This is a genomic window from Streptomyces ochraceiscleroticus (genome assembly GCF_000720485.1).
GTDB lineage: Bacteria > Actinomycetota > Actinomycetes > Streptomycetales > Streptomycetaceae > Streptomyces > Streptomyces ochraceiscleroticus.
The window spans coordinates 1-49,304 of record NZ_JOAX01000043.1 but is presented as its reverse complement, the minus strand read 5'-3'; the positions used below and the strand labels follow the sequence as shown (position 1 = coordinate 49,304).

The window sequence follows — 49,304 nt, the reverse complement described above, 5'->3', positions numbered from 1 at the left end:
CCCGGCGACTTCGTCATTCTGAATTGGCGTGCGGTGTGCGGGCAGTGCCGGGCGTGTCTGCGGGGGCGTCCGCAGTACTGCTTCGATACGCACAACGCCAAGCAGAAGATGACGCTGACGGACGGTACGGAGCTGTCTCCGGCCCTCGGTATCGGTGCGTTCGCGGAGAAGACGCTGGTGGCGGCGGGCCAGTGCACCAAGGTCGACCCGGCCGTCTCGCCCGCCGTGGCAGGACTGCTGGGGTGTGGGGTGATGGCCGGTATCGGTGCGGCGATCAATACCGGGAATGTGGGGCGTGGGGACTCGGTTGCGGTGATCGGCTGTGGTGGTGTCGGTGACGCGGCGATTGCCGGCGCCCGGCTGGCGGGTGCTGCGAAGATCATCGCGGTGGACATCGACGACCGGAAGCTGGAGAAGGCGTTGTCCATCGGCGCCACGCACTCGGTGAATTCCAAGGCCGCCGATCCGGTGGCGGCGATCCGCGAGCTGACCGGCGGTTTCGGCGCGGATGTGGTCATCGAGGCGGTCGGCCGTCCGGAGACCTACAAGCTCGCGCGGATGCACGAAGGCGACGTTCTCCGCTCGGTGGTGGTGCTGTGATGGCGGCACGCATCGAGCACCTGGTCACCTCCGGGACGTTCTCCCTCGATGGCGGGACGTGGGAGGTGGACAACAATGTGTGGATCGTCGGGGACGATGAGGAAGCGGTGGTCATCGATGCCGCGCACGATGCCGATGCCATCCTCGTGGCGCTCGGCGGGCGGCGGCTGCGTGCGGTGCTCTGTACGCACGCGCACGACGACCACATCGACGCGGCGCCCGCGCTGGCGTCCCGTACCGGCGCCATGATCCACCTTCATCCGGACGACCTGCCGCTGTGGAAGCTGACCTATCCGGGCAGCCCTCCGGACCGGGAGCTGACGGACGGGCAGGTGCTGACCATCGCCGGTACGGATCTGACCGTGCTGCACACGCCGGGGCACGCGCCCGGCGCGGTCTGCTTCCACGCGCCCGACCTCGGCGTCGTCTTCAGCGGGGACACGCTCTTCCAGGGCGGACCCGGCGCGACCGGGCGGTCGTTCTCGGACTTCCCGACCATCGTCGAGTCGATCCGGAAACGGCTGCTGACCCTGCCGCCGCAGACGAAGGTGCTCACCGGGCACGGAGACCCGACGACCATCGGGGACGAGGCACCGCACCTGGAAGAATGGATCGCGCGCGGCCACTGAGGGGCCGTAGCGGCGTCACTTGCTACCGGTTTTCGAACCTTTGCGCCGCTATCCCATGCGTACCAGGAGGGCGGCCGGTTACCGTGCTCGGTATGGCAATCAGCACCGCACCGACCGCTCCTGGCTACGCCCTGCTGATTGCCGCCGATCCGCCGGTGCGCCGGCCGCTCCCGGCGACCGCCGCGCTGCCGCAGTTGGCGGCCGTTCCGCCGGCGCGGCTCGTGGGCGCTCCGTACGCCAGCGCCGTGCAGTTGGCGAACCCGGACGACCCGAACACGGTACTGACCCACATCCGCACCGCGGCCGCCGTCGACGGGCCGCTGCTGGTCTACGTCGCGGGGCACATCCAGGTCGACGCGCGACAGGGCAAGCCGCATCTGGCACTGGCCCGGACCGTGCCCCGCACGGTCCGGTACACGGCGCTGCCGTGGCACTGGCTCGCCGCGGAGCTGCAGCACCGACCGCCGGGCAGTACGACGGTACTGGCCGACCTGGCGGCCGGGCCGGAGGTCTGGCACGACCTGGGCGCGGGGAAGCTCTCGCTGGGCGGACCGTTCCAGCTCTACGGCACGGTGCAGCGGAGCGACAAGAAGCACCGGCTCACGCCGGCGTACACGCATGCCCTGGCGCGGGTGTTGCGGGCGGTGGCGGAGACGGGAGCGGGGGCGGCGGCCGCGCGGCCCGGTGCGGACGAGTTGCACGGGTGGGCGCTGCGGGAGGCGGGGCTGGACGGTGGGGTGACGTTGTGGCTGACGCCGGAGCGAGCGGGGACGGGGGCGCAGACGCCGGTACCGGTACCGAGTCCGGGCCCCGGGCCGGTTCCTGGGCCGGTTCCTGCGCCGGGTCCTGGGGCTGTGGCTGCACCGGCTGCTGGGGCGGTGGCGGCGCCGTCCGCGGCCGCGCCTGCTCCGGCTCCCGCGCCCGCTCCGGCGTCTGCACCGGCGCCTGTGCCCGCTTCGGAACCTGCGTCGGAGCCCGCTGCGGCGCCCGCGCCCGCCCCGGCTCCCGCGCCCGCGCCCGTGCAGGCTCCCGCGCCCGCTCCGGTGCCGGCCCAGCCCACGCAGCCCGCCCAGCCGCCGATTCCCGTGGTGGCCGCCATACCCCCGGTGCCCAGTGCGGCGCCTGCCGTCGATCCGCACCATGCCGTGTTCGCCGCGGCGGCGGCCGGGCGGCACGGGGAGGCCGCCGCGATGGCCGCGGCCTGGGAGCAGGCCGCCCTCCGGAGCCACGGGCCGGTGTCCCCGGAGGCGGTGCACTGGATCGAGGTACAGGCGGAGCTGGCCCGGCAGGCCGACGAGCCGGTGCGGGCGAGCGGGCTGTGGATGCGGTCCGCGCACGTCCGGCTGGCCGGCGGGCAGAGCGAGACGGACCCCGAGGTCACGGCCGCCGTCGACCGTGCCCACCACTGCTGGCACCAGGTCAGCAACGGCGAGGAGGTCCGGAAGCTGGGCGTGGAACTCGCGAACCTCCGGAGCCGGGTGCCCGGCAGGAGCGGCGCCCGCGACGACGTACAGCGCCGCCTCGCCGCCCTGGCGGAGTCTGTCAGCCGCTGACACCCCTAGGCCGCGCCCACCCGGGCCCAGCCGCCCAACCACGGCCGCCGAGCCCGCACCCGCCGCCGAACCGCCCCGTCGGGCGGACCGCTCAGTCCGCCGCCCGCTCCAGGATGCGGGCGGCCACCGCCGGTGAGTCCACCAGAGGGTGCAGCGCCAGCGCCCGTAGGGCCGCGTCGCGCTCCTTGAAGACGGCGGCCTCCACCGTCGCCCGTTCCACCGCCTTGAGCTGGAGCATCAGCCCCAGTTGGTCGTTGCGGAGCGGGGCGCACGGCAGCGGCCGGGCGCCGTCCGCGCCCACCTCGCACACCGTCTCGATGATGGCCTCGGGGGCGAGCGCCGGAACGGTCGTCCCGTTGCGCACGTTCAGGATCAGCCGGGCCCGCCGGTCGCCCGCGATCGCGTGCATCAGGGCCAGCGCCACCCGGTCGTACCCGCCGCCCTCCAGGTCGCAGGTGTCGCGCTGCCAGCCGCCGCTCGCCTCCCGGCTCTCCGCCATGTACGTCTCCTCGCGCTCCAGGCGCGTGCGCTCCCACAGCGCGTACGCGTCCTCCGGGCGCCGGCCCGCCGCCTCGAAGAAGCCGCCCTGCTGCCGGTCGAGGAAGACACCGCGGGTCTCGTCCGCCGCCCGTACGGAGGCGAGCGTCTCGCGGCGGAAGTAGTAGTAATGCAGGTACTCGTTGGGCAGCGCCCCGAGAGCGTGCAGCCACTCGGCCCCGAAGAGCCGCCCCTCCTCGAACGAGCCGAGCGCTTCGGGGTCGGCGAGCAGCCCCGGGAGCAGGTCGCGGCCCTCGTAGGACAGCGACCGCAGCCACCCGAGGTGGTTCAGCCCCACGTAGTCGTAGCTCACCGCGTCCGGGTCGGCGCCCGCCGCCCGCGCGGCCCGGCGCACCAGGCCCACCGGCGAGTCACAGATGCCGATCACCCGCTCGCCCAGCACCTCCGCCATCACCTCGGTGACCATTCCGGCCGGGTTGGTGAAGTTGATGACCCAGGCGTCCGGGGCCAGCGCCGCGGCCCGCTCGGCGATGTGCAGCGCCACGGGGATGGTGCGCAGCCCGTAGAGCACGCCGCCCGCGCCCACCGTCTCCTGGCCGAGCACGCCCTCGGAGAGCGGGATCCGCTCGTCCGCGACGCGCCCCGCTGTGCCGCCGACCCGGATCGCGGAGAACACGAAGTCCGCGCCGCGCAGGGCGTCGTCGAGGTCCGTCGCGAGCCGTACCCGTACCGGCCGCTCCCGCCCCGCCGCCTGCCGCTCCAGTACGGCCGCGATGACCCGCAGCCGGTCCGCGTCGGTGTCGTACAGCGTCACCTCCGTCACGGCGCGCGCGGGGTCGTCGAGCAGCGCGCGGTGGACCAGCGGCACCCGGAAGCCGCCACCACCGAGAATCGTGAGCCTCATGGGCCGGAACGTACCGCACGAAGGTACGCCGGAAGCCGCCCCGCTCGCAGCCATGGCCACCCCTGATCCGGCACACTGGCGTGACGTGCACGGACGAAAGGGGCAGGCAAGGTGAGCGCTCACAGCGGAGAACAGTTCGCCCCCACGAGTCCCACGCCGGCGGTGCTCGACCCGCTCGCCGCACTTCGCGGGCCGCGGGACCCGGCCACGGACGTCTATCTCACCGGCACGGTCTTCCTCGACATCATCTTCACCGGGCTGGACTCGGCGCCGGTCCGCGGCACCGAGTCCTGGGCGCGCGGCATGGGGTCGAGCCCCGGCGGGGTCGCGAACATGGCGACCGCGCTGGCCCGGCTCGGGCTGCACACCTCGCTGGCGGCGGCCTTCGGGGACGACATGTACGGCGAGTACTGCTGGGACGCGCTGCGCCAGGGGGAGGGCATCGACCTCTCGATGTCGCGGAAGGTGCCCGGGTGGCACTCGCCGGTGACCGTCTCCATGGCGTACGAGGGCGAGCGCACGATGGTGTCGCACGGGCACGAGGCGCCGCCGCCGGAGTCCGCCTTCGACGGGGCGCACGCGCCGGGGTGCCCGCCCGCCTCGCGCGCCTGCGTCGCCTCGCTGGTGCCGGGGCGGCGGGAGGGCTGGCTGGGCTGCGCGGCCGGCCGCGGCGCCCGGATCTTCGCGGACGTGGGCTGGGACGACACCGGGCGCTGGGACCCGGCCGACCTCGCCGACCTCGAGCACTGCGAGGCGTTCCTGCCGAATGCCGAGGAGGCGATGCGGTACACGCGTACGGACTCGCCGCAGGCCGCCGCCCGCAAGCTCGCCGACCTCGTGCCGGTCGCCGTGGTCACCATGGGTGCGCGGGGCGCGTGCGCGGTGGACGCGCGGACCGGCGAGAGCGCCGAGGTACCGGCGATCGCGGTGGAGGCGCTGGACCCCACGGGCGCGGGCGACGTCTTCGTGGCGGGCTTCGTCACGGGCACGCTCGCGGGCTGGCCGCTGGCCGACCGGCTGGCGTTCGCGGGCCTGACGGCGGCGCTGTCGGTGCAGGAGTTCGGCGGCTCGCTGTCCGCGCCCGGCTGGTCGGAGATCGCCGCGTGGTGGCAGCAGGTACGGGATCACCACACGGAGGCCGTGGCCGGGCTCGCGGCACCGGGCGGCGGACTCCCGCTGCGGGAGCGGTACGCGTTCCTGGAGGGCGTACTGCCGGCCGCCTACCGTCAGTGGCCGCTGGCCCGCGCCCTCCCCACCATCGGCTTCCGCCGCTCCGGCTAGCCGTTCCCCGCAGGGGCGAAGGCGGAGGGGGATGGCTTCCCGCCCCTCGCCCCCCTCCACCGGCCCTCCTCGAAAAGTTCTCCGTCGATGTCGGTGGTGCGTCGTACCCTGGACGTGCTCAGGAGAGCCGCAGGCATCGCTACGTAGAAATGGGGATCAGCAGGCCACAGAGCCGGCCCATGACGCAGACACCCACTAATCAGCAGGCGCGCGCCCAGTTCACCGTCCCGCCCAAGCACCCCATGGTCACGGTCCTGGGGTCGGGAGACGCGTTGCTGCGCGTGATCGAGAACGCCTTCCCGGCGGCCGACATCCACGTCCGTGGCAATGAGGTCAGCGCCGTCGGAAATCCCGAGGACGTCGCGCTCATCCAGCGCCTGTTCGACGAGATGATGCTGGTGCTCCGCACCGGACAGCCGATGACGGAGGACGCAGTGGAACGCTCGATCGCCATGCTGCGCTCGGCGGAGAACGGCGAGGGCGGGACGGAAGAGACCCCGGCAGAGGTGCTCACGCAGAACATCCTCTCCAATCGGGGCCGCACGATCCGTCCCAAGACGCTGAACCAGAAGCGGTACGTCGACGCCATCGACAAGCACACCGTCGTCTTCGGCATCGGCCCCGCCGGTACGGGCAAGACCTACCTCGCCATGGCCAAGGCGGTGCAGGCCCTGCAGTCCAAGCAGGTCAACCGCATCATCCTGACCCGGCCCGCGGTCGAGGCGGGCGAGCGCCTGGGCTTCCTGCCCGGCACGCTCTACGAGAAGATCGACCCGTATCTGCGCCCGCTCTACGACGCGCTGCACGACATGCTCGACCCCGACTCCATCCCGCGCCTGATGGCCGCCGGGACGATCGAGGTCGCGCCGCTGGCGTACATGCGCGGCCGCACGCTGAACGACGCGTTCATCATCCTCGACGAGGCGCAGAACACCAGCCCCGAGCAGATGAAGATGTTCCTCACCCGCCTCGGCTTCGACTCGAAGATCGTGATCACGGGTGATGTGACGCAGGTCGACCTGCCCGGCGGTACGAAGAGCGGTCTGCGCCAGGTGCAGGAGATCCTGGAGGACGTCGAGGACGTCCATTTCTCGCGCCTCACCAGCACCGATGTCGTCCGGCACAAGCTCGTGGGCCGTATCGTCGACGCGTACGAGAAGTACGACAGCCGCAATGGCCAGAACGAGGGCCGCAGCGGTCAGAACGACGGTCGCTCCGGCCAGCACGACAGCCGCAGCCGCAACAGGAAGTCTTGAGCAGTCACACGATGGCAATCGACGTCAACAACGAGTCCGGTACGGACATCGACGAGCAGGCGGTCCTGGATGTCGCCCGCTACGCGCTCGCCCGGATGCGCATCCACCCGCTGTCCGAGCTCTCGGTCATCGTCGTCGACGCCGACGCCATGGAGCAGCTCCACATCCAGTGGATGGACCTCCCGGGCCCGACCGACGTGATGTCCTTCCCGATGGACGAGCTGCGGCCGCCGGCCAAGGACGAGGAGGAGCCCCCGCAGGGGCTGCTCGGCGACATCGTGCTCTGCCCCGAGGTCGCCAAGAAGCAGGGAGAGGACGCGCCCACGGAGCACTCCATGGACGAGGAGCTGCAGTTGCTCACCGTCCATGGTGTCCTCCACCTCCTCGGGTACGACCACGAGGAGCCGGACGAGAAGGCCGAGATGTTCGGGCTGCAGGCCGCGATCATCGACGGCTGGCGGGCCGAGCGCGGCATCGAGGGCCCGTCTCCGGCACCCACCACTCGGTGACGCGGTGTCCGTCCAGCTCATCGCCGTCGCCGTCCTCCTCGTCGTGGTCGCCTGGCTCGCCGCCTGCGCGGAGACGGGCCTCGCCCGCACGACCAGCTTCCGCGCCGAGGAGGCCGTACGGTCCGGGCGGCGCGGCAGCGCCAAGCTCGCCGCCGTCGCCGCCGACCCCACCCGCTATCTGAACGTCGCCCTGCTGGTGCGGGTGGGCTGCGAGATGGCCGCTGCCGTCGTCGTCACGTACGCGTGCGTGCAGCGGTTCGCGGAGACGTGGGAGGCGCTGACCGTCGCCATCGCGGTGATGGTGCTCGTCTCGTACGTGGCGGTCGGCGTCTCGCCGCGGACGATCGGACGGCAGCACCCGCTGAACACGGCGACCGCCGCGGCGTACGTCCTGCTGCCGCTGGCCCGCGTCATGGGCCCGATCCCGCAGCTCCTGATCCTCCTCGGCAACGCCCTCACGCCCGGCAAGGGCTTCCGCAAGGGCCCGTTCGCCTCCGAGGCCGAGCTGCGCGCGATGGTCGACCTCGCGGAGCAGGAGTCGCTGATCGAGGACGAGGAGCGCCGCATGGTGCACTCGGTCTTCCAGCTCGGCGACACCCTCGTGCGCGAGGTGATGGTGCCGCGCACCGACCTGGTCTCGGTCGAGCGCTTCAAGACCATCCGCCAGGCGCTCACGCTCGCGCTGCGCTCCGGGTTCTCGCGCATCCCCGTGACGGGGGAGAGCGAGGACGACGTGGTGGGCGTGGTGTACGTGAAGGACCTCGCCCGGAAGGTGCACATCAGCCGGGACGCGGAGACCGAGCTGGTGTCGACGGCGATGCGGCCCGCGGCGTTCGTGCCGGACACGAAGAACGCGGGTGATCTGCTGCGCGAGATGCAGCGGGACCGCAACCACGTTGCCGTGGTGATCGACGAGTACGGCGGCACGGCCGGCATCGTCACGATCGAGGACATCCTCGAAGAGATCGTCGGGGAGATCACCGACGAGTACGACCGCGAGCTGCCGCCCGTGCAGGAGCTGGGCGACGGCCGGTACCGGGTCACGGCCCGCCTCGACATCGGCGACCTCGGCGAGCTGTACGGCCTGGAGTTGGACGACGAGGACGTGGAGACGGTCGGCGGGCTGCTGGCCAAGCGGCTGGGGCGGGTGCCGATCGCGGGGGCCCAGGCGGAGGTCGACCTCTCCGAGGACGCCGTGGACCCGGCCCTCAAGGCGCTGCGGCTGACGGCGGAGTCGCCTGCGGGGCGCCGGAACAAGATCGTTACGGTGCTGGTGGAGCCGGTCGGCACCGAGGGCGCCGATGGCGCCGGGAGCGACGGGGACTAGCGGGCCGCCCCTGTGCCCGGTCAGCGGGCCATCGCTGTGCCCAGCGAGTCGGCGCCCATGGGTTTGGGGGCGCCCTGCTCGTAGAACGTCTCCAGTTCGGTGATCGTGAAGCCTGCTGAGGCCAGCAGGTCGGCCACCGGACGGGTGAGGTGGCAGCCGCCGAAGAGGCGCGCGTTGACGGGGTCCAGGCGGCGCTGCCACCGGCGTACGGACTCGTCCCCTTCCGGGGCCAGGCCGTGTTCGAGGAAGCGCAGGGTGCCGCCCGGCTTGAGGACGCGTCTCACCTCGCGGAGGGCGGCCTCGGCGTCGGGGATGGTGCACAGCGTCCAGGTGGAGAGGGCGGCGTCGAAAGTGTTGTCCTCGAAGGGGAGGGACTGGCCGTCGAGGCCGGCCCGGTGGACGGGCGTACGGGATGCGCGCAGGCGCGTGCCGGCGAGTTCCCAGCCCAGGTCGGAGGGCTCGATGGCGGCCACGCTGGTGACGGCCGGCGGGTAGAAGGGCACGTTGTGGCCCGTGCCGAAGCCGATCTCGAGGATGTCGCCCTTGAGGGGTGCGCAGACCTGGCGTCGTAGGGGTTTGGTGGGTTTCATGCCGCAGGCGACGTCGATGATGCGCGGGAGGACGCGTTCTGAGTAGATGCCCATGGGGACCGCCTCCGTGTTCCGCGGTTCACTTTCCAGCGTAGGCGTGCGGATGCCGGTACGCCGCGGGAAGACGGGTCGTCGGGGGTGGGCCCCCGTTGGAACATGCGGGGGTGGTGAACGCATATCCTCGGCCGTATGAGCGAAGCGATGGATCCGGAAGACCGCAAGATCATTACGCTTGCCCGTTCGGCGCGTGCCCGTAATGGTGTCACCGAGGGTGCCGCCGTGCGGGACGAGACCGGGCGGACGTACGTCGCGGGGACCGTGACCCTCGACTCCCTCAAGCTGAGTGCCCTGCAGACCGCCGTGGCGATGGCCGTGGCGAGCGGCGCGCAGTCCCTGGAGGCGGCCGCGCTGGTCACCGAGGCCGACACCGCGGCCGACGCGGACCGCGCGGTCGTCCGCGACCTGGGCGGCGCGGAGACTCCCGTCCTGGTCGCCGGTCCCGACGGCGTCCTCCGCGAGACCGTCAAGGCCGGCTGAGCGCGCAGCGCCCCAGAGATACCGCTGACCCACCGGTCCGGCCGGGCCGGTGGTCGGTGTCATGCCCGCGATCGGGGAGAATGGGCGCCATGAGCGCTCGTACAGACTCCTCCGCCCCGCACCGCGCCGGCTTCGCGTGCTTCGTCGGCCGCCCGAACGCGGGCAAGTCCACCCTGACGAACGCTCTCGTCGGTACGAAGGTGGCCATCACCTCCAACCGGCCGCAGACCACCCGGCACACCGTCCGCGGCATCGTGCACCGCCCGGACGCGCAGCTCGTGCTGGTGGACACCCCCGGTCTGCACAAGCCGCGCACGCTGCTGGGCGAGCGGCTCAATGACGTGGTGCGGACCACCTGGGCCGAGGTCGATGTGATCGGCTTCTGCCTGCCCGCCGACCAGAAGCTCGGGCCGGGCGACCGGTTCATCGCCGGTGAGCTGGCGGGGATCAAGAAGACCCCGAAGGTCGCCATCGTGACCAAGACCGACCTGGTGGATTCCAAGACGCTGGCCGAACAGCTCATCGCCATCGACAAGCTGGGCCAGGAGCTCGGGATCGAGTGGGCCGAGATCATTCCGGTGTCGGCGGTCGGCGACAGCCAGGTGGGGCTGCTGGCCGATCTGCTCGTGCCGATGCTGCCCGAGAGCCCGCCGCTGTACCCGGAGGGCGACCTCACCGACGAGCCCGAGCAGGTCATGGTCGCCGAGCTGATCCGCGAGGCGGCGCTGGAGGGCGTGCGGGACGAGCTGCCGCACTCCATCGCGGTCGTGGTCGAGGAGATGCTGCCGCGCGAGGACCGGCCCGCCGAGAAGCCGCTGCTGGACGTGCACGCGATCGTCTACATCGAGCGGCCCAGCCAGAAGGGCATCATCATCGGCCCCAAGGGCAAGCGCCTGAAGGAGGTCGGGATGAAGTCGCGGAAGCACATCGAGGCGCTGCTCGGCACGCCCGTCTATCTCGATCTGCACGTGAAGGTCGCCAAGGACTGGCAGCGGGACCCGAAGCAGCTCCGCAAGCTGGGCTTCTAGCCGTCCCCGAGTCCTCCCCTAGTCCACTCCTCGGATGCGGCGTACGAAGAGGGCGCCCGCCAGGGCGGTGGCCGCGGCCAGGAGGTACAGGACCGGGTAGCCGCCCAGGTGGCGGACCACCGGCGCTGCCAGGGCCGGGGCGGCGACCTGGGGCAGGGAGTTGGCGATGTTGATGACGCCCAGGTCCTTGCCGCGGTGTGCCGCGGCCGGGAGGACGTCCGTCATCAGCGCGAAGTCGACGGCCATGAAGACGCCGAAGCCGATGCCCAGCGTGCCGGCCGCCACCAGCGCTCCGGGCCAGGTCTGCCAGCAGGCGAGCACCGCGGTGGCCGCCGCCATCAGGACGCCGGCCCACAGGACGAACGGCTTGCGGCGGCCGATGCGGTCCGACCAGAAGCCGGCGGCGACGACCGTCCCCAGCAGCAGCGCGCTGTTCACCGCGGTGAGGATCAGCACCCCGGCCGCCGGGTCGGGGCGGTGCAGCGCGTCCCGCAGGTAGTACAGCAAGTACAGCAGCGCGATCGAGTTCCCGAGGTTGACCAGGAAGCGGGTCAGCCAGGCCCAGGCCAGGTCCGGGTGGCGGCGCGGGCTGATCCAGAAGGCGGTCAGGAAGGCGCGCCGGTCGAACGGCGGGCGCCGGTCGGCGGGCAGTACCGGGTCGCGGCGGAGCAGGACGTACGGGAGCGTGCCGAGGACCGTGAAGGCGGCGCAGGCGAGGTAGCCCGCCGCGATACCGCCGGCCGCGGTCGCCAGGCCCGTGCCCGCCAGTACGCCCAGGATCTGGGCCGCGCCCAGCCAGCCGCCGACCGCCCCGCGCTGCCGCCGCGGCACCCGGTCCGGTACGGCGGCGGTGAGCGCGGCGTACGCGGCGCTCAGCGCGAGCTGGACCAGGCACCAGCCCAGCAGCAGGGACAGTACGCCGTCCGCCGTGGCGAGCAGTGCGAGCGCGCCGGCGCCGGCCGGCACGCCGCCCGCGATCCATGGAGCACGGCGGCCGAAGCGGGAGGCCGTGCGGTCCGAGGCCGCGCCGAAGAGCGGCGTGGCGACCAGCGCGACGGCCGCGCCGCAGCCGGTCACCCAGGCCAGTACGGTCTCCTTCGAGGTGCCGGCCGGGGCCAGCTCGGCGGCCTGGAGGGCCAGCAGGATCTGCAGCGGCCCGAACCAGCCGACCCAGATCGCCCCGTTCGCCAGCACGAGCGCCGCCGTCCAGCCGCGCCCGACCGGCACGACGGGTTCGGCCAGCGCTTCGTCGACGGCGTACCGGTCCAGGGACTGGGAGGTCACCTTCAGATCCTCCGCCACCGGGCCCGGGAGCAGCACGGCAAGCTCCTCATCCGGGTGGCCGCCGACCGGTCAGTAACGTGTCAAGGGTGCGGGCGGAGCCGCCCACCCGCACCCTTGACACGCGTCGCCGGGGCTCAGGGAGCCGTGGCCTACGCCCCTTCCTTCAGTACCCGGGTGATCAGCTTGCGCTGGTGGTCGGTCAGCCGGGGATCCGCGCAGTACACGGTCCGGCCGTCGACGGTGATCTGGTACGTGAATCCGTCCGGCACCCCGACGGGCTGGGTGTCCCGCCCGTCGGCCAGCGCCCGCTCGACCAGGTCGTCCCACTGGGCGGCATCGGCCCGGTCAGCGGTGTCGATCTCGGCGTGCTTCTCGATGCCGGCGAAACCGCCGGTGCGCCTCACCTGAATCCGCATGGGCGCAGCCTTCTCCTCGGCGCGCCGCCGGTCAATGACCGCCGCAGGTCACTGTCCCTCGTCGTTGGTGACACCCACCTCGGACCACGCCTTGACCAGCGCTTCGTGCTCCGCGCCCTGGTCGCCGTAGCGAGCCTTGGCGGCGTCGATCGTCAGTTGGGCGAAGTCCTCGAACTGGGCGTCCTTGGCGAGCTCGCCGCCCGTCAGCACGTCGTACCAGACCTGCCCGGCCCGCTCCCAGGCGTTGCCGCCCAGGGCGGTCGCCGCGAGGTAGAAGGCGTGGTTGGGGATGCCGGAGTTGATGTGCACCCCGCCGTTGTCCTGCGAGGTCTGTACGTAGTCGTCCATCGTGGCGGGCTGCGGGTCCTTGCCGAGCACATCGTCGTCGTAGGCCGTGCCGGGCGCCTTCATCGAGCGCAGCGCGGTCCCCTTGTCGACGTCCGGGCCGAGCAGCCCGTCGCCGATCAGCCAGTCCGCCTGGTCGGCGCTCTGCTTGAGGGAGTACTGCTTGATCAGCGAGCCGAAGACGTCCGAGACGGACTCGTTCAGCGCGCCGGACTGGCCGAGGTACTCCAGGTTGGCGGTGTACTGGGTGACGCCGTGGGTCAGTTCGTGCCCGATGACGTCCAGGGCGGTGGTGAAGTCCAGGAACAGCTCGCCGTCGCCGTCCCCGAAGACCATCCGCTCGCCGTCCCAGAAGGCGTTGTCGTACTCCCTGCCGTAGTGGACCGTGGCGTCCAGCGGCAGGCCCAGGTCGTCGATGGAGCGCCGGCCGTAGATCTTGAAGTACAGCTCGAAGGTGGCGCCGAGGCCGGCGAAGGCGCGGTTGACGGAGGCGTCCTGGCCCGCCGGGTCGGACTCGCCGCGGACTTTCGTGCCGGGCAGGGTCTCGGCGTGTTCCGCGTCATAGATCGTGCGCTGCGGCTTGTCGCTGCCGGTCCGGGCCCCGTCCGGCGCGGCGAGGCCGCGGACGGTGGTCAGGCGGCGGCGGGTGCGCTGCAGGGCGTCGTGCTCGAGGGTGCGGCGGGCCCGGCCGGAGAGCGTGGAGCTCTCGGCACGGGAGAGGTGGTCGAGGAGGTGGGGCGGGATGATCCCGCAGAAGACCGGGCGGACAGCGTGACTCTGGTGTGAAGAAGTGGCGTCCATGGGGCGAGCGTCGCACCGCGTGCAGGCCCTGTCACGACCCGCTACGGAGATTCCCGCGAATGTGTGCTTGGTCGCGAAAAGGCCGCAATGCGCCTCCGGTCCCGCATACTGATACGGGACATCCATATGACACGGGTCTCCGCTAGGGTGCAGAGCATCATGCGTTTCGGGCTGCTTCTCCTTAGCTGCCGCGGCGAGGGCCTGTAGTCGTAGGCCGACCCCCTCCCCGCGGAGTTCGGTGTTGCGGTTTACCGCCCCGTCGGCCGTCCTTACCGGACCCCATCGAGGAGCCCTACGCACCATGTCGAACCCCGCGAATTCCGTCGGTCGCCCCACGCCCATCACCGCCGCGACCGTGACGCAGAAGCCCTCCGGGATGCCGATCCACAAGTACGGCCAGTACGAGGCCGTGGACATTCCGGACCGCACGTGGCCCGGGAAGCGCATCACCCAGGCGCCCCGCTGGCTCTCGACCGACCTGCGCGACGGCAACCAGGCGCTGATCGACCCGATGTCGCCGGCCCGCAAGCGCGAGATGTTCGACCTGCTGGTCAAGATGGGCTACAAGGAGATCGAGGTCGGCTTCCCCTCCTCCGGTGAGACCGACTTCAACTTCGTCCGCTCCATCATCGAAGAGGGCGCGATCCCCGAGGACGTGACGATCTCCGTCCTGACCCAGGCCCGCGAAGAGCTGATCGAGAAGACCATCGAGTCGCTGCGCGGCGCCCACCGTGCGACGGTGCACCTGTACAACGCCACCGCGCCCACCTTCCGCCGGGTCGTCTTCCGCGGCTCCAAGGAAGAGGTCAAGCAGATCGCGGTGGACGGCACGCGGCTGGTCATGGAGTACGCCGAGAAGATCCTGGGCGACGAGACGATCTTCGGCTACCAGTACAGCCCCGAGATCTTCACCGACACCGAGCTGGACTTCGCCCTGGAGGTCTGCGAGGCGGTCATGGACGTCTGGCAGCCCGAGGAGGGCCGCGAGATCATCCTGAACCTGCCCGCCACGGTCGAGCGCTCCACCCCGAGCACGCACGCGGACCGCTTCGAGTGGATGTCGCGCAACCTGTCCCGCCGTGAGTACGTCTGCCTGTCGACCCACCCGCACAACGACCGCGGCACCGCCGTCGCCGCCGCCGAGCTGGCGGTCATGGCCGGCGCCGACCGCGTCGAGGGCTGCCTGTTCGGCCAGGGCGAGCGCACCGGCAACGTCGACCTGGTCACGCTGGGCATGAACCTGTTCTCGCAGGGTGTCGACCCGATGATCGACTTCTCGCAGATCGACGAGATCCGCCGCACCTCCGAGTACTGCAACCAGATGGAGGTCCACCCGCGCCACCCCTACGCGGGCGACCTGGTCTACACCGCCTTCTCCGGCTCCCACCAGGACGCCATCAAGAAGGGCTTCGACGCTCTGGAGGCCGACGCGGCCGCCCAGGGCAAGACCGTGGACGACATCGAGTGGGCGGTCCCGTACCTGCCCATCGACCCGAAGGACGTCGGCCGCTCCTACGAGGCCGTCATCCGGGTCAACTCGCAGTCCGGCAAGGGCGGTATCGCGTACGTCCTGAAGAACGACCACAACCTGGACCTGCCGCGCCGGATGCAGATCGAGTTCTCCCGGACCATCCAGGAGAAGACCGACTCCGAGGGCGGCGAGGTCACCCCGGGCGCGATCTGGTCCACGTTCCAGGACGAGTACCTGCCCAACCCCGAGAACCCGTGGGGCCGTATCCAGGTCAAGAACGGCCAGACCACGACGGACCGGGACGGCATCGACGCGCTCACGGTCGAGGCGGTCGTCGACGGCCAGGACACCGTCCTGACCGGCTCCGGCAACGGTCCGATCTCCGCGTTCTTCGACGCCCTGCAGGGCATCGGCGTGGACGTACGCCTGCTGGACTACCAGGAGCACACCATGAGCGAGGGCGCCTCCGCGCTGGCCGCCTCGTACATCGAGTGCGCGATCGGCGACAAGGTCCTGTGGGGCATCGGCATCGACGCGAACACGACGCGCGCCTCGCTCAAGGCCGTCGTCTCCGCCGTCAACCGCGCGAGCCGCTGACACCCGGACGGATGGGTTCGGTAAACCCGCTGGCGGGGTACGGGAACGTACCCACGGGCCGGTTCACCGCCCCCGCGTGACGCCCGCGCAAGGCCCCGCTCCTCGTCGAAAAGGGGGGCGGGGCCTTCCGCATTGTCCGGTACGACATGCTGACGCCACGTCTCCGATGTGGCTAACATCACGTCAGCGCGGCAGCGTGGCCGATGGGGGCACCTCCCGCGCCCTTAAGGCGTGGGGGAGTTACGGAGGTCCGACGTGAGGCACAAGCTGGGCATGGTGGGCGTGCGCACGTCATGGCGCACCCTCGCCGACGGCGAGTTCTTCTGTCCCGAGTGCGGTGGCGACCGTAACTACCGCCGCCGTACGGGCAGGCGCCGGCTCACCCTGCTCGGCGTCCCCGTCCTCCCGCGCGGCACGGCGGGCCCCGTTCTGGAATGTTCTTCCTGCACGGGCCACTTCGGCCTGGACGCCCTGGACCACCCCACCACGACCCGCTTCTCCGCGATGCTCCGCGACGCCGTGCACACGGTGACGCTCGCGCTGCTGGCGGCGGGCGGCACGGCGTCCCGCACGGTCCGCGAGCAGGCGGTCGCGGCGGTACGGGCCTCCGGCTTCACCGAGTGCACGGAGGAGCAACTGCTCTCCCTGCTGGCCGCGCTGGCCGCGGACACGGGCCGGCTCCCCGGCACGTACCACGACGGCCGCGACGGTCTCGACCCGTGTGGCACGGCGCTCGCGATAGAGCTCCACGAAGCGCTGGAGCCGCTCGCGCCCCACCTTGCGCCGGCGGGGCGCGAATCCCTGCTGCTGCAGGGCGCGCGCATCGCGCTGGCGGACGGTCCCTACACGGGCCCCGAGCGCGAGGTCCTCACGACCGTCGGCACGGCGCTGTCGCTCGACGCGCAGGACACGGACCGGCTCCTCGCCGCGGCCGCGCGCACGCCTTCCTAGGGCTGCCGCGCGACAGTCGTCAATTCCTCGCACGCGCGGGCGAAAATGCCGCCTGCGTTCCTCAACGCCCTTGCTGTCACGCGCACTTGATACGCGTACGTCGCTGCCGATTTTAGATCCGCTGGCGCGTATCACGGATGTGAACAGCGAAAATCTTCCGGCGGAAGAGCCCGGGTCGGGACAGTGGGACACCACTGCCGGATTCGAGGCGAAGGAAGCGAGCGAGGAACGATGAGCGCCGCGGTGGGTTCGTACGTCGTGGACACGCGGACGGGCAAGGTCGGAGTGGTGACGGGGAGCGAGGGGCCGTATCTGCGGCTGCGGCCGGTGGGCGGCGGGCGGCAGTGGGACTGCGTGCCCGAGGCCGTGCGGATCGCGACGGCGAGTGAGCGGCTGAGCGCGGCCACGGCGTATGTGAACGCCCGCAGCCGCGGCGAGGTGGGCTGAGCGGCCGGCGGGGGCAACGGCTGAGTGGCCGGCGGGCAGCAACCGGGGGACCGTCCCCGTGCGGCGCGGCCGTACGGGACAATGGCTGCATGAGTCTGTTCCGTGATGACGGCGTTGTGCTGCGCACCCAGAAGCTGGGTGAGGCGGACCGGATCATCACGCTGCTGACCCGCGGCCACGGCCGGGTACGGGCCGTGGCCCGAGGCGTCCGGCGCACGAAGTCGAAGTTCGGCGCGCGTCTGGAGCCGTTCTCGCACGTGGACGTGCAGTTCTTCGCGCGCGGCAGCGAGCTGGTCGGGCGCGGGCTGCCGCTGTGCACGCAGAGCGAGACGATCGCCGCGTACGGTGGCGGCATCGTCCGCGACTACGACCGGTACACCGCGGGGACCGCGATGCTGGAGACGGCGGAGCGGTTCACCGACCACGAGGGCGAGCCGGCGGTGCAGCAGTATCTGCTGCTGGTGGGCGGGCTCCGGACGCTCGCCTCCGGAGAGCACGCCGCACATCTCGTCCTGGACGCCTTCCTGCTGCGCTCGCTCGCCGTGAACGGCTACGCACCGAGCTTTGACGACTGCGCGCGGTGCGGAATGCCCGGTCCGAACCGGTTCTTCTCGGTCGGCGCGGGCGGAGTCATATGCGGGGAGTGCCGAGTGCCCGGCAGCGTCGTACCCTCCTCTGAGTCGATCGCGCTGCTCAGCGCGTTGCTGACGGGGGACTGGCGGACGGCGGACGCGGCCGAGGCCCGGCACGTCCGGGAGGGCAGCGGGCTGGTCGCGGCGTATCTGCAGTGGCACCTGGAGCGGGGACTGCGCTCGCTCCGCTACGTAGAGAAGTAACCACCCAAGAGCTACACCAAGAGCTAGGAGACGTGGCACGTATGGCACGACGTGGGATTCTGGGCCGTTCGCGGCGGGAGTACCAGGCGCCGGAGCCGCACCCGTCCGGTGCGCGGCCGCCGAAGATCCCCGGTGAGCTGGTCCCCGAGCACGTGGCCATCGTGATGGACGGCAACGGGCGCTGGGCGAAGGAGCGCGGGCTGCCGCGCACCGAGGGGCACAAGGTCGGCGCCGAGCAGGTGCTGGACGTGCTGCAGGGCGCGATCGAGATGGGCGTGAAGGCCATCTCGCTGTACGCCTTCTCCACCGAGAACTGGAAGCGCTCGCCCGACGAGGTGCGCTTCCTGATGAACTTCAACCGGGACTTCATCCGCAAGACCCGGGACCAGCTCGACGCGCTCGGCATCCGGGTGCGCTGGGTGGGGCGGATGCCCAAGCTGTGGAAGTCGGTGGCCAAGGAGCTCCAGGTCGCGCAGGAGCAGACGCAGGACAACGACAAGCTGACGCTGTACTTCTGCATGAACTACGGCGGCCGCGCGGAGATCGCGGACGCGGCGCAGGCGCTGGCCGAGGACGTGAAGGCGGGCCGCCTGGACCCGTCGAAGGTGAGCGAGAAGACCTTCGCGAAGTACCTGTACTACCCGGACATGCCGGACGTGGACATGTTCCTGCGGCCCTCCGGTGAGCAGCGCACGTCGAACTACCTGATCTGGCAGAGCGCATACGCCGAGATGGTCTTCCAGGACGTGCTGTGGCCGGACTTCGACCGGCGGAACCTGTGGGACGCGTGCATGGCGTACGCCAAGCGCGACCGGCGCTTCGGCGGCGCCCGGCCGAACGAGGTCCCGGAGGCGCCCGCCCAGCAGGGCTGAGCGCACGCAGAAGGGCCCGGCAGCCGCCTGCGCGGCCACCGGGCCCTTCGTCGTTGTTACGGCGCCCCTAGGACGCCTGTGCGGCCTTCACGCAGTCCCCGCACGTGCCGAAGATCTCGATCGTGTGCGCGACGTCACGGAAGCCGTGCTCCGCCGCGATCTGATCGGCCCACCGCTCCACCGCGGGGCCCTCGACCTCCACGGCCTTGCCGCAGCTGCGGCAGACCAGGTGGTGATGGTGGTCGTCGGTGCTGCACCGGCGGTAGACGGCCTCGCCCTCGCTGGTGCGCAGCACGTCCACCTCGCCGGCGTCGGCCAGCGACTGGAGCGTGCGGTAGACCGTGGTGAGCCCCACCGAGTCGCCCCGGTGCTTGAGCATGTCGTGCAGTTCCTGCGCGCTGCGGAACTCGTCGACCTCGTCGAGAGCCGCGGCCACGGCGGCTCGCTGCCGCGTCGACCGGCCGCGCACCGGAGATCCCGCGCTCGTCGCCACCGTTGCCTCCCTTAGGCGTAGAACATCCCCCTGCGGAACGTCCGGCCATTGTGCCAGGTGATGACTGGAGCCCGGCTGGGACGCTTACACCCGTTCACTCACGACGCACCCACGCCGACGTCGTCCGCAGGCTTCCGGGCCGCCGGCACCGCGCCCGGCACCTCCAGGGTGCACCCCTCTTCGGCCCGGACGGCCGCCCGCGCGCGTTTTTTCGCCAGTGGCGCGGCGATCAGCGAGAAGACGGCGAAGACCGCGATGGCCAGCAGCACGATGCTCGCACCCGGCGGCACGTCAACGTAGAACGACACGGCCGTACCGGAGAGGGTGACGATCACGCCGATCGCCACCGCGATGGCGAGGGTCGCGGCGAAGCCGCGGGTGGCCTGCTGGGCGGCCGCGACCGGCACCACGAGCAGCGCGCTGACCAGCAGCAGGCCGACGGCGCGCATGGCGACCGTGACGGTGACGGCGGCGGTGACCGCGAGGAGGAGGTTCAGTACGCGGACCGGCAGGCCGGTGACGCGCGCGAACTCCTCGTCCTGGCAGATCGCGAAGAGCTGGCGGCGCAGCCCGAGCGTGATCACCAGCACGAAGGCGGCCAGGATCGCGGTGACCGTGACGTCCTCGGGGGAGACGCTGGTGATGGAACCGAAGAGATAGCTCGTGAGGTTGGCGGTGGAGCCGCCGGGGGCAAGGTTGATGATCATTACGCCGCCGGCCATGCCGCCGTAGAAGAGCATGGCGAGCGCGATGTCGCCGCGGGTCTTGCCGTACGAACGGACCAGCTCCATGATCACCGCGCCGATCGTGGCGACCAGGACGGCCATCCACACCGGCGAGGTGTTGAGCAGGACGCCGAGCGCGACACCGGTCAGCGCCACGTGCCCGATGCCGTCGCCCATGATCGCCTGGCGGCGCTGCACGAGATAGATGCCGACGGCGGGCGCGGTGATGCCGACCAGGGCCGCGGCGATCAGCGCCCGCTGCATGAAGGCGTAGGTGAGGATGTCCATCTCAGGTCAGCAGTCCTGTCCGGACGGGCTCGTGGGCCGCGTCCGCGTGCGGGTGTACGTGATCGTGGCCGGGCAGGGCGTGCTGGCCGACCGCCTCCGGGGGCGGCCCGTCGTGGACGACGCAGCCGTCCCGCAGCACCACGGCACGGTCGATGAGCGGCTCCAGGGGACCCAGCTCGTGCAGCACGAGGAGGACCGTGGCGCCCGCCTCGACCTGGGTGCGCAGGGTCTGGGCCAGTACCTCCTGGCTGGCGAGGTCCACGCCGGCCATCGGCTCGTCCATGATCAGCAACTCGGGCTCGGCGACCAGCGCGCGGGCTATCAGGACACGCTGGTGCTGGCCGCCGGAGAGCGCGCCGACCGAGTCCTTGGCGCGGTCTGCCATGCCGACCTGCTCCAGCGCGGTCATGACGGCCGCGCGGTCGGCCTTGCCCGGCCACTTCAGCTTCGTCCGGGCCAGCCGGCCCGCCGCCACGACCTCGCGGACCGTGGCGGGCACCCCGCCGGCCGCGGTGGTGCGCTGCGGTACGTATCCGATGCGCGCCCAGTCCTTGAAGCGGCGCGCGGGCGTACCGAACAGCTCCAGCTCGCCGGAGCTGAGCGGCACCTGGCCGACCACCGCGCGCACGGCCGTGGACTTGCCGGAGCCGTTGGCACCGAGCAGCGCGACGACCTCGCCGCGCCGCACGGTCAGGTCGATGCCGCGGAGCACGGGGCGGGCGCCCAGCGCGGCGCTGGCGCCGCGCAGCGAGACGACGGCCGGTGCCTCGTCCGTACCGCTCATGGCCGCTCCTTCCCTGGCCTGGACCCCGGTCACTTGGCGCCCAGTGCCTTCTGCAGTGCCTTGAGGTTGGACTCCATGACGGCGAGGTAGTCGTCGCCGCGGGACTTCTTCGTGATGCCCTCGATGGGGTCGAGTACGTCCGTCTTGGCGTGCACGTCCTTGGCCAGCGTCTTGGCCATGTCGGGGCTGGTCAGCGTCTCGAAGAAGACCGTGTGCACGTCGTGCTTCTTGGCGAGCGCCTGGAGGTCCTTCACGCGGCTGCCGCTGACGTCGGTGGCCTCCGGGTCCAGGCCGCTGATGGCCTCCTCGGTGAGGCCGTAGCGCTCGGCGAGGTAGCCGAAGGCGGCGTGGGTGGTGATGAAGGTGTCCGACTTACGGTTCTTCAGCCCGTCCTTGTACTCCTGGTTCAGCGTGTCGAGCTGCTTCACCAGGGCGGCGGTGTTCTTTTCGTAGTCGGCCTTGTGCTTGGGGTCGGCCGCGGCGAGGGTCTTGCCGACGCCCTTGGCGGCCTCGGCGTACTTCACGGGGTCGAGCCAGATGTGCGGGTCGAGCCCGGACTCGTCGCCGTGGTCGTGACCGCCCTCGGCGTGCTCCTCGTGGCCGTGCTCGTCATGGCCGCCGACCTCGCTGCCGTGGCTCTCCAGGGTCGTGAAGGAGGCGGCGTCGGCGGTGTGCTGCACGCCGGACTGCTTGACGGCCTCGTCCACGGCCGGCTGGACGCCCTTGAGGTAGACGACGGCGTCGGACTCGCCGAGCTGGGCGGTCTGCTTTGGGCTGAGCTCCAGGTCGTGCGGCTCGGTGCCGGGGGCGGTGAGGCTGGTCACCGAGACGTGCTTGCCGCCGATCTTCTCGGCGAGGAACTGCATCGGGTAGAAGGACGCCGTCACGGCGAGCTTGCCGTCCTCCTTGCCCGTCGCACCGGAGGTGGAGCAGGCGGAGACGGCGAGGAGGCCCAGGACAGCGGAGCCGGCGAGGGCCACGGTGGATATGCGACGGCGTACGTTCATGACAGTCATTTTCAACTAGGCTGGAAACGATTGTCAACAAACCAGGTGAGAGGGGGACAGCGGCGGGAACCGATTTGATCGGGGGGGCGGGCACGCCGGTACCCTGAACCATTCGCTGTTCGTCGTCGCAATGAAGAGAGCACCGTGGCCGCCGACAAGATCGACACCATCGTCAGCCTGAGCAAGCGCCGTGGCTTCGTATATCCGTGCAGTGAGATCTACGGCGGCCAGCGCGCCGCCTGGGACTACGGTCCGCTCGGTGTGGAGCTCAAGGAGAACATCAAGCGTCAGTGGTGGCGCAACATGGTCACCTCGCGCGACGACGTGGTCGGTCTCGACTCGTCGGTCATCCTGGCCTCGGAGGTCTGGGTCGCGTCCGGCCACGTCGCCACCTTCACCGACCCGCTGACCGAGTGCACCTCCTGCCACAAGCGGTTCCGCGCGGACCACCTGGAAGAGGCGTACGAGGCCAAGCACGGCCACCTGCCCGCCAACGGCATGGCCGACATCAACTGCCCGCACTGCGGCAACAAGGGCGGCTTCACCGAGCCCAAGCAGTTCTCCGGCCTGCTCTCCACGCACCTCGGCCCGACCCAGGACTCCGGCTCGGTCGCGTACCTCCGTCCCGAGACCGCCCAGGGCATCTTCACCAACTTCGCCCAGGTCCAGCAGACTTCGCGGAAGAAGCCCCCGTTCGGCATCGCCCAGATGGGCAAGTCCTTCCGTAACGAGATCACGCCGGGCAACTTCATCTTCCGCACCCGCGAGTTCGAGCAGATGGAGATGGAGTTCTTCGTCAAGCCGGGCGAGGACGAGCAGTGGCACGAGTACTGGATGGAGCAGCGCTGGAACTGGTACCGCGACCTCGGTCTCCGCGAGGAGAACATCCGCTGGTACGAGCACCCCGCCGAGAAGCTCTCGCACTACTCCAAGCGCACCGCTGACATCGAGTACCGCTTCCAGTTCGGCGGCTCGGAGTGGGGCGAGCTGGAGGGTGTCGCGAACCGCACGGACTACGACCTCTCCTCGCACTCCAAGGCGTCGGGCCAGGACCTGTCCTACTTCGACCAGGAGGCCGGCGAGCGGTACACCCCGTTCGTCATCGAGCCCGCGGCCGGTGTCGGCCGCGCGATGCTCGCCTTCATGCTCGACGCGTTCACCGAGGACGAGGCGCCCAACGCCAAGGGCAAGATGGAGAAGCGCACGGTCCTGCGCCTGGACCCGCGCCTGTCGCCGGTCAAGGTCGCCGTCCTGCCGCTGTCCCGGAACCCGCAGCTCTCCCCGAAGGCCAAGGGCCTCGCGGCGGACCTGCGCAAGAACTGGAACATCGAGTTCGACGACGCGGGCGCGATCGGCCGCCGCTACCGCCGCCAGGACGAGATCGGCACGCCGTTCTGCGTCACGGTCGACTTCGACACCCTCGACGACAACGCCGTGACCGTGCGCGAGCGCGACACGATGAAGCAGGAGCGGGTGTCGCTGGACCAGATCCAGTCGTACCTCGGCGGGCGTCTCCTCGGCTGCTGACCCAGCGGTTTTCCGGGCCCCCGGGGTGGGGCTTCGGCACCGTAGCGGACGTGCCGCGCCGTTGTGCTTGATCGCGCAGTTCCCCGCGCCCCTTCCGGGCGCGGGGAACTTTGCGTCTCAGCCGAACCGGACCTCCAGGCCGTCCAAGGCCAAGTGGCGGCCGTTCTCGTAGAAGCGGGTGGGGTCGGCCGTCAGGGCGTACGGCGCGTGGCGGGCCAGTTCTTCCAGGACGATGCGGAACTCCAGGCGGGCCAGCGGAGCGCCGAGGCAGAAGTGGATGCCGCGGCCGAAGGTCAGGTGCAGGTTCGGCGGCCGGTCGAGCCGGAACTCCTCCGGGTCGGGGAAGACCGCGGGATCGCGGTTCGCGGCTCCCGTGAGCAGGATGACCCGCTCCCCGGCCGGGATCGTCACGCCGCCGATCTCCACCTCCCTGGTCGTCACGCGCGTGCTGTGATCCGCCGGGGTCCACAGCCGTAGCGCCTCTTCCGCCGCCACAGGCATCAGCTCGGGCCGCTCCCGCAGTTGGTGCTGCAGTTCCTGGTCGCGGGCCAGCGTCCACAGCAGGTGGGCGAGCGCGTTCAGGGTCGTCTGGTGGCCGCCGACCGCGAAGCCGACGAGCATGACCCGCAGCTCGGCGTCGGTGAGCGGCCGGCCGTCCCGCTCCGCCCGGACCAGCCGGGCGAGGAAGTCCGTACCGCCCCGCTCCCGTGCCAGCCGGATCTCGCGCTGGAGCAGTTCCTCCATCTGCGGCCAGAAGCCCGCCGCCGAGCCGTCCTTCGGCATCCGGGACCACATGTTGCGGGTCAGCTCGCGGATGTCCCGCTGGGCCTCCGCGGTGAGGCCGATCGCGAGGCCGAGGACGATGAGCGGGAGCGGAGTGCACAGCTCCCGGACCAGGTCACCGCCGCCGCGGGCGACGAGCGGCGCGACGAGGCCGGACACGGCCTCGCGGACCCGCGGCGCCAGCCGCGCCGCCTGGGCGCGCACGAAGGCGGGCCGCATCAGGGCGCGGAAGAACGTGTGCTCCGGCGGGTCGTACTCCAGTGGCGCGAAGCGGGGCGTGCCCTTCGCGCGCGGGAAGAAGATGCCCGATCCCGAGCTGAACGTCTCGTCGTCCGACAGCGCCCGCAGCACGTCCTCGTAGCGGGACAGCAGCCATGCCCCGCCGTGCGCCTCGGTGCGGCCGACGCGGGTGCGCTCCCGTAACGCCTGCTGGACCTGGCGCGCGACCTCGGGGGTGAACTCCGGGTCGTGGTGGTCGAAGGCGGCGGTGAGGCGGGCCACGGGGCACGGGGAGCCGGGGGCGTCCGTCGTGTCCGCCGGCTCGTCGTAGGTCTCGTCCACGATCCACTTGACCATCCGGCGCAGCGGCTCCATCGCGTCCTGCGGGAGCTCCGCGCGGAAACGGGTGGCATGGCCGAGGGAGACCAGGCGCTGGACGCCGTACAGCGGTACGAGGTCGCGCAGCCGTTCCTTGAGGGACTCGGGGTGGACGCCGACGGTCTGGGTGGCGGAGTTCATGGCCCGTGCCGCGTCCAGCGGATCGTCGACCGGTACGACGTTGGCCACCCGGCCGGAGAGCGAGGCGTGGAAGGCCACCGGCTCGGCGGTCCGCGAGACGATCACCGCGCCCTCGTCCCGCCCGCCGCCGATCACCCGGTACCAGTCGGGGGCCGCCCGCAGCGCGAGCAGTCCGGCGCGCAGATCGGGGTCAAAGCGCCTGACGGGGCTGCTGAGGTGTCCGGGCAGCCGCTGGATCTCCTGGTACAGCAGCTCGGCCCACTCGCCCGCGCGTCGGACGCCCTCCTCGTCGCGGCCGGTCACCGCGTAGATGACCCGGGCGTTGAAGCAGCCGAGTTGGTTGAGCGCGCCGACGTCGACGGCGGCCAGCCGGGCCGTACGGGCCATCGCGGCGGGGTCGGCGAACGCCTCCGGGCCGATGACGGTGGCGCTGAGCTTGGGGTCGAGCGAGATGAGCTCCAGGCCGGGCTGGATGTAGCGGGTCACATGCCGTACGGAGGCGAACCCGCCCCAGGCGACGATCTTCTCGACGTGCTCGGGCCGGTACAGGGCCCGCTCGATCCGCTCGTCCCCGCCCTTCCAGTACGCCACGGCCAGGTGCCGGGTGAGCGGGTGGTCCGGTGCCGTCGCGGCCATGGTGCGGGCGATGGCGAGGGCGGTGAGCGGGTCGTTGGAGGGGCTCTTGATGATCGCGTCACCGCGGGTGACGGCGTTGCGGATGACGGTGAGGGCGGCGATCTCCGGGCTGTTGCCCGCGATGATGTGCACGGCGCGGGACCCGACGGCACGTACAGAGGCGCGCCATCCGTCCGTCGTGCGTGCCGTTGCCCAGCCGTCCAGGAAGGCGGTGCCGACGGCCCGTTCGGCGATCTCGCGGACGGCGTCGGCGGCGAAGAACTCCGGCAGCCGCTCGTAGCAGCCGCGCAGCACGCCGGGGGTGAGGTCGGACCAGTCGGCGGCGTGTGCGAGCGCCTCCTGGAGCAGGGCGTTCTCGGAGAGGGCCAGTCGGGGCCCGAGCTCGGCCAGATACGCGACGACGTCGTCGGTCGTCAGGGCGTACAGGTCGCGCATGCGGGCCGGATCGCCCAGCGGCAGCCGCTCCAGGAAGGCGGCCGGGTCGGGAGCGCGGAAGCCCTCGCCCTGGCCGCGACCGGAGAAGGTGATCAGGCGGGCGTCGACGGTCTCGCCGCGGAGGTACGCGGGGACGGTCAGCGCCGTGGGGACGCTCCGGGCCGGGGACGTGGTGGTCATATCAGCTCCTCGTTGAGGAACTCCAGGGCCTCGCCCAGGGCCTCGGTGCTCGCCGCACAGGTGATCTTGTCGTCGCCGCCCTGCCGCTCGCTGAACCGGCCGATGGACTGCTCCAGCCCGGGGGACGTACGCCCGCAGCCGCAGGGCGACCAGTCGACGGTGACCTCGTCGCCGGAGACGAAGCCGCCCCAGTGGGTGTTCGCGAGCAGGTCGAAGAACGCGGCCCGGCCCGTGCGCACACCGTTGCGCGGCAGTGGCTGCCCGGTGTCGGCGTCCAGTACGTACAGCACCGTCCACGGCTCGATGTGGTAACGGCCGTGCGCGCAGAAGAGGTTGAGCGCCGTCACCTCGGCCATCGCGTACACGTGGTGCAGCCGCGGCACGCCCGCGAACCGCCGCGCCGCGTCCTCCCAGTCGTCCGGCATCGAGCCGTCCTTGGAGCCGCCGCCCCAGCAGTACACCGAGTCCGGCGCGAACAGTCCCTCGATGCCACGCTCCAGACCGGCCTTCGCCATGCGGTAGTTGACGTCCCAGGTGCACAGGCTGACGATGCGCCGGCCGCGCAGCCGGTCCGCGAGCCGCTCGACGAAGTCCCCCATTCCGGACCGCGCGGCGCGCTGCGCCTCCTCGAACTCCTCACGCCGCTTGCGCATCGACTCGGGTATCACCACCCGGTCGCGTTCGCCCCTGGCCGCGGCCGCGCGCAGCCGCCCGGCGAGGAACATCACGTCCGCGCTGGCCAGGCCCGGGTGGAGGGTGTGGACGCGGTCGGGGTCGAGGGCGATGCGTTCCATGATGGCGGCGCCGTGCCGGGCGATGCCGCTGCGCCCGGTGCGGAAGTACGGATAGACGAAGTCGATGGCCTCGTCGCGCTGCCCGGGGTCGGGGAAGACGTCCAGGCGCATGATCGCGTACAGCTTGTCGAAGTCGTCGTACGCGTGCGGGGCGAAGGACATCGTGCCCGAGGTGCCGGTGGAGTGGGCGGGGCGCAGCTCGGTGTGCGTGTCCAGCAGGTCCAGCCAGCCGTCGATCGAGTCGCAGCCGGCGGCGTCCACGCCCGACAGGTCGACCGTCGTGAGCCGTGAGAGCCAGGTGGTGAGCTGGTCGAAGCGGGATTCCAGGAGGAGCGAGGGCGGATAGGACTTGTAGACCGTGTGCGGGAACAGCAGCGGGGCCGCGTCGTCGAGGCCGCGGATCTCGTGCACGTCCTGCTCGTCCGCCATGGTCCGCACCACCGGGAGCCGGTCGCGGAGCTGCGCGAACCGCATCCGCAGGGCCGCGAGCTGGAGCTCCGCCAAGTGCTGCGGGGGGAGTGTGTGCATGGCGTGCCGTGAGGACGCGAAGAAGGAAAGGGGGTCGTTCGCGAAGTCGTGGATGTCTGCGTCGGTGGGCATTGCGTGCTCCTTCGCTCACTTCTTGCGGGGAGAGGGGGCGGCGGGGTGGGCCGTTTCCGTCCCGCACAGGTGGTCGGCGATGTCGGCGACGGTGGGACGGTTCCAGAGGAGGGCCGCGGGGAGTGCGGTGCCGAGCCGCTCCTGGACGGTGCGGCGGAGTGCGACCGACAGCAGCGAGTCGAGGCCCAGTTCGGCGAGCGGGCGGTGCGGGTCGACCTCCTCGGGCGCGGTGCGCAGGGCGTCGGCCGCGGCCCGCCGTACCTCGGTGAGGAGGTGGGCACGGAGGTCGGAGCCGGTCAGCCGCCGCCATGCGCCGTTCCCCCGCGGTGCGGTCGGGGCCTGGTCGTCCGGCATCAACTCCCGTATGGATGGCGGGCGTTCCATGCCGGTGGCCGCGGGCAGTACGCGCAGTACGGCGCGGTGGCCGTTCTCCGGGGATCCCGCGCTGTCCCAGGCGCGCAGGGCCTGGGCCGCGGTGATGTCCGCGGTGCCGCGCGCGTTCAGCTCGGCGTCGATGGCGGCCGAGGACACCGAGAGGCCGAGGCCGCGCCAGCTCGTCCAGGCCAGGGCGAGCGTGTCGTGGTGCCCGCCGGCCCTGCGGTGCCGGGCCAGTGCGTCGAGGAACGCGTTGGCGGCGGCGTACGCGGCCTGGCCCGGCATGCGCAGCAGCTGCCCGGCCGAGGAGAACAGCACGAAGAAGTCCACGCTGCCGGGCGGGAACATCCGGTGCAGGGCCAGGGCGCCGTCGACCTTCGGGCGCAGGACCGCGCGGACCGTCTCCTCGTCCAGCGCGTGCAGGGGCGTGTTGTCGGCGACGCCCGCCGCGTGCACCACACCGCGCACGGGCGGCAGGCCGAGCGTGTCGGGCGCGAGCAGCCGGGCGACGTGGTCGTGGTCCGCGATGTCGGCGGCGAGGGTGCGTACGGTGACGCCGGTGGCTTCCAGGGCGCGGATCGCTTCGATACGGCGGGCCGTGCCGGGGTTGTGGGCCTCGTCCCAGGTCGCGCGGGGCGGGAGAGGGCGGCGGCCGGTGAGGACGAGGCGGCGCGCCCCGCGGTCGGCGAGCCATCGCGCCACGTGCAGACCGAGGGCGCCGAGCCCGCCGGTCACGAGATATGTGCCGTCCGCCCGGCACACGGGCCCCGACCCGGGCCGCTGCCCGGCCGCGGGGGCCAGCCGCGCGGTGGCCGGTACGCCGTCGGCCACGGCGATGACGTCCTCGTCGCAGCGGTGCCGCAGCAGGCCGGTCAGCGCGGCGAGGTCCGCGTCCGACGGCTCCTCGGGCAGCTCGACGGTAGTGCCCCTCAGTGCCGGGTGCTCGCCCGCGACGACCGCGCCAAGGCCCCACAGGGGCGCCTGGGAGAGGCCGGCGGGGGTGCGGGCCGCGCGGGCGCCTCGGGTGAGGTGCCAGAGGGCCGGCGGGTGGCCGGTTCCTTCCGTCGTGCAGAGGAGGCGCGCGACCCGGGCCGCGAGGGCGGTGTGGCGCGCGGCGGCTTCGGTGAGGGGGGCCATGGGCGGTGGTACGGGGGCGACCAGTACGGCGTCGGCGCTCGTGAGGCCCTCCCGCAGGGCGGTGAGGCCGTTCGCGTCGAGTACGGCCTCCAGGCCGGTACCCGCTTGCGCGAGGTGCGGGGCGAGAGCCGCCGCCAGCGCCCGGTCGCCGCCGACCAGGACGACGCGGCGCAGCGGGACCTCCCGGGCGGCGCCCGGCTCGTACGGGCGCCACACCACGTCGTGCAGCAGCGCCGCGGGGCTGCCCGCGGTGCCGGGGTCGGGCTCGGGGCTGCCGAAGCGGAGGCCCCGCAGGCGCGCGGTCGGGGTGGGAGGCGCATCGCCGTGCGCGTCGGTGATGTCCACGTGCACGCTGTCGGGCTGCGCCGGGTCGAGGCGGATGCGGAGCAGCGCCTCGGCGGGCGGATCGGCGAACACGGCCGCGGAGTCGATGCGGGCGGGCATGCGGAGGGCGGGCGGGCCCGGGAAGCAGAGCGAGGCCGCGGAGAGCGCGGCATCGAGGACGGGGGCCCACGTGGCGCCGGCGTCCGGGCCGGCTGTGACGGTGGCCGTCAACACGCCTTCCCCCAGCCGCAGTTCGCGGACCTTCCAGGGGAAGCCCATGGAGGCCACGCCGAGCGAGGCGAGCGTGTCCACGACGTGGGCGGGGTCGCGGGGCTCGCCGTCCGCGTCGGCGGCCGGTGCGGCCTCGTGCTCCTTCGCGGCCACGAACGCCGTGGTGTGTGTGAGCCAGCCGTCCTCCGGACCGGTGCCGCTCCCTCGGGCGGTACGGGAGGAGAGCCGCAGCGCCCCGTCCTGGCAGACGACCTGGACGTCCCGGGCGACGCCGGTGGAGACCGGCACCCGCAGCACCACGTCCCGCAGTGCGGGCCGCGCGCCGGTGAGCGTCGCCGCGGTCAGCAGCGTGTGGAGGAGTACCGCCGCCGGAACGATCTCCGTACCGCACACCGCGTGGCCGCCCGGATAGGGCCGGTTCGCGTGGTCCAGCCGGGTCCGCCACAGGTGGGCCCGCGAGGTGCCGTCCACCGTCAGGCGGTCGCCCAGCAGAGTGTGCGAGCCGGGGTCGTGGCCCGCGCCCGTCCCGGACCGCGCGGGACTGGGATCCGCCCAATGACGCCGGTGCTGCCAGGCGTTGGTGGGCAGCGCCGCGCGCGGGCCGCCGGGCCGGTGCAGCGCGGACCAGTCGATGCGCACGCCGTGGCAGTGCAGGGCGGCGAGGTTCTCCCGCAGCGTGGCCCGCTCGTCGGACCGGCGGCGCACGGAGTGGGCGACGCAGGTGTCCCGTACCCGCGCCTCCGCGAGCGTCTCCTCGATCGAGTGGGTCACGATCGGATGCGCGGACAGCTCCAGGAACGCGCGGTGCCCGTCCGCCACGGCGGCCGCCACCGCCTCCGCGAACCGGACCGGGGCGCACAGGTTCGTCGCCCAGTACTCGGCGTCGCGCGGCGCGCGGTCGCGTGGATCGGGCAGGGCGGTGGTGTAGAGCGGCACGCCGGTGCCGGGGGCCGGTTCGATGTCCTTGAGCGCCGCCACGAGTTCGGCGCGCAGCGGGTGCACGAGCGGGCTGTGGAACGGCACGTCGGAGGCGACCGGGCGGAGGGGTATGCCCTCCGCCGCCCAGCGCTCCGCGACCTCCTGTACCGCCGCGGCCTCGCCGGACACCACGGTCGAGCCGGGTGCGGCGTGCACCGCCGCCGCCAGCAGCGGGTGGCCTGCGAGCCGGGCCGCCGCCTCCTCGAAGTCCAGGCCGGCCAGCGCCATCGCGCCCGTACCGATCAGCGGTCGCAGCAGCAGGGAACGGCGGCAGACCAGGCGGGCGCCGTCCTCCTCGCTGATCACCCCGGCGGCGGCCGCGGCGGCGAACTCGCCGACCGAGTGGCCGATGACCGCCGCGGGGTGCACGCCGTAGGAACGCCATACGGCCGCGAGGCCGGTCTGCACCGCGTACGTCAGCGTCTGCACGCGGTCGGCGGCGGTGACGTCGCCGGACAGCAGCAGCTCGCGGGGCGAGTAGCCGGCCTCCTCGCGGAACACCGGCTCCAGCCGGTCCAGCACCTCGGTGAAGGCGGGCTCGCCGGCGAGCAGGCCGCGCCCCATGCCCGGCCACTGCGCACCGTGCCCGGAGAAGACCCATACGGGGGCGGCGGACGGACGCGCGGAGCGGCCCGTCACCGTCCCGGCGCCTGCCGCACGCCCCTCGGCGAGCAGGCGTAATCGGTCCGCCAGCACGGCGGGGCCGTCGGCCCGGACGACGGCGCGTACGGGCAGGTGGGTCCGGTGGTGGGCGAGGGTCCGCCCGACGGCGGCGAGACCGGCCGGTTCCGGGTGGGAATCCAGCCATGCGGCGAGGCGGCCCGCGTTGGCCCGCAGCCCGGCCTCGGTGGCGCCGGACAGCGGGAAGAGCCGGGGAAACGCGCGGAGCCCGGTGTCCGGCGCGCCGCGCACGTTCCCCGGCGGCCGGCCGTCCGCCGGGGCCGTGCGGCGCGGGGCCGACTGGAGCACCGCGTGCGCGATCGTGCCGCCGTAGCCGTAACTGGCGACGCCCGCGCGGCGCGGCCGGCGGCCCGTGGCGGGCCAGGCGGTCGGCTCGGTGACCAGGGCGAGTCCTGAACTCCCCCAGGGAATGGCCGGGTTGGGGCCGGCCACGGTCAGGGTCGGCGGGACGAGGCCCCGTTCGAGAGCGAGTACCGCCTTGAGGAGACCGGCGATGCCCGCCGCGGCCTCCAGGTGGCCGATGTTGGGCTTGAGCGAGCCGATCAGGCAGCGGCGGTGCGGCGGGCGGCCCGCGCCGAGCACCGCGGCGAGCGCACCGGCCTCGGCCGGGTCGCCGGCCCGCGTACCCGTCCCGTGGGCCTCGACGTAATCGACGGTGTCCGGGGCAATCCCGGCGGCCCGGTACGCCCTGCGGAGCAGGTGCTCCTGGGCGGCGCGGCTCGGAGCCATGATGCCTTCGGTGCGGCCGTCCTGGTGCACCGCGCTGCCCGTGATCACCGCGTGGACGTGGTCGCCGTCCCGCTCCGCGTCGGCCAGCCGCTTGAGCACGACCACGGCACAGCCCTCGCCGCGTCCGTAGCCGTCGGCGGCGGCGTCGAACGCCTTCGAGCGGCCGTCCCCGGCCACCGCGCCCGCGGCATCCAGGACGACGGCGAGGCCGGGAGCGGCGATCAGGCTGACGCCGCCGGCCAGCGCCAGCGGAATCCGGTCCGTGCGCAGCGCCTGGCACGCCTGGTGGACCGCGACCAGCGAGGAGGAACATGCGGTGTCGACGGCGACGCTGGGGCCTCGCAGGTCCAGTGCGTGCGAGAGCCGGTTCGGGGCGCCGCACAGCGCCGCGCCGATGCCCGTCCACGCTTCGATGCCGGGCAGGTCCTCCAGCAGGCGACGGCCGTAGTCGTCGCTGCCGATGCCGATGAAGACCCCGGTGTCGGAGCCCGCGAGGGTGTGCGGCGGCAGGCCGGAGCGTTCCAGAGCCTCCCAGGCCACCTCCAGGCACAGCCGCTGCTGCGGGTCCATGAGCTGGGCCTCGCGCGGGGATATGCCGAAGAACTCGGCGTCGAAGCCGGCGATGTCGGCAAGGTACGAGCCGCGGGCCGTGGTGTTTCTGACCACGGCGGCATCGTCCCCGTGCCGCGTCATATATGCGCTCCAGCGGTCCGGGGGAATGTCGCGTACTGCCGTCCGCCGGTCGGTCAGGAAATCCCACAGCGATTCGGGGGAGTCGATACCGGCGGCGAAACGGCAGCCCATTCCGATGACGGCAATGGGATCGAAAGGCGTGGTCATATGTGTCTCCCTGTCCGGCCGAAAGGAAAACGCGGGTGGAAGGGGCCCTTGGCGCGCGGGCGGAAATCCGCGCGCCAAGGGCCCTCCTGATCGGGTCAGACCTTTGCCTTGCCGTCTTCCCAGATGTTCGGCTGGAAGATGTCGCCGTAGAGCCAGTTGCCCCGGGCGTTCGGGTCGGCGCTCGTGTAGTACTCCCGCCACGCCTCTTTGAGCTCGTCGACGGAGAGGTCGCCCGAGCCGTTGCGGTCGAGCTTGTCGAACGCGATCGCGCTGTTCTCCGGCGTGGTCCCGAACGCCTTCTGGAACCGCGCGAACTCCCGCTGGGTGACCTTGCCGCTGCCGTCCTTGTCGCACAGCTCGAACAGCGCCTGGGCCAGCGGACGGAAGCCGTCCTCGAACTTCTTCGGCTCCTTGGCGAAGCCTTCGGTCAGGGCGCGGCGCCACTCCAGCGGGGTGATGACGCCGTCCCGGTTGATGTCCATGACCTCGGAAACGCCGTGCCAGAAGCTCTCGAACGACTTGAGCAGCGCCTGCGACTTCGGCGAGTCGATCGGCTCGCCCAGTTCGGCGATGATCCGGACGGCGAGGAAGTAGATGTCGCGTACCGTCATCTCGCCGTCGCCGTCCTGATCACCGTGCTTGAAGCACACGTCGATCTTACGGTTGAGGAAATCCTTCGCCGGAACGTCCTGCGGAGTCGGCATCGCATACCGCCTTTTCTCGGAGTTGGGCATGGAAACGTCCCCGACAGCACGGAACCCGGGCAAGGCGTATTGCTGGGAGGGGTTGAGTACCCGACCCGGTATGGGCTTCGTGCTGCGGTGTCATCAACGTATGTGAGCCGCTTTGCCGTTAACAAGGAGTCCAGCGCAGGCGAATTCGGAAAGGCGTGATACGGATTCGAACGAGCGAAGCGCCGGCCGACGGTGCGGAAGATTCCGCTCGCCGTGCCAGCGCTGAATACTGTGGGTAATGCTCTGCGGATGAGGCCGATTGATCTATTCCGCCGACGAATTCGGCCATGGGGTGGCGCTCTGCGCCGGGGCGCACAACCCGCGCAGAATCAGATCGCGTACCGCCGCGAACTCTTCCCCGATTTCCGCGTGGTGCCATTCACCGGCGTGGCGCGGGTCGTGGAAGCGGGCGGTGGCGTCGAAAACCGCGCGGGCCGTCGCCTCGGCGTCCCGGCCCGCGATGGCCGTGAAGGCGTTCTGTACGACGCCGTCCGCGATGATCCGGGCGAGCTGGCCGACGAGCTCGGCGACATGCGCGTCGACGATGCGCGCGGTCTCGGCCGTGAGGACCATGTACGTCGCGAACAGCTCCGGATCGTCGCCCGCCTTGTGCCGCTTGGCCGTGAAGAGCGTCTCCAGCCAGTCGGACAGCCGGTCGGCGGCCGGCCCTTCCGCGTCCTGTGCCAGCTCCTCCAGCCGTGCGGTCGTACGCTCCAGCCAGCGCCCCGTGACCGCCTCGCGCAGCGCGGCCTTCGTCGGGAAGTGGCGGTAGACGCTGCCGTGGCTGACGCCCAGTGCCCGCGCCACGTCGACCACCGTGGCCTTGGCCTGTCCGTGGCGGCGCAGCACCTCCTCGGTGGCCTCCAGGATGCGTTCGCGGGTCAGCGGCTCAGGCGGCATGGGCGGTTCGGGCCTCTCGGGATCGGGGGCGGCGGACGGTGCGCCGTGCTACGGACCGTATCCGACGCCCCGCCCGCCGCCGAGCGAGCTCAGCGCTCGCTGTCCAGGTCGGCCATGGCCGCCGCGGGGTAGCGGTCGCCCGCGGCGGCGCCGGCCGGCACTGCCTGCTCGATCGCCGCCAGGTCGGCGGGGTCCAGCGTGACGTCCAGGGCGCCGAGCGCCTCGGCCAGCCGCTCGCGGGTGCGGGCGCCGATCAGCGGGACGATGTCCTCGCCCTGGGCGAGGACCCAGGCGATGGCCGTCTGCGCCACCGAGACGCCCTTCTGCTCGGCGGTCTTCCGCAGCGCCTCGACCAGGCCGAGGTTGTGGTCGAGGTTCTCGCCCTGGAAGCGCGGGCTGAAGCTGCGGAAGTCGTTCGCGGCGAGCTTTCGGTCGCGGGAGAAGTGGCCGCTGATCAGGCCGCGGGAGAGGACGCCGTACGCGGTGATCCCGATGCCCAGCTCGCGCGCGGTGGGCAGGACCTCCGCCTCGATGCCGCGCGAGAGGAGCGAGTACTCGATCTGGAGGTCGGAGACCGGCGCCACGGCCGCCGCCCGGCGGAGCGTCTCCGCGCCCACCTCGGAGAGGCCGATGTGGCGTACGTGGCCGGCCTCGACCAGCTCGGCGATCGCGCCGACGGTCTCCTCGATCGGTACATCGGGGTCGAGGCGGGCGATGCGGTAGACGTCGATGTGGTCGGTGCCGAGGCGCTGGAGGGAGTAGGCGGCGAAGTTCTTCACCGCCTGCGGCCGTCCGTCATAGCCGTTGAACGCGCCCTCGACTGTCCGCAGGGCGCCGAACTTCACGCTGGTCAGGGCCTTTTCGCGGGCGGCCGCCGGGGCGGTGCGGAGCGCTTCGTTGATGAGCAGTTCGTTGTGGCCCATGCCGTAGAAGTCGCCGGTGTCCAGGAGCGTGACGCCGGCGTCCAGCGCGGCGTGGATCGTGGCGATGGACTCGGCGCGGTCGGTGTCCCCGTAGAGCGCGGACATGCCCATGCAGCCGAGGCCGAGGGCGGAGGTGTGCGGGCCGGTGGTGCCAAGGGTGCGAGTCTGCATGTCCCCCACCGTCGCATGACAGCTGACAGATTTCAATAGTTGTTAGTTGATAGCCGTCGGCGGTTGTCGGCCGGCAGCTGTCATGCGCGGTACTGCGGGACTCAGGAGAGCGTGCGGGGCAGGCGCAGCGACAGGGCCGCCATGGCCAGGAGGCCCACGAACTGGACGGCGAACGCGACGAGCAGGGCGTCCCGTACGCCGGCCGACGGGACCAGGCCCAGGTACACCGAGCCGATCACCGCCACGCCGAGCGCGAGGCAGGTCTGCTGGGCGGTGACCGAGAGGCCGCTGCCCGCACCCGCCCGCTCCGGCGGTACGGAGGCGAGCATCACCCGGAAGTACGTCGGGAGCTGGAAGCCCTGGCCGGCGCCGATGAGGGCCATGCCGGGGGCGAGGGAGACCGGGTCCAGGTCCGGCCAGCGGGTGAGGACGGTCCCGGCGAGCAGGGCCAGCCCCACGACGTGGAGCAGCGCGCCGGCCGTCAGCACCCGGCTGCCCAGCCGGGGCGCCAGCCGGGGCCCCCACATGGACGTGATCAGGTACGTCACGCTCATCGGCACCACCGCGGTGCCCGCCACCACGGGCGAGAGTCCCAGGCCCTGCTGGAGCGCGACCGCCAGCACGAACATGAAGCCGCCGAACCCGGCGAACAGCGGGACCGCCACGGCGAGCCCGCGCCGCAGCCCCGGCTCGCGCAGCAGGGACGGCGGCAGCAGCGGGGCGCCGCCGCTGCGCTCGGCCCGCCGCTCGACCACGTAGAACGCCCAGGCCAGCAGGGGCGCGGCGGCCAGCAGCAGCCAGGACCACAGCGGGCCGCCGGCCGCCCGGCCCTCGGTCAGCGGCAGCAGCAGCGCGACCAGGGCGAGCGCGAAGAGCGCCGTACCGGCCCGGTCGCTGCGGGACGGCCGCGCCGCCCGGCTGTCCGGTACCGAGAACCGGCCCAGCAGCAGGATGGCCGCCACCACCGGCACGTTCACCAGGAAGATCGCGCGCCAGCCGGTGCCCAGCAGGTCGGCGGAGACCAGCAGCCCGCCGAACAGCTGCCCGGCCACCCCGGCGACGCCGCCCGTCGCGCCGTACAGGCCGAGCGCCCGGCCGCGCCGCCCGCCGGACGTGGTCGCGTGGATGGTGGCCAGCACCTGCGGCAGCATCACCGCGGACGCCGCGCCCTGCGCGGCCCGCGCCGCCACCAGCGTCCAGGCGTCCGGCGCCAGCCCGCAGGCCAGCGAGGTCAGGCCGAAGGCGGCCGCGCCCCACAGGAAGAGCCGCCGCCTGCCGTACGTGTCGCCGAGCCGGCCGCCGAGGACGAGCAGCACGGCGTACGCCATGGCGTAGGCGGCCGCGACCATCTCCAGCACGGCGGGCCCGGCCCGCAGATCGCGTTCGATGGAGGGCAGCGCCACGTTCACGATGAAGAAGTCGGTCATGGGCAGCGCGGCGCCCAGGAGGAGGGTGGCCAGGCCGAGCGCGGTCAGCCGGGCGGCGGGGGCCGGTGTCTCCGGCGTCGTCGCAGGAGTCCCGGGAATCGATTGAGGTGTCGTCGTGGTGCTCACACTGCGACGATCCGGCAGCGCCCAGCCGGGTACCAGAGTGTGCTCATCCTGGTACCGGTACTACCTGGCAACCGGCTCGGCGGTGCGCCACCCTGGGAGCATGACCGTCACCACCCTCCCCGCGCCCGCCCGCGACGCCGCCCGGGTCCGCCGGCACGAGCTGGCCGCGTTCCTGCGCAGCCGCCGCGAACGCATCACGCCCGAGCGGGTCGGCCTGCCGCGCGGCCCGCGGCGGCGCACCCCCGGGCTGCGCCGCGAGGAGGTCGCGCAGCTCGCCGCGGTCGGGGTCACTTGGTACACCTGGCTCGAACAGGCCCGGGACATCCACGTCTCGGCGCAGGTACTGGACGCCGTGGCACGGGCGCTGCTCTTCGACGCCAGCGAGCGCGCGCACCTCTTCGCGCTCGCCGACGCGGTCGACCCGGCGCCCGGCGGCGAGTGCGCGGTGGTCTCGCCGGAGCTGCGGCAGGTGCTGGCGCAACTGGAGCCGTTCCCGGCCTGCGTGCAGAACCGGCGGTACGACATCCTCGCGTACAACCGCACGTACGGGCGGCTGCTGACCGACCTCGACGCGCTGGAACCCCAGGACCGCAACTGCCTGTGGCTCACGTTCACGCATCCGGAGTGGCGGGCCGCCGTCCCCGACCTCGAGAAGACGCTGGGGCAGATGACGGCCCGCTTCCGTGCGGCGATGGCCGAGCATGTCGCGGAGCCCGCCTGGAAGGCGCTGCTCAAGCGGCTGCAGCGGGCCTCGCCGGAGTTCCGGGAGCTCTGGGACCGGCACGAGGTGCTGTGCGCCCGGGCGAAGACCAAGACCTTCGAGAATCCGGAGGTCGGGCTGGTGCGGGTGGCCAACACCCCGCTGTACGTCGGCGCGCGGGAGGGCATCCGGGTGACGGTGTACTCGCCGCAGGACGAGACGTCGCGGGAGCGGCTGGAGCGGCTGCGGGAGCTGGCGGTGGCGGCGGAGGAAGCGAAGGCCGCGGCGGAGGCGGGGGCCGCGGAGGGGGCCGAGGCCGTCGCGAGTTAGATCTGCTGGCGGCTGCCGGAGTGCCGGCTGTCTGCCGGGAACTGTCCCGCCTCCAGCTGACGGGCAGCCCGGCGGGCCGTCTCCCGGGCCCAGCGGCCGCTGGTCAGAGCGCCGACGAGGAGGACGGCCAGGCCGCAGCCGGTGATGATCCACCAGGCCGGGCGGCCGGCGGCGGCGAACCGATCGTCGCTCGCGGCGGCCCCCGCGCCGCTCGCCAGCACCGCGCCGATCACGGCCACGCCCAGCGACTGGCCCACCTGGCGGCTGGTGGAGGCCACCGCGGCGGCGACCCCGGCCTGCGCGCGCGGCATCCCGGACACCGCGGTGTTGGTGATCGGCGCGTTGACCAGGCCGAAGCCGATGCCGAAGAGCACGTAACCGGTGAAGAGCAGCGGCGTGCTGATCTCCGCCTCGAAGCCGGCGAAGAGGACGCCGCTGAGCACCATGCCGGTACCGGCGAGCAGCAGCGGCAGCCGTGGCCCGCGGGCGCCGACCAGCCGCCCGGACAGCGGCGCGAAGATCAGCGTCATGGCCGCCATCGGCAGCATGTACAGGCCCGCTTCGAGCGCCGAGAGGCCGCGGATGTCCTGGAGGTAGAGCGTGTTGACGAAGAGGAAGCCGCCGAGCGCGGCGAACGCGCTCACGGCGATCACCGTCGCACCGCTGAACGGCGCGCTGCGGAAGAAGCGCAGCTCGATCAGTGGCTCGGTGCGCCGCCGCTCGTAGCCGATCAGCCCGGCGAGGGACAGCACGGCGAGCGCGGTGCAGCCCATGATCAGCGGCGAGCCCCAGCCCGCTTCGGGCGCCTCGATGATCGCGTACGTCAGCGAGCCGAGCAGCAGGATGACCAGGACCTGGCCCACGGGGTCGGGGCGGCGCGGGTGCGGCGCGCGGGAGTGCGGGACGTAGCGGATGGTCAGGAAGAGCGCGAGCAGCCCGATCGGTACGTTGATCCAGAAGATCGCCCGCCAGTCGACGGCCTCCACGAGCAGCCCGCCGACCACCGGCCCCGCGGCCATGCTCAGGCCGACCACGCCGCCCCACACGCCGATCGCGCGGGCCCGTTCGCGCGGCTCGGTGAAGGTGTTGGTAATGACCGACATCGCGACGGGGTTGAGCATCGAGCCGCCCACCGCCTGCACCATCCGGAACGCCACCAGCCACGGCAGGCTCGGCGCGAGGCTGCACAGCAGCGAGCCGAGGGTGAAGACGACCAGGCCGGTCTGGAAGACCCGGCGGCGGCCGAGCCGGTCCGCCGTGGAGCCGGCCAGCATCAGCAGCGACGCCAGGACGAGGGTGTAGGCGTCGATGGTCCACTGCATACCGGATACGGAGGCGTGCAGGTCCTTGCGGAGGGAGGGCAGGGCGACGTTGAGGACGGTGTTGTCCAGGCTGACGATCAGCAGGCTCATGCAGCAGATCGCCAGCACGAGCATCCGTCGCCGGTGGGTGAGCTCGGGCATAGTTGAACGGTACAAGCTTTAACTGTGCGGGGCCCCTGGACACCGAGCCGGGGCCACTCCGCACGTGCGCGACAATGGGAAGCCGCACCCGCCCCCGAACCCGTCGAAGGAACCCGCCTCACATGTCCTCGCTGCAGATCGGCCCGCACAGCGTGCAGCCCCCGGTGGTCCTCGCGCCGATGGCCGGGATCACCAACGCGCCCTTCCGGACCCTGTGCCGGGAGTTCTCGGGCGGCAAGGGTCTCTTCGTCAGCGAGATGATCACCACGCGGGCGCTGGTCGAGCGCAACGAGAAGACCATGCAGCTCATCCATTTCGACGCGAGCGAGAAGCCGCGCTCGATCCAGCTGTACGGCGTCGACCCGGACACCGTCGGCAAGGCCGTCCGCATGATCGCGGAGGAGAACCTGGCCGACCACATCGACCTGAACTTCGGCTGCCCGGTCCCGAAGGTGACGCGCAAGGGCGGCGGCTCGGCCCTCCCGTACAAGCGCAACCTGCTGCGTTCGATCCTGCGCGAGGCGGTCGGCAACGCCGGCTCGCTGCCCGTCACGATCAAGATGCGCAAGGGCATCGACGACGACCACATGACCTACCTCGACGCCGGCCGGATCGCCGTCGAGGAGGGCGTGACGGCGGTCGCGCTGCATGGCCGTACGGCGGCCCAGCACTACGGCGGCACCGCCGACTGGGAGGCCATCGCGCGCCTGAAGGAGCACGTCGGCGCGGTCAGCGACATCCCCGTGCTCGGCAACGGCGACATCTGGTCCGCCGACGACGCGCTGCGCATGATGCGCGAGACCGGCTGCGACGGCGTGGTCGTCGGCCGCGGCTGCCTCGGCCGCCCCTGGCTCTTCGGCGACCTGGTGGCCGCCTTCGAGGGCCGCGAGGAGGACTACGCGCGGCCGACCATGAAGGAGGTCGCCGAGGTCATGGTCCGGCACGCGACGCTCCTCGGCGAGTGGCTGGGCGACGAGGCGCGCGGCGTGATCGACTTCCGCAAGCACGTCGCCTGGTACACCAAGGGCTTCTCGGTCGGCTCCGAGATGCGCCGCAAGCTCGCCGTCTCCTCCTCCCTCGCCGAGCTCGCCGACCACCTCGCCGAGCTGGACCTCGACCAGCCCTGGCCGGCCGGCGCCGACGGCCCGCGCGGCCGCACCTCGGGCCGCAACAAGGTCGTCCTGCCGGACGGCTGGCTGGACGACCCGTACGACTGCGCGGACGTCGGCGCGGACGCGGAACTGGACACGTCGGGCGGCTGACGGGTCGGGCGGCCGACGGGTCGGCGGTCGGCCGATCGCGGGTGACTACCGCTCGCTTGTGACTACCGCTTCCGCAGCCTCCGGAGGCGGGCCCGCGGCGGTACCGAGCAGGACGAGGCGGGGGCCGGCGAGCGGGCGGATGCGGGGCGCGGCGGACGCGGCGGGGGCCGCTCCCAGGGCTGTGGTCAGGGCGCGTCGTCCGTGGCGCAGGTGCCGATCGCGGCGTACGCGGTGGGGCGGGCTGTCCGCAGGTAACGGGCCCAGGCGGCGCCCAGCACGGCGGCCACTAGGACCAGGCAGGGCAGGATCCAGCGCAGCGGATTGCCGGGGCCGACGCCGAGCTGGACCTGGAAGTTGGTGAGCGCGAGGTAGAAGATCACGGCGAGGGCCACGGCCGAGAGCCCGGGCGCGATCAGCCGCTGCCAGACTCCCTCGTCGGTACGCCGGTCGCCCCGCCCCTCGTCCGCACGGTCGCCCCGCCCCTCGTCCGTACGGTCGGCGCTCCGGCGCGCGAAGTAGCAGATCACCGCCACCGATGTGACGAGCAGCAGCAGGATGACGCCCAGCGCGCCGAGGTTGGTGAGCCAGGTGAAGACATCGTCCACCGGGTCGCGCCCGGCGAGCGCGAAGAGGGCGGTGACGGCCACGGTCACCGCGGTCTGCGCGAGCGAGCCGCGCGCCGGGGAGCCGTACCGGGGGTGCAGCGCGCCGAGGCCGCGCGGCAGTACGCCTTCGCGGCCGAGGGAACGCACGTAGCGGGCCACGGCGTTGTGGAAGGAGAGCAGCGCGGCGATCAGGGAGGTGATCAGGAAGAGTTGTGCCAGATCGGAGAAGAGCGGGCCGAGGCTGTCCGCACCGAGCGCGAACATCATCTCCGGGCCGTGCGCGGCGGCGTAGCGCACCGCGCGCCCGTCCCCGGCGCCGCTGATCATCGCCCAGGCCGTGGCGGCGTAGAAGACACCGATGAGCGCCACCGCGGTGTAGGTCGCGCGGCCGATCGTGCGCCGCGGGTCCTTGCACTCCTCGCCGTACAGCGCGGCCGATTCAAATCCCATGAACGCGGCGAAGATGCAGCACAGGGCGACGCCGAGCGCGCCGTCGGTGGCCGCGTGCCAGGTGAGCGGGGCGAGCGAGACGCCCTGCGGGGCGTGCCCGAACTGTGCGATGTCGAAGACCAGGACGGTCCCGGACTCGATGACGATCAGTACGGCGAGTACTTTCACGCCCACGTCGATCCGCCGGTAGCCCAGCGCGCCGACCAGCGCCGTCGCCGCCAGCACCAGTGCCCACCAGGGGATCTCCAGGCCGGTGCGGGCCTTCAGGAAGTCGGCGGTGGTGGCGCCGAAGAGCCCGGCGATGCCGACCTGCATCGCGTTGTAGGAGACCAGCGCGACGAAGGCGGCGGCGACGCCCGCGGTGCGGCCGATGCCGTGCGCCGCGTAGGCGTAGAAGGCGCCGGCGCCGGTGATGTGCCGGCTCATCGCGGCGTAGCCCGCGCTGAAGACCGCGAGCAGGACCGCGATCAGCAGGTAGAGCAGCGGGATGCCGAGGATGCCGGTGACGCCGAGGGACTGCGGGATGCCGCCGGCCGCGACGGTGAGCGGCGCCGAGGCGGCGATGATGAAGAAGACGATGCCGGGGACGCCGATGCGGGGCGAGGGGGTCGCGGGCGGTGCCGCGCCCGACGGGCGGGCGGCGGGAGCGCGTGGGTCGATGGCCATGCCGGGCTCCTGGGGCGGGGATGATGGGGCGCGTGCGTGCGGCGCGGGCGTACGGGCGAGCGGCTGGGGAGAAGGCGTCGCCGCCGCGATATCGTTTGAGCCCGTACGGGTTCAGGTGCGGCAGATCGTACGACCACAAACGACACCCGGCAAGGGTCCGGGCGGGTTCGCAGGAAGGTGTGGGGAGATGCGGGAGAAGCCGTGGTGACCGGTCACCGTTCCATCGGGGACACGGAGAAGGCGGTACAGGCCAAGCTCGGCGAGACGCCGATCCGGCACGCGCAGATGGCCGCGGTGGGCAACATCTACCGCGCCGCCGCCGCGGTCCGGCAGCACTTCGAGAACTCGGTGCTGCGCGGCGCCGAGCTGACCTGGACCTCCTTCGTGGTGCTGTGGGTGGTGTGGATCTGGGGCGAGATGGAAACGCGACGGGTCGCCGAGGAGGCCGGTATCTCCAAGGGCACGCTCACCGGCGTCGCCCGCACGCTCCAGGGCCGCGGCCTCATGGAGCGGAGCGGGCACCCGACCGACGGCCGGCTCGCGCTGCTCTCCCTCACCCCGGCGGGCGAGGAGCTGATGGCGGAGCTCTTCCCGCAGTTCAACGCCGAGGAGGCATTCGTCACCGACGACCTCACCGACACCGAGGCCCGCCAACTCGCCGACCTCCTGCGCCGCATCGTCATCCGCGTCGAAACGGACGGCGAACAGCGCCGCCTGGATCTACTGGGCGGGGCGGACCCGAGGCCGAGGAGGAGCGGGCGGCGGGCGCGGGGGTGACCCATGGCCCCTGGGGCGCAAGGGCGATTCCCGGACGCGCTCCCATACCCCTGCGGGGCCCTCCCCCCTCCCCCGGAGTAATCACTTCACGTATAGCTCAATGACGCTCCGTGATTACATTTTGAGATTAGGGCATGGCGCCTCATCCCCGCTCAGCCTGTGGATAACTCGTACTCGACTGCTTCACCAGCGCGTCGAACAGCCCCTGTTGTGCCGGGTCCTTCGCCGCCGTGTCCTCCGGGTGCCACTGCACGGCGGCGAACCAGCCCGCCGCGTCCGGCAGTTCCAGCGCCTCGACCGTTCCGTCCGCGGCCCGGGCGGTCACCGCGAGTCCGTCGCCCAGCCGGTCCACGCACTGGTGGTGGAAGCAGGACGCGTCCACCCGCTCCGTACCGGCCGCGCGGGCCACGGCCGACCCGCTCCCCAGCCGTACGGGATGTACGACGTGCCGGTGCTCGCGGTCCGGCCCGCCCATGTCCTGTCGGAGCGTGCCGCCCAGTGCGACGTTCACGGCCTGCAGCCCGCGGCAGACGGCGAGCGTGGGCAGTCCGGCCCCCAGCGCGTACCGGGCGACTGCCAGGTCGAACGCGTCCTGCTCCTCGTCCACGTCGTACACGCTCTCGTGCACGGCCGCCCCCGCCGCCGCGTACCACCGCGGCGTCAGGTCCCCGCCGCCCGGCAGCAGCACCCCGTCGCAGCGCGCCAGCCGGTCGGCGACCTCCGCCTCGTCCACCCGCCCCTCGGGCGCGTACGGATGCATCATGAACGGCTCGCCACCGGCCCGCAGTACGGCATCGGCGAGTGCCCGCGCGGTGACCACGGCTTCGTAGCGCAGCGCGGACGTGGAAGCGGAGAACCGCTGCGGCAGCGCGATCAGCGGACGAGTGGGGGTGTGCGTGCGGGTGCTCACAACTGAATCCAGGTGGTCTTGAGTTCGGTGTACTTCTCCAGCGCGTGCGCGGACTTGTCGCGGCCGTTGCCGGACTGCTTGTAGCCGCCGAAGGGGACGGTCAGGTCGCCCTCCTCGTAGCAGTTGACCCAGACCGTGCCGGCGCGCAGGGCGCGCGAGACGGTGTGCGCGGTGCTGAGATCGCCGGTCCACAGCCCGGCCGCCAAGCCGTACTCGGTGTCATTGGCCAGCGCCACCGCCTCCTCGACGGTGTCGAAGGTCAGGACGGACAGCACGGGCCCGAAGATCTCCTCGCGGGCCACCGCCATGTCGGGGGTGACCCGGTCGAAGACGGTGGGCCGGAGGTACGTACCACCGGGCACGGGCGCCGGGTCGAGCGGCGCGCCACCGGTACGGAGACGGGCGCCGGCCGCGCGGGCCGCGTCGATGTGCCCGCGTACGGCGTCCAGCCGGGCGGCCCCCGCCAGCGCGCCCATCTCGGTCGCCGGATCCAGCGGATCACCGACCCGCAGCGCTTCGGCACGCTGGATGACCGCGTCCGTCACCCGCTCCGCGACCGAGGAGTGCACGAGGAGCCGGGACGGCGCGGTACACATCTCCCCCTGGTTGAAGAAGATCCCCCAGGCGGCGGTGGCCGCGGCGGCGTCCAGGTCCGGTGCGTCGGGCAGCACGATGTTGGGGGACTTGCCGCCCAGCTCCAGCCAGACCCGCTTGAGGTTGGAGTCGGCGGAGTACCGCAGGTAGTGGCGGCCGACGGCGGTGGAGCCGGTGAAGGCGAGCACGTCGACGTCCGGGTGCAGGCCGAGCGCGCGGCCCGCGGTCGGCCCGTCGCCCGCGACGACGTTCAGCACGCCGCCCGGCACCCCCGCCTCCTCCATGGCCTCGTCGACGAGCCGCCCCAGCAGCAGGGCGGAGAGCGGGGTCAGCTCGGAGGGCTTGAGCACGACGGCGCAGCCGGCGGCCAGCGCCGGGGCGATCTTCCATGCGGCGAGCGTGAGCGGAAAGTTCCACGGCACGACCGCCCCGACCACCCCGGCCGGCTCCCGGGTGACCAGCGCCAGCGCACCAGGATCGGTGTGCGGCGCTTCATCACACACCTTGTCCGCGAGCTGCCCGTACCACCGGAACGTCCCTGCCACGGCCCGCAGTTCGATCCCGTACGACTCGGCGATGGGCTTACCGTTCTCCAACGAGATCAGCGCCGCAATCTCAGAGCGGTGCTCTTCAACGAGATCGGCAATCCGAAGCAGCACACGCCCCCGCTCGGCCGGGGCAAGCCGAGGCCAGGGCCCGGAGTCGAACGCCCACCGAGCCGCGGCGACCGCAAGATCCACCTCCTTCTCGCCCGCATCGGCAACGCTGGCGAGCGTGCTGCCATCCCGCGGCGAGACCACGGCGAAAACCGCTCCCGCCCCGTCCTCCTCCCGCCCCCCGACCCGATGCCGCCCCGGCGGCACGACCCCCTCGGCAACTCGTACCCAGTCCTCGTAACTGCTGTCGAGCGTGGGCCCCATCGCGGCCTCCTTGTCTGCTGGTGCTGCCGCGGCGCGGTCAGTGGGCGGTGGTGTGGACGATGTCGCCGTTGAAGACGGTCATGGTGATGGGGAGGGACGGGATGTCCTCCGGGGGTGTGTGGAGGAGGTCGCCGGCGAGTACGCAGAGGTCGGCGGCTTTGGTGGGTTCGAGGGTGCCTTTCCAGGATTCGGCGAAGTCCTGGTGGGCGGCGTGGGTGGTGTAGGCGCGGAGGGCGGTTTGGAGGTCTACGCACTGGTCGGGACCGCTGGGGCGGCCGGTGGCCTTGGAGCGGCGGAGGAGCATCGAGGAGACGCCGGCGCGCCAGTTCGGGTAGGTGATGGGGGCGTCGGAGCTGGCGGTGACGGGGATGCCCGCGTCCACCGCGCTGCGTACGGGCCATTGGTAGGCGGAGCGTTCGGGGCCGACGATGCCGTCCATGAGGTCGGCGATGGCGTCCTTGACGCCGGGGTTCATGTTGGCGCCCCAGCCGTGTTCCGCGAGGATGGCCAGGGCGCGGGGTGAGGCGAAGTCGCCATGGATGATGTAGTGGCGGGCGTCCGCGCGGGGGTGGTCGAGCTGGGCGGCGGCGAAGGCGTCCACGACGGCGTCGATGCCCGCGTCGCCGGTGATGTGGACGCCGAGTTGGTGGCCCGCGGCGTGGACGTGACGGACGATCGCGTGGAGTTCGTCGACGCGCTGGGTGTCGGTGTGGCCGTGCAGGCAGAGGCTGCCGCGGCCCCCGCCGTTCGCGTACTCCTCGGACATCCAGGCCGTACGGCTGGGCGGTACCCCGTCGGCGAAGAGCTTGACGCCGAGGACGGCGAGGAGGCGGGGGTCGGCGCCGTCGCAGAGCCCTTCGAGGGTGGTCAGGCGGTCAGGGAGGCCGGCGGCCGCGCCGCCCATTTCGAGGGGGAGGAGCAGGACGCCGACGCGGGCGCGGAGTTGGCCCTCGCGCGCCATTCGCGCGTACACCTGCAGCGTCGCGGTGTCGGCGGAGCCGAGGAAGAGGCTCTTGCCGCCGGGCCCGAGCCCCGGCTCGGTGAAGCTGGTGATGCCCTCGGCGTGGCAGACGTCGACCGCGGCCCGGATCGCGGCCTCGCGGGCCGCCTCGGTCATGGCCGGGATGACGGTGTTGACCAGCTCCTGGGCGCTCTCGCGGAGGATGCCGGTGAGGGCGCCGTCGGCGCGGCGCTCGATGACGCCGCCGGGCGGTACGCCGGTGTCCTCGGTGATGCCTGCCGCCTCCAGGGCGCGGGAGTTGAGCCAGGCGGTGTGGCCGGAGAACTCGTACAGCAGGACCGGATGGTCGGGGGAGACCTCGTCCAGGTCCCAGCGGGTGGGCGTGCGGGCGCTGTCCTTGCGGCACTCGTCGAGGTAGCCGATGTCCCAGCCGTTGCCGAAGATCCAGGTTCCGGGCGGCTGCCGGTCCGCCTGCGCGCGTACGGCCGCCCGGATGTCCGCGATCGAGGAGACGGCGGGGGTGGAGACGTCGACGGCGAGCGGCGGGCGGGTGGCGCCGAACGCGCAGGCGTGGAGGTGCGAGTCGTTGATGCCGGGGAGGACAGTACCGCCGGCGAGGTCGACGACCTCCGTGCGCGGGCCGATGAGCGGGCGCAGTTCGGCGGTGGTCCCGGTGGCGGCGATGCGGTCGCCGCGGACGGCGACGGCCTCGGCCGTACGGAAGGCGGCGTCGAGGGTGAGGACCCGGCCGTTGAGGAGGACGAGATCGGCGGGAGCGGTGAGATCGGCGGGAGCGGGCACGGCAGCCCCTTATGGATGGTGAGTACGGAGACCGGTGGAGACCGGCAGTGACCGGTTTCGTTTGGGGTCAAACTTAATGTGGGGGAGTGGGGGCGGCGCAAGAGGGCGGGGGGATTTTGGTGGGGCGCCGAGTGCCGTACGCTGCGGCATGCGCAACCCGTTTCGCTCTGTGGTCCCAGCATCTACAGTGCTTAATCGTGGAACTCAGGCACCTGGAACACTTCGTCGCCGTCTCCGAGGAGCAGCACTTCACGCGGGCCGCTGAACGGCTGCACATCGCCCAGTCCGGCCTGTCCGCCTCCGTGCGCGCCCTGGAACGCGAGCTCGGCGCCGACCTCTTCGCCCGCACCACCCGCCGCGTCCAGCTCACCGCCGCGGGCCGGGCCTTCCTCGTGGAGGCACGCCGCACGCTGGCCGGCGCCGCCGCGGCGCGGGAGGCGGTCGCGGCCGTACGTGGCCTGTTCACCGGCACCCTCGCCGTCGGCACCGAGCAGTGCATGGGCATCATCGACCCGGTCTCGCTCCTGGCCGACCTGCGCGGACGCCACCCCGGCGTCGAGGTCCACATGGTCCAGTCCGGCTCGGCGCACCTGCTGGGGGAGGTCCGCCGCGGCGCGCTGGACCTGGCGTTCGTCGTGTACGAGGGGCACGAGGAGGGCGTGCGCATCCGGCCCGTGGCGACCGAGCCGATGATGCTGCTGTGCCGCCCGGACCACCCGCTGGTCGCCGGCCACCCGCTCGCCGCCGGCAGCGACCCGCTGGCCCCCCAAGCGCTCGCCGGCGAGGTCTTCGTGGACCTGCACCGCGACTGGGGCGCCCGGCGGGCCGCCGACGCGCTGTTCGCCGCCGCGGGCACGCGCCGCACGGTGGCGATGGAGGTCAACGACGTCTACACGCTCCTCGACCTGGTCGCGCGGGGGATGGGCGTGGCGGTGGTGCCCCGCCCGGTCACGCACAAGGACCAGGCGCGCGGGCTCGCCGCGGTACCGCTCGCCGCCGACACGGTGTGGAACGTGGGCATCGCCGTGCCCCGCAGCGGCCGGCTCTCGCCCGCGGCCCAGGCGCTGCTGGCCTCCATTGAGCACCAACCTTCCATTGAGCACAGTCAGCGATGAATGCGATCAGAACTGGATGTTGGACGCGGTACCCGCGCGAGCGCGAGGGTGGTCCCGGGGGCGGGCAGGACAGGAGTCCCGTCCCATGATCTGACGTGGCGAAAGGCTGCTCCCATGGCGCAGGAAGTACGCGGAGTCATCGCACCGGGGAAGAACGAGCCGGTACGGGTAGAGACGATCGTGATCCCGGATCCCGGCCCGGGTGAGGCGGTCGTGCAGATCCAGGCGTGCGGTGTGTGTCATACGGACCTGCACTACAAGCAGGGTGGGATCAACGATGAGTTCCCGTTCCTGCTGGGGCATGAGGCCGCTGGTGTCGTGGAGTCGGTCGGCGAGGGCGTGACGGATGTGGCGCCCGGCGACTTCGTCATTCTGAATTGGCGTGCGGTGTGCGGGCAGTGCCGGGCGTGTCTGCGGGGGCGTCCGCAGTACTGCTTCGATACGCACAACGC

The 49,304-nt window shown here is 72.3% G+C and carries 40 protein-coding genes and 1 pseudogene; 20 read left to right on the top strand and 21 right to left on the bottom strand.

The window, feature by feature from the left end; genetic code table 11:
• The 3 genes and pseudogenes from IG84_RS0135075 to IG84_RS0135065 form a co-directional block, all read left to right on the top strand.
• Window positions 1-597: pseudogene (locus IG84_RS0135075) on the top strand (zinc-binding dehydrogenase); the annotation flags it as partial.
• A 2-nt stretch (window positions 598-599) separates the two neighbouring features.
• Window positions 600-1,229: an MBL fold metallo-hydrolase gene (locus IG84_RS0135070; protein ID WP_031066775.1), complete on the top strand. Its 630-nt coding sequence runs from the start codon at window positions 600-602 to the stop codon at window positions 1,227-1,229.
• A 92-nt stretch (window positions 1,230-1,321) separates the two neighbouring features.
• Window positions 1,322-2,782 carry a hypothetical protein gene (locus IG84_RS0135065; RefSeq protein WP_031066772.1) on the top strand — a complete coding sequence of 487 codons (1,461 nt, stop codon included), beginning with the start codon at window positions 1,322-1,324 and terminating at the stop codon, window positions 2,780-2,782.
• 91 nt (window positions 2,783-2,873) lie between these two features.
• Here IG84_RS0135065 and IG84_RS0135060 read toward each other — a convergent pair whose 3' ends face one another.
• Window positions 2,874-4,184, bottom strand: coding sequence for a 6-phospho-beta-glucosidase (locus tag IG84_RS0135060; RefSeq protein WP_031066769.1), 1,311 nt, complete (start codon window positions 4,182-4,184; stop codon window positions 2,874-2,876).
• 111 nt (window positions 4,185-4,295) lie between these two features.
• Here IG84_RS0135060 and IG84_RS0135055 point away from each other — a divergent pair, with 111 nt between their 5' ends.
• From IG84_RS0135055 to IG84_RS0135040, 4 genes are all read left to right on the top strand, one after another.
• Window positions 4,296-5,465, top strand: a complete 1,170-nt coding sequence (locus tag IG84_RS0135055) for a carbohydrate kinase family protein (protein WP_031066766.1) — start codon at window positions 4,296-4,298, stop codon at window positions 5,463-5,465.
• A 179-nt stretch (window positions 5,466-5,644) separates the two neighbouring features.
• Window positions 5,645-6,721, top strand: coding sequence for a PhoH family protein (locus IG84_RS0135050; RefSeq protein WP_031066763.1), 1,077 nt, complete (start codon window positions 5,645-5,647; stop codon window positions 6,719-6,721).
• A gap of 11 nt (window positions 6,722-6,732) precedes the next feature.
• Complete coding sequence (ybeY, locus tag IG84_RS0135045; RefSeq protein WP_031066761.1) at window positions 6,733-7,230, top strand: rRNA maturation RNase YbeY; 498 nt, start codon at window positions 6,733-6,735, stop codon at window positions 7,228-7,230.
• A 4-nt stretch (window positions 7,231-7,234) separates the two neighbouring features.
• The gene (locus tag IG84_RS0135040; RefSeq protein ID WP_031066759.1) at window positions 7,235-8,557 is read left to right on the top strand and encodes a hemolysin family protein; all 1,323 of its coding nucleotides are present in this window, start codon (window positions 7,235-7,237) and stop codon (window positions 8,555-8,557) included.
• A gap of 20 nt (window positions 8,558-8,577) precedes the next feature.
• Here the strand turns inward: IG84_RS0135040 and IG84_RS0135035 are convergent, their stop codons facing one another.
• Window positions 8,578-9,201: a class I SAM-dependent methyltransferase gene (locus IG84_RS0135035; protein ID WP_031066756.1), complete on the bottom strand. Its 624-nt coding sequence runs from the start codon at window positions 9,199-9,201 to the stop codon at window positions 8,578-8,580.
• Between the two features lie 135 nt (window positions 9,202-9,336).
• On the opposite strand from IG84_RS0135035, the gene IG84_RS0135030 reads away from it, so the two are divergent.
• Complete coding sequence (locus tag IG84_RS0135030; protein ID WP_031066754.1) at window positions 9,337-9,684, top strand: hypothetical protein; 348 nt, start codon at window positions 9,337-9,339, stop codon at window positions 9,682-9,684.
• A gap of 89 nt (window positions 9,685-9,773) precedes the next feature.
• Window positions 9,774-10,712: a GTPase Era gene (era, locus tag IG84_RS0135025; protein WP_031066751.1), complete on the top strand. Its 939-nt coding sequence runs from the start codon at window positions 9,774-9,776 to the stop codon at window positions 10,710-10,712.
• 18 nt (window positions 10,713-10,730) lie between these two features.
• Here the strand turns inward: era and IG84_RS0135020 are convergent, their stop codons facing one another.
• The 3 genes from IG84_RS0135020 to IG84_RS0135010 form a co-directional block, all read right to left on the bottom strand.
• Complete coding sequence (locus IG84_RS0135020; RefSeq protein WP_031066749.1) at window positions 10,731-11,981, bottom strand: MFS transporter; 1,251 nt, start codon at window positions 11,979-11,981, stop codon at window positions 10,731-10,733.
• A gap of 164 nt (window positions 11,982-12,145) precedes the next feature.
• Window positions 12,146-12,412 (bottom strand): protealysin inhibitor emfourin, encoded by a 267-nt coding sequence (locus IG84_RS0135015; protein WP_031066746.1) that lies wholly within the window; start codon window positions 12,410-12,412, stop codon window positions 12,146-12,148.
• Window positions 12,413-12,460: 48 nt separating this feature from the next.
• Window positions 12,461-13,558 (bottom strand): M4 family metallopeptidase, encoded by a 1,098-nt coding sequence (locus IG84_RS0135010; RefSeq protein ID WP_031066741.1) that lies wholly within the window; start codon window positions 13,556-13,558, stop codon window positions 12,461-12,463.
• Window positions 13,559-13,859: 301 nt separating this feature from the next.
• On the opposite strand from IG84_RS0135010, the gene leuA reads away from it, so the two are divergent.
• The 5 genes from leuA (at window position 13,860) to IG84_RS0134980 (ending at window position 18,732) form a co-directional block, all read left to right on the top strand.
• The gene (gene leuA, locus IG84_RS0135000) at window positions 13,860-15,626 is read left to right on the top strand and encodes a 2-isopropylmalate synthase (protein ID WP_031066739.1); all 1,767 of its coding nucleotides are present in this window, start codon (window positions 13,860-13,862) and stop codon (window positions 15,624-15,626) included.
• A gap of 273 nt (window positions 15,627-15,899) precedes the next feature.
• On the top strand, window positions 15,900-16,577 hold the full coding sequence (locus IG84_RS0134995) for a TerB family tellurite resistance protein (protein ID WP_031066737.1): 678 nt from the start codon (window positions 15,900-15,902) through the stop codon (window positions 16,575-16,577).
• Window positions 16,578-16,808: 231 nt separating this feature from the next.
• Window positions 16,809-17,024 carry a hypothetical protein gene (locus IG84_RS0134990; protein WP_031066734.1) on the top strand — a complete coding sequence of 72 codons (216 nt, stop codon included), beginning with the start codon at window positions 16,809-16,811 and terminating at the stop codon, window positions 17,022-17,024.
• Window positions 17,025-17,113: 89 nt separating this feature from the next.
• Window positions 17,114-17,860: a DNA repair protein RecO gene (recO, locus tag IG84_RS0134985; protein ID WP_030249442.1), complete on the top strand. Its 747-nt coding sequence runs from the start codon at window positions 17,114-17,116 to the stop codon at window positions 17,858-17,860.
• Between the two features lie 41 nt (window positions 17,861-17,901).
• Window positions 17,902-18,732, top strand: a complete 831-nt coding sequence (locus IG84_RS0134980) for an isoprenyl transferase (RefSeq protein ID WP_031066731.1) — start codon at window positions 17,902-17,904, stop codon at window positions 18,730-18,732.
• Between the two features lie 67 nt (window positions 18,733-18,799).
• Here the strand turns inward: IG84_RS0134980 and IG84_RS0134975 are convergent, their stop codons facing one another.
• From IG84_RS0134975 to IG84_RS0134960, 4 genes are all read right to left on the bottom strand, one after another.
• Window positions 18,800-19,225, bottom strand: coding sequence for a Fur family transcriptional regulator (locus IG84_RS0134975; RefSeq protein WP_031066726.1), 426 nt, complete (start codon window positions 19,223-19,225; stop codon window positions 18,800-18,802).
• A gap of 98 nt (window positions 19,226-19,323) precedes the next feature.
• Window positions 19,324-20,238, bottom strand: a complete 915-nt coding sequence (locus IG84_RS0134970; protein WP_031066722.1) for a metal ABC transporter permease — start codon at window positions 20,236-20,238, stop codon at window positions 19,324-19,326.
• Window position 20,239: 1 nt separating this feature from the next.
• Entirely contained in the window at window positions 20,240-21,022 is a 783-nt protein-coding gene (locus IG84_RS0134965; RefSeq protein WP_031066719.1) for a metal ABC transporter ATP-binding protein, read from the bottom strand.
• A 29-nt stretch (window positions 21,023-21,051) separates the two neighbouring features.
• The gene (locus IG84_RS0134960) at window positions 21,052-22,029 is read right to left on the bottom strand and encodes a metal ABC transporter substrate-binding protein (RefSeq protein WP_031066716.1); all 978 of its coding nucleotides are present in this window, start codon (window positions 22,027-22,029) and stop codon (window positions 21,052-21,054) included.
• A 144-nt stretch (window positions 22,030-22,173) separates the two neighbouring features.
• Between IG84_RS0134960 and IG84_RS0134955 the strand changes: the two genes are divergently transcribed.
• Window positions 22,174-23,556: a glycine--tRNA ligase gene (locus IG84_RS0134955; RefSeq protein WP_031066713.1), complete on the top strand. Its 1,383-nt coding sequence runs from the start codon at window positions 22,174-22,176 to the stop codon at window positions 23,554-23,556.
• Between the two features lie 117 nt (window positions 23,557-23,673).
• Here the strand turns inward: IG84_RS0134955 and IG84_RS41930 are convergent, their stop codons facing one another.
• The 7 genes from IG84_RS41930 to IG84_RS0134920 form a co-directional block, all read right to left on the bottom strand.
• Window positions 23,674-26,328: a cytochrome P450 gene (locus IG84_RS41930; RefSeq protein ID WP_063761911.1), complete on the bottom strand. Its 2,655-nt coding sequence runs from the start codon at window positions 26,326-26,328 to the stop codon at window positions 23,674-23,676.
• On the bottom strand, window positions 26,325-27,722 hold the full coding sequence (locus IG84_RS0134945; protein WP_031066706.1) for a hypothetical protein: 1,398 nt from the start codon (window positions 27,720-27,722) through the stop codon (window positions 26,325-26,327). Before IG84_RS0134945 ends, IG84_RS41930 begins: the two co-directional genes overlap by 4 nt.
• Before the next feature lie 15 nt (window positions 27,723-27,737).
• Entirely contained in the window at window positions 27,738-33,017 is a 5,280-nt protein-coding gene (locus IG84_RS0134940; RefSeq protein WP_037801294.1) for a type I polyketide synthase, read from the bottom strand.
• A gap of 95 nt (window positions 33,018-33,112) precedes the next feature.
• Window positions 33,113-33,721, bottom strand: a complete 609-nt coding sequence (locus tag IG84_RS0134935; RefSeq protein WP_051862810.1) for an EF-hand domain-containing protein — start codon at window positions 33,719-33,721, stop codon at window positions 33,113-33,115.
• 294 nt (window positions 33,722-34,015) lie between these two features.
• Window positions 34,016-34,651 (bottom strand): TetR/AcrR family transcriptional regulator, encoded by a 636-nt coding sequence (locus IG84_RS0134930; RefSeq protein WP_051862809.1) that lies wholly within the window; start codon window positions 34,649-34,651, stop codon window positions 34,016-34,018.
• 89 nt (window positions 34,652-34,740) lie between these two features.
• On the bottom strand, window positions 34,741-35,745 hold the full coding sequence (locus tag IG84_RS0134925) for an aldo/keto reductase (RefSeq protein ID WP_031066695.1): 1,005 nt from the start codon (window positions 35,743-35,745) through the stop codon (window positions 34,741-34,743).
• Window positions 35,746-35,846: 101 nt separating this feature from the next.
• Window positions 35,847-37,298, bottom strand: a complete 1,452-nt coding sequence (locus tag IG84_RS0134920) for an MFS transporter (RefSeq protein WP_031066693.1) — start codon at window positions 37,296-37,298, stop codon at window positions 35,847-35,849.
• Between the two features lie 100 nt (window positions 37,299-37,398).
• Here IG84_RS0134920 and IG84_RS0134915 point away from each other — a divergent pair, with 100 nt between their 5' ends.
• Window positions 37,399-38,328 carry a helix-turn-helix transcriptional regulator gene (locus IG84_RS0134915; protein ID WP_051862808.1) on the top strand — a complete coding sequence of 310 codons (930 nt, stop codon included), beginning with the start codon at window positions 37,399-37,401 and terminating at the stop codon, window positions 38,326-38,328.
• Here the strand turns inward: IG84_RS0134915 and IG84_RS0134910 are convergent.
• Window positions 38,325-39,791, bottom strand: coding sequence for an MFS transporter (locus IG84_RS0134910; protein WP_031066685.1), 1,467 nt, complete (start codon window positions 39,789-39,791; stop codon window positions 38,325-38,327). The two genes, IG84_RS0134915 and IG84_RS0134910, sit on opposite strands and share 4 nt — an antisense overlap.
• A 122-nt stretch (window positions 39,792-39,913) precedes the next feature.
• Here IG84_RS0134910 and dusB point away from each other — a divergent pair, with 122 nt between their 5' ends.
• Complete coding sequence (gene dusB, locus IG84_RS0134905) at window positions 39,914-41,053, top strand: tRNA dihydrouridine synthase DusB (protein WP_031066683.1); 1,140 nt, start codon at window positions 39,914-39,916, stop codon at window positions 41,051-41,053.
• 185 nt (window positions 41,054-41,238) lie between these two features.
• Here dusB and IG84_RS0134900 read toward each other — a convergent pair whose 3' ends face one another.
• Complete coding sequence (locus tag IG84_RS0134900) at window positions 41,239-42,774, bottom strand: APC family permease (RefSeq protein ID WP_037801293.1); 1,536 nt, start codon at window positions 42,772-42,774, stop codon at window positions 41,239-41,241.
• A 204-nt stretch (window positions 42,775-42,978) separates the two neighbouring features.
• On the opposite strand from IG84_RS0134900, the gene IG84_RS0134895 reads away from it, so the two are divergent.
• On the top strand, window positions 42,979-43,551 hold the full coding sequence (locus IG84_RS0134895; protein ID WP_031066679.1) for a MarR family winged helix-turn-helix transcriptional regulator: 573 nt from the start codon (window positions 42,979-42,981) through the stop codon (window positions 43,549-43,551).
• A 142-nt stretch (window positions 43,552-43,693) separates the two neighbouring features.
• Here IG84_RS0134895 and IG84_RS0134890 read toward each other — a convergent pair whose 3' ends face one another.
• Genes IG84_RS0134890 through IG84_RS0134880 form a run of 3 tightly spaced genes read right to left on the bottom strand, consistent with a single transcriptional unit; the run spans window position 43,694 to window position 47,737 of the window.
• Window positions 43,694-44,461 (bottom strand): gamma-glutamyl-gamma-aminobutyrate hydrolase family protein, encoded by a 768-nt coding sequence (locus IG84_RS0134890; protein ID WP_031066676.1) that lies wholly within the window; start codon window positions 44,459-44,461, stop codon window positions 43,694-43,696.
• The gene (locus IG84_RS0134885) at window positions 44,458-45,975 is read right to left on the bottom strand and encodes an aldehyde dehydrogenase (protein WP_031066673.1); all 1,518 of its coding nucleotides are present in this window, start codon (window positions 45,973-45,975) and stop codon (window positions 44,458-44,460) included. Before IG84_RS0134885 ends, IG84_RS0134890 begins: the two co-directional genes overlap by 4 nt.
• A 37-nt stretch (window positions 45,976-46,012) precedes the next feature.
• Entirely contained in the window at window positions 46,013-47,737 is a 1,725-nt protein-coding gene (locus IG84_RS0134880; protein ID WP_031066672.1) for an amidohydrolase, read from the bottom strand.
• A 197-nt stretch (window positions 47,738-47,934) separates the two neighbouring features.
• On the opposite strand from IG84_RS0134880, the gene IG84_RS0134875 reads away from it, so the two are divergent.
• Window positions 47,935-48,852, top strand: a complete 918-nt coding sequence (locus tag IG84_RS0134875; RefSeq protein ID WP_031066669.1) for a LysR family transcriptional regulator — start codon at window positions 47,935-47,937, stop codon at window positions 48,850-48,852.
• A 114-nt stretch (window positions 48,853-48,966) separates the two neighbouring features.
• Window positions 48,967-49,304, top strand: a 338-nt coding sequence (locus IG84_RS0134870) for an alcohol dehydrogenase catalytic domain-containing protein (RefSeq protein WP_031066667.1), incomplete at its 3' end; no start/stop codon positions are given.

Bases quoted from the DNA above. Each gene is read 5' to 3' on its own strand.
- IG84_RS0135010 (WP_031066741.1), bottom strand. From the start codon at position 13,558: ATGGACGCCACTTCTTCACACCAGAGTCACGCTGTCCGCCCGGTCTTC.
- IG84_RS0134995 (WP_031066737.1), top strand. From the start codon at position 15,900: ATGGTGGGCGTGCGCACGTCATGGCGCACCCTCGCCGACGGCGAGTTC.
- IG84_RS0134910 (WP_031066685.1), bottom strand. From the start codon at position 39,791: ATGCCCGAGCTCACCCACCGGCGACGGATGCTCGTGCTGGCGATCTGC.
- dusB (WP_031066683.1), top strand. From the start codon at position 39,914: ATGTCCTCGCTGCAGATCGGCCCGCACAGCGTGCAGCCCCCGGTGGTC.
- IG84_RS0134990 (WP_031066734.1), top strand. From the start codon at position 16,809: ATGAGCGCCGCGGTGGGTTCGTACGTCGTGGACACGCGGACGGGCAAG.
- IG84_RS0134900 (WP_037801293.1), bottom strand. From the start codon at position 42,774: ATGGCCATCGACCCACGCGCTCCCGCCGCCCGCCCGTCGGGCGCGGCA.
- recO (WP_030249442.1), top strand. From the start codon at position 17,114: ATGAGTCTGTTCCGTGATGACGGCGTTGTGCTGCGCACCCAGAAGCTG.
- IG84_RS0134945 (WP_031066706.1), bottom strand. From the start codon at position 27,722: ATGCCCACCGACGCAGACATCCACGACTTCGCGAACGACCCCCTTTCC.
- IG84_RS0134940 (WP_037801294.1), bottom strand. From the start codon at position 33,017: ATGACCACGCCTTTCGATCCCATTGCCGTCATCGGAATGGGCTGCCGT.
- IG84_RS0134885 (WP_031066673.1), bottom strand. From the start codon at position 45,975: ATGGGGCCCACGCTCGACAGCAGTTACGAGGACTGGGTACGAGTTGCC.
- IG84_RS0135065 (WP_031066772.1), top strand. From the start codon at position 1,322: ATGGCAATCAGCACCGCACCGACCGCTCCTGGCTACGCCCTGCTGATT.
- IG84_RS0135070 (WP_031066775.1), top strand. From the start codon at position 600: ATGGCGGCACGCATCGAGCACCTGGTCACCTCCGGGACGTTCTCCCTC.
- ybeY (WP_031066761.1), top strand. From the start codon at position 6,733: ATGGCAATCGACGTCAACAACGAGTCCGGTACGGACATCGACGAGCAG.
- IG84_RS0135015 (WP_031066746.1), bottom strand. From the start codon at position 12,412: ATGCGGATTCAGGTGAGGCGCACCGGCGGTTTCGCCGGCATCGAGAAG.
- IG84_RS0134915 (WP_051862808.1), top strand. From the start codon at position 37,399: ATGACCGTCACCACCCTCCCCGCGCCCGCCCGCGACGCCGCCCGGGTC.
- IG84_RS0134925 (WP_031066695.1), bottom strand. From the start codon at position 35,745: ATGCAGACTCGCACCCTTGGCACCACCGGCCCGCACACCTCCGCCCTC.
- IG84_RS0134980 (WP_031066731.1), top strand. From the start codon at position 17,902: ATGGCACGACGTGGGATTCTGGGCCGTTCGCGGCGGGAGTACCAGGCG.
- IG84_RS0134935 (WP_051862810.1), bottom strand. From the start codon at position 33,721: ATGCCGACTCCGCAGGACGTTCCGGCGAAGGATTTCCTCAACCGTAAG.
- IG84_RS0134965 (WP_031066719.1), bottom strand. From the start codon at position 21,022: ATGAGCGGTACGGACGAGGCACCGGCCGTCGTCTCGCTGCGCGGCGCC.
- era (WP_031066751.1), top strand. From the start codon at position 9,774: ATGAGCGCTCGTACAGACTCCTCCGCCCCGCACCGCGCCGGCTTCGCG.
- leuA (WP_031066739.1), top strand. From the start codon at position 13,860: ATGTCGAACCCCGCGAATTCCGTCGGTCGCCCCACGCCCATCACCGCC.
- IG84_RS0135030 (WP_031066754.1), top strand. From the start codon at position 9,337: ATGAGCGAAGCGATGGATCCGGAAGACCGCAAGATCATTACGCTTGCC.
- IG84_RS0135060 (WP_031066769.1), bottom strand. From the start codon at position 4,184: ATGAGGCTCACGATTCTCGGTGGTGGCGGCTTCCGGGTGCCGCTGGTC.
- IG84_RS0134960 (WP_031066716.1), bottom strand. From the start codon at position 22,029: ATGAACGTACGCCGTCGCATATCCACCGTGGCCCTCGCCGGCTCCGCT.
- IG84_RS0134970 (WP_031066722.1), bottom strand. From the start codon at position 20,238: ATGGACATCCTCACCTACGCCTTCATGCAGCGGGCGCTGATCGCCGCG.
- IG84_RS0134930 (WP_051862809.1), bottom strand. From the start codon at position 34,651: ATGCCGCCTGAGCCGCTGACCCGCGAACGCATCCTGGAGGCCACCGAG.
- IG84_RS0135035 (WP_031066756.1), bottom strand. From the start codon at position 9,201: ATGGGCATCTACTCAGAACGCGTCCTCCCGCGCATCATCGACGTCGCC.
- IG84_RS0135050 (WP_031066763.1), top strand. From the start codon at position 5,645: ATGACGCAGACACCCACTAATCAGCAGGCGCGCGCCCAGTTCACCGTC.
- IG84_RS41930 (WP_063761911.1), bottom strand. From the start codon at position 26,328: ATGACCACCACGTCCCCGGCCCGGAGCGTCCCCACGGCGCTGACCGTC.